This window comes from Delftia sp. 11MD (genome assembly GCF_050907895.1).
Taxonomy (GTDB): domain Bacteria; phylum Pseudomonadota; class Gammaproteobacteria; order Burkholderiales; family Burkholderiaceae_C; genus Comamonas; species Comamonas tsuruhatensis.
The window spans coordinates 6411648-6466659 of the sequence record NZ_CP194333.1 but is presented as its reverse complement, the minus strand read 5'-3'; the positions used below and the strand labels follow the sequence as shown (position 1 = coordinate 6466659).

The window sequence follows — 55012 nt, the reverse complement described above, 5'->3', positions numbered from 1 at the left end:
CACGGACAGGTGCACGCGCTGCGCGGCCGTGGCGAAGTTGCTGCAGGTGGCGGCCCACCAGAAGGCTTCGAGCTGCTTGACCGAGGGTGTGGACATGGGCTTGTCATTGGCAAAAAGCGAACAAGTGCATTCTAAATAATCCACTTTCATTCAATGGATGCGCGGCCTACAGTGGCGCCGGTTCCTGAACATTCCGAGGTCCGCACCATGGCCGCCATCGCTTCCTCCTCTGCCTCTGCCTCCACGCCTTCGGCACACGCCCTGCCGGCGCCGCGCGCCCCGGCCGTGCTGCGCCGCATGCTGTCGCTGCATGATTTCGAGGAGGCCGCGCGCCGCAGGCTGCCCCGGCCCATCTTCGGCTACATCGCCGGGGCGGCAGAGGACAACGCCTCGCTGCGCGACAACCGCGAGGTGTTCGGCGAATGGGGCCTGACCACGCGCGTGCTGGCCGATGTGTCGCAGCGCTCGCAGGCCGTGGAGCTGTTCGGCGAGCGCTATGCCAGCCCCTTCGGCATTGCGCCCATGGGCATCAATGCGCTGTCCACCTACCGGGGCGATCTGGTGCTGGCCCGCGCGGCCCAGCGCGCGGGCATTGTGTCGGTGATGAGCGGCACTTCGCTGATCCCCATGGAGGAGGTGGCGCGCGAGAGCCCGGCCACCTGGTTCCAGGCCTATATCCCCGGGGACCAGGCCCGCATCGACGCGCTGATCGACCGCGTGGAGCGCGCAGGCTTTCGCACCCTGGTGGTGACGGTGGACATACCGATCTCCGCCAACCGCGAGAACAACATCCGCACCGGGTTTTCCACGCCGCTCAAGCCCAGCCTGCGCCTGGCCTGGGACGGCATGGTGCGTCCGGGCTGGGTGGCGGGCACCTTCCTGCGCACGCTGCTGCGCCACGGCATGCCGCATTTCGAGAACTCGTTTGCCACGCGCGGTGCGCCCATCATGTCGTCCAGCGTGATGCGCGATTTTTCGGCACGCGACCACCTGAGCTGGCACCACATCGAGGCCATCCGCCGCCGCTGGAAGGGGCCGCTGGTCATCAAGGGCGTGCTCAGCGTGGAGGACGCGCTGCAGGCCCGGCGCGTGGGGGCCGACGGCATCGTGCTGTCCAACCATGGCGGGCGGCAGCTCGACGGCGCGGTGTCGGCCATGCGCATTCTTGAGGACGTGGTGGCGGCCCTGGGGCCGGACTATCCGGTGCTGATCGACGGGGGCTTTCGGCGCGGCTCCGATGTGCTCAAGGCCGTGGCGCTGGGCGCGCGCATGGTGCTGGTGGGCCGGCCCTTCAACTATGCCGCCGCCGTGGGCGGCGAGGCCGGCGTGCTGCACGCCATCGGCCTGCTGCGCGACGAGGTGGACCGCAACCTGGCCATGCTGGGCGCCTCCTCCTGCGGCGCGCTGGACCGCTCGCACATCGTGCGCCGCGCATCGGCCTGACAGAAACCTCCACCGTCCGTTCAAAACACAGCCATTCCCAGGAGACATCCCATGAACCACTTCACTTCACGCCGCAGCCTGTGCGCCCTGCTGCTGGCCGCAGGCGCCGCACCGGGCGCCATGGCGGCCGATGCCGGCGCCTATCCCACGCGCCCGGTGCGCCTGATCGTGCCGTTTGCGGCCGGCGGCACCACCGACATCGTGGCGCGCGCGATTGCGCCGCGCATGGCCGAGGCGCTGGGCCAGCCGCTGGTGGTGGACAACAAGGGCGGCGGCGGAGGCGCCATCGGCGCGCACGAGGCCGCGCGCGCCCAGCCCGACGGCTACACGCTGGGCGTGGCCACCGTATCCACCACGGCCACCAATCCGGCCATCAACCCGCGCCTGCCCTACAACCCGCTCACCGATTTCACGCCCATCACCAACATTGCGGCCACGCCCAATGTGCTGGCCGTGCATCCGGGCTTCAAGGCGCAGAGCTTTGCGGCCTTCGTGGACGAGGTGAAGAAGAACCCCGGCAAGCATGCCTACGGCACGGCGGGCACGGGCTCCATAGGCCACATGCTGATGGAGCTGATGTCCAGCCGCTCGGGGCTGTCGCTCACGCATGTGCCCTACCGGGGCTCGGGCCCTGCGCTCAACGATGCGGTGGCGGGCCAGGTGCCCATCGTCTTCGACAACCTGCCCTCGGCCCTGCCCTTCATCAAGGCGGGCCGGCTCACCGCGCTGGCGGTGGCCGCGCCCGAGCGCCTGGCCCAGCTGCCCCAGGTGCCCACCTTCAAGGAGCTGGGGCTGGAGCCTGTCAACCGCAGCGCCTTCTACGGCATCTACGGCCCCAAGGGGCTGTCGCCCGAGATCGTGGCGCGCCTGCATGCGGCCGCCCAGCGCGCGCTGGCCAGCCCCGAGGTGCGCCGCCAGATCGAGGACACGGGCTCGCGCGTGATCGGCAACCGCCCCGAGGAGTTCGCGCGCGAGATCGCGGCCGAGAACGCCCTGTACCGCAAGATCGCCACGGAGCGGCGCATCGTGGCGGATTGAGGGGCAGCCGGCGAAAGGGAGGATAGGGGCTGCGAAAGAATTTTCGCCAACGCTGTCACAACGCGCACGCCCCGCGCGTCTTGAAGGTATGGGCCAGCCATTCCGGCCGGCTGCTACATCCCTCAAGGAGTGTTTTCCATGACCGCTTCGTCTTCCGCTGCCACCGGCGCCCGTCCTCTTGCCGCCCCCACGCCGCGCCTGAACTTCCAGGCCGTGGCCCCCGAGCTGTACAAGGCCCAGGCCGGCATCAACGCGCTGCTGCACGAGTCCAGCCTGGGCATCCAGCTGCTGGAGCTGGTGTTCCTGCGCGTCTCGCAGATCAACGGCTGCGCCTTCTGCGTGGACATGCACACGCGCGAACTGCTGTCCCGGGGCGAGGACCTGCAGCGCATCAACAGCATCGTCACCTGGCCCGAGGTGGATTTCTACGACGGGCGCGAGCGCGCCGCCCTGAACTGGGCCGAGCGCTGCACGCGCCTGAGCCAGGCCCATCCCGAGCAGCAGGACTTCGAGGCGCTGCGCGCGCATTTCAGCGAGCGCGAGATGGTGGAGCTGACCTATGCCATCGGCAGCATCAATGTCTGGAACCGCCTGTGCGCGGGCTTTGCAGCCCCCGTGGTACGCAAGCCGATCAAGCTCTGAACGTGCGCAAGCCGCTCACTCCGCCGTGAGCTTTCGCTCCTTGACCAGCCTGCCCCACTGCTCGTACTCCTTCTTCATGAAGGCCGCGAACTCGGCGCGCGTGGTGGGCTGGGGGGTGAGGCCGTGCTTGTTCAGCGCGTCCTTGACGCCGGGTTCATTGAGTACCTTGACGATCTCGGTGTTCCAGCGGTCCAGCATCGGCTTGGGCGTCTTGCCCGGTGCCACGAAGGCATACCAGTTCAGTGCCTCGAAGCCGGGATAGCCGGCTTCGGCCACCGTGGGGATGTCGGGCATGTACGCCGGGCGCGTGAGGCCCGTGGTGGCCAGCGGGATCAGCTTGCCGGCCTCGATGTGGGGCAGGGCCGTGGGCGGCGCTGCGAAGTAGCTGGTCACGCGCTCGCCCAGCAGGTCCTGCAGCGCGGGCGCGCCGCCCTTGTAGGGCACGTGCACCATGTCGATGCCCGCGCGCTGGTTGAACAGCTCGCCTGCCAGGTGGGAGGCCGAGCCCGCGCCCGTCGAGGCGTAGTCCACCGTGCCCGGGTTCTTCCTGGCCTTGGCCACGAACTCGGCCAGGGTCTTCACGCCCGCGCCCTTGTGCACCACCAGCACGTTGGGAAAGTTCACGCCGCCCGAGATGGGCGCCAGGTCCTTGAAGGGGTCGTAGGGCAGCTTCATCAGGTGCGGCGCAATGGTCAGCGGCCCCACCGAGCCGAACAGCAGCACCGAGCCGTCGGCCGCCGCATTGGCCACCTGCTGGTGGGCGATGTTGCCGCCCGCGCCGCCCTTGTTCTCCACCACCACGCTCTGGCCGATGTTCTCGCCCAGCTTCTTGGCGATCAGGCGCGCGGCCGCATCGGCAGCGCCGCCGGCGGCGAAGCCCACGACCAGGGACACGGGCTTTTTGGGAGGAAAGTCCTGGGCCTGCGCACTGGCGGCCAGTGCGAGCAGGGAGGCGGCCAGGGCGCTGGCGTGCAGGAAGTTGCGCTTGTTCATCATGGGGTTGTCTCCGTCATTGGCTGGGAATCGGGGCGGATGCGGCTAGTCGGCACCCAGCCCGATGGGGCTGGGCTGGCGCTTTTCGGTGTTGTGGCGCAGCAGGGACGCCGTGCGGAACACGCCGTGCGCGAACTTGCCGTAGGGCAGGGTGGCGAACAGGGCGATCACCGCGCCCAGGTGCAGGCACAGCAGCAGGGCCAGGGCCGGCGTGCCGCGGCCCAGCCACAGCGCCATGCCGCTGGCCGCGACCAGGAACAGCAGGGCGATGAAGCCCAGGTCCATGGGTTTCTGGCGCGCGTCGCCATGCAGCGGGTGGCGCCTGCGGTTCAGGTGCCACAGGCCTGCGGTGCCCAGCATGAGGCTGGTGCCGCCCACGGCGCCCAGCAGCTTGGGCAGGCTGGGGAATTCGTAGGGCGCGGCCCAGCCGAACACGTAGTGGTAGACCGTGGCCAGCGCCGTGGCCGCAAAGCACAGCATGAATCCGTAGAAGGTCAGGTGGTGAAAGCGCCTGCGGCTCAGGGTGTAGGCATCGTCCTCGTTGTGGCAGCCCTCGCCGTGGCCGCCGTCCAGGTATTTGAGGCGCAGCACGTCCTGCGCGGCCTCGGCCGCCGCCGGCGTGCCCACGTCCACGCCGCCGGTGGCGGGCTTGACGTCCTTCCAGAAGCGGCGCACGCCCATGGCCAGCGCCAGCACCACGAACAGGAACACGGGCGCGAAGATGCCCACCAGCAGGTTGTGCGGGAACAGGTTGTAGAAGTTGGCGCCCAGGTCGGCGCCCCACAGCCGGCCCGGGCCGCCCTGCAGGGCCACGGCCAGCACCAGGAACAGCGACAGGCCTGCGGCCAGGGCCAGCGACAGCGTGAGCCCGTTCCTCTGGTACAGGCGCCCCAGGGCGAGCGGCCAGGCGTAGTCGGCATAGGTCTGGCCGCGCACCTCGGCCATGGCCTTGGGGATGTTGATGGCGAATTCATGCGGCGGCGCGTACTGGCAGGCATGCAGGCAGGCGCCGCAGTTGTGGCACAGGTTGGCCAGGTAGTGCACATCGGCCTTGCCGAACTCCAGGCGCCGCGTCATGGCCGGGAAGACCGCGCAAAAGCCTTCGCAGTAGCGGCAGGCGTTGCAGATCTGCAGGGCACGCGCCACCTCGCCTTCGGCGGCCGTTTCGGTGGAGACCGGCAGGATGGGAATGACCCGGCCGGCGGCCAGGTCCTGGGCTTCTTGGGCCAGGGCGCTAATTGTGTTTTGCATATGTGTCGTCCATGGGGTTGGCTTGCCGCCCGCAGCGCTTGAAGTAGGCCTGCTCCTGACCAGGGACAGCGAGCAAGGGCCGCCCCGCAGCGAGGCTGTCGTCCCCCTTGGGGGATGGCGCGCAGCGACTCAGGGGGGTCTTCATCTCACTGCGCCGCGCACGGCAGGTTGTCCGGCGGCGGCCAGGGCCGCGTTGCGGCCCGCGATGCGGCCGAACGCCGTGCCGATGGACATGCCCACGCCGGCCGTATAGCCCTTGCCCAGCACGTTGCCGGCCATCATTTCGCCGGCCACGAACAGGTTGGTGCTGGGCTGGCCGGAAAAGCGCACGGCCGCCGTGTCGTCGGTCTCCAGGCCCAGGTAGGTGAAGGTCACGCCGGGGCGCAGCTGGTAGCCGTAGAAGGGCGCCGTGTCGATGGGGCGGGCCCAGTGGGTCTTGGCGGGGGCCAGGCCCTCGGTATGGCAGTCGTCCAGCGCCGTGTGGTCGAAGTGGCCGACGCGGCAGGCGCCGTTGTAGGCATCCAGGGTCTGCATGAAGCGGTCCTCGTCCAGGCCCAGCTTGCGTGCCAGCTCGGGCAGGGAGTCGGCGCGCACGCCCGGGAAGACCGGCGGCATGAAGCGGCCTATGGCCTTGGCGTCGATGACGGACCAGGCGGTCTGGCCCGGCTGCTGGGCCACCAGGCGGCCCCAGATGGCATAGCGCTTGGGCCAGAAGTCCTCGCCCTCGTCGTAGAAGCGCTCGGCCTCGCGGTTGACCACCACGCCCAGCGAGACGCAGTCGATGCGCGTGCAGATGCCGCCGTCGTACAGCGGCGCGCGCGCGTCGATGGCCACCATGTGGGCCTGGGTGGGGTCGCCGATGCGGTCGGCGCCATGGTCTTCGAGCAGGTGGCGCAGCAGCACGCCGCGGTTGAAGGCCGTGCCGCGGATCAGGAAGTTGTCGGACGGCCATTCGCCGCGCGCGTTCTGCCCCCATGCCTCGCGCAGCCACTCGCGGTTGGACTCGAAGCCGCCCGCCGCCAGCACGCAGGTCTTTGCGGTGATGCGCTGCGCGCCCACCCAGGCGGCCTTGAACTCGCCGTCCTCGATCTCCAGCCGGTCCACGGGCGACGCGTAGCGCACCTGCACGCCCAGCCGTTCGGCGCTGCGGTAGTAGGCATTGACCAGGGCCTTGCCGCCGCCCATGAAGAAGGCATTGGTGCGCGCCACGTGCAAAGCGCCCGACAGCGGCGGCTGGAAATGCACGCCGTGGCGGCGCATCCAGTCGCGGCAGGTGGAGGAGGCGCGGATCACCATGCGCGCCAGGTGCTCGTTGGTGATGCCGCCCGTGACCTTGAGCAGGTCCTGCCAGAACTCCTCCTCGGGGTAGGCCTCGACCAGCACGTCCTGGGGCGCGTCGTGCATGCAGCGCAGGTTGCGCGTGTGGCCGGAATTGCCGCCGCGCCATTCGCGCGGCGCCGCCTCCAGCAGCAGCACGCTGCGGCCTGCCTCGCGCGCCATCAGGGCCGCGCACAGGGCGGCATTGCCGCCGCCTATGACCAGGACATCGGGGTCCATGGAGTTCTCCTTGCATTCGCCATCGTGGGGATTGCGAATGTAGGGAGAACGCCGCTCGGCGGGCAGGGGCCCGCCGGCATGGGGGTATCAGTCTTCGTGATGGATGAGGGCCGTGCCGGCCCAGGCACCGCCGCGCAGCAGCTGGCGCACGCAGTCGATCAGCACCACGCGCGCGGCCAGGGCGGCGGGCGACAGCTCATCCTCGGACAGGCTGCACAGCAAGTTGGTGCGCAGGGCATCTTTGTCCGTGATACGCGACCACTCGAAGCGCTGCGCGGCGTCGGCATAGCGGCCCATGGAGGCCCAGGGCTGCACCGTGCTGCCCAGGCCCGCGTCCACGGCGGCCATGACCATGGACAGCGAGTCCACCTCCAGCACCAGATGCGGCGTGAAGCGCGCCTGCGAGAAGGCCGTGTCCAGCGTGCTGCGCAGGCCGTGCAGGCCCGTGGGCAGGATCAGCGATTCGCCGGCCAGGTCGGCCAGCGCCATCTGCGGCGGCAGCGGCTCGGGGTGGTGGCCGCGCGCGCGGATCAGGAACAGCTCCTCCTCGATCAGCGGGTGCACCTGCCAGCGCCGCCCGCCTGCGCGGGCCTGACCGCCGTGGAGGCGGGCGTCGAACAGCACGGCCATGTCCAGCGCGCGCGCATTGAGCATGTCGGTCAGGTGGCCGGACATGCCCTCCACCATGTGCAGGCGCACATCGGGGTAGCGCGCGCGCATGGCCTGCATCATGGGCAGGCCCAGCATGGCCGAGGTGGTGGGCGCCAGGCCCACGCTGACCGAGCCCGACAGCCGCGCCTGCTGCGCGCTGCGCACGGCTTGCTCGGCATGGCGCAGCGTGAGCTGGGCCTCGCGGAAGAAGGCCACGCCCGCCTCGGTGGGCACCACGCCGCGCGGCGTGCGCTGCAGCAGCCGGGTGGACAGCTCGCTTTCCAGGCGGCTGACCTGCTGGCTCAGCGCGGACTGGACCATGTCCAGGTCCAGGGCGGCGCGGCTCATGGAGCCGAGTTCGACGATGCGGACGAAGTAGCGGAGTTGTCTCAGTTCCATGGGGGCGGCGCTTGTGGTGTGCAGCGCCGATTGTCGGTGCAGACCGGGGCTTGGCCTCAGATGCCGCGCGGCAGCAGGGCCGCCAGGGCCTCGCCTATCGAGCGCGCAATCAGCTTCTGGCGCTCGCCGGGCATGCGCTCCAGCGTGGAGGCCACGCTGACGGCGGCCACGGGCTCGCCTTCGGCATTGCGCACCGCCATGCCCACGGCCAGCACGCCGCGCGTGGCGTGGTTGCCGATGACGGACCAGCCGCGCTGGCGCGTGGCCTTCACCAGCAGGGCCATGCGTTCGGGCGTCATGCCGCCGTACTGCTCCAGCACGGGCGCGTTGGCCGCCATCGCGGCCTGCACCTCGGCATCGGGCAGGGCGGCCAGCAGGGCCAGGCCCGCCGCTCCCACGCCCAGCGGCTGGCGCGTGCCCACCTGGATCACCAGGATCTGCACCGGATGCGTGCCCACATGGCGGGCGATGCAGTGCGATGCCGCGCCTTCGCGCACGATGGCAAAGGCCGCGTCCGCGCAGCCCGCACTCACGCGCTCCAGCACGGGCTGCAGCCGCACGGCCATGTTGGGCTGGCCTGCGCTGGCGGCCGTGGCCGCCAGCCGGTGGCCGGCCGCATAGCCGAAGCGCCCCCTGTGCGCCACATAGCCGCTGTCCACCAGAGTGGACAGCAGGCGGTACACCGTGGCGCGCTCCAGCCCCGTGGCGCGGCACAGGTCAGCGACGCGCAGGCCCTCGCGGCCTGCGGCCAGCACGGCGTCCAGCACCTGCAGGCCACGGCGCAGCGTGCGGCTGCCGGCATCGTCGGCGGAGAGTGGAATGTCCGCTGGCCGGACGTTTGGATTGGTGCTGCGCGAAGCCATGGAAAAGAATTTCCCGGTGATTGCAGGCAGGGCAGAAAAGGGCCTGCGTGCAGCGCGCAGTGTGCCGCAGGCCGTCGAAAGCCCACACAGGCAGACATAAGCGGACATCAGCGGACATCAGAACGATCACCTGGAGACAAGACATGACAACCCCTGCCCGTTTCAATCCGTGGGCGCGCCGGCGCCTGCTGGCCTGTTCCTTCACCTGCGCACTGGCCGGCATGGCCGCCGCGACCGTCGCGACCGTGGCGTTGGCGCCCGCGCCCGTGCTGGCGCAGCCGGCGGCCTGGCCGGCCCGGCCCGTGCGGCTCGTGGTGGGCTATGCGGCCGGTGGCGCCACCGACGTGATCGCACGCCTGGTGGCCGCCAGGATGGGCGAGCAGCTGGGCCAGAGCGTGGTGGTGGACAACCGCACGGGCGCCAACAGCAATGTGGGCGCCGAGGCCGTGGCGCGGGCGCCTGCGGACGGCTACACGCTGTATGTCTACACCATTGCCAACACCATCAATGCCTCGCTCTACCCCCGGCTCGGCTATGACCCGGTCAAGGACTTCGAGCCCATCGGCCTGATCGCCAAGATTCCCAACATCCTCGTGGTCAACCCGCGCCTGCCCATACAGAACGTGGCCGACTATGTGCGCCATGCCCGGCAGAGTGCGCAGGGCATCAGCTTCGCCTCGTCGGGCAGCGGCTCGTCGATCCACCTGTCGGGCGAGATTTTCCGGCAGCTGTCGGGCCTGCGCATGCTGCACGTGCCCTACCGGGGCAGCGCACCGGCCATCACCGACCTGCTGGGCGGGCAGGTGGATTCCATGTTCGACAACGCGCCCTCGGCCCTGCCCCACGTGCAGGCCGGCAAGCTGCGCGCGATCGCCATCACCAGCGCCCGGCGCTCGGCGCTGCTGCCCGATGTGCCCACGCTGGCGGAGTCGGGCTATGCGGGCTTCGACGTGCAGTCGTGGTTCGGCCTGGCCGCCCCTGCGGGCACGCCGCCCGCCGTGATCGAGCGCCTGAACCATGCCCTGAATACCGCCCTGGCCGCACCCGAGCTGCGCCAGCGCCTGGGCGAGATGGCCGCCACGCCCGAGCCCGGCACCCCGGCGCAGATGCGCAGCTTTGCGGCGTCGGAGATCAAACGCTGGCGCGAGGTGGTCAAGGCCTCGGGCGCCACCGCCCAGTAGTTCGGCACACGTTCGGCAAAAGCTCGACACAACCGCCCCACAAGGAGACGACCCCCATGCAACCCATTGATTTTTTCTGGCGCGCGGCCGAACGCTGGCCGCAGCGCATCGCCATCGACGCGCCGGGCGGCTGCATCCGCTATGACGCGCTGGCCCGCAAGGTGGCCGCGCTGGCGGCCGGCCTGCAGGCGCTGGAGCCCGCCGTGCAAAGCCGCGTGGGCATCTGCGCGGGCAACAGCGCAGACCATGTCGCCGCCCTGCTGGCGGTGATGGCCAGCGGCAAGGTCTGGGTGCCGCTCAATCCCAAGAGCACGCAGTCCGAGGTGCGCCGCATCATCGATGCCACCGAGCCTTCCATCGTGCTGTGCGATGCGGGTGGCGCTGCGCTGGTGCAAGGGGCGCCGGGCATCCACCTGGTGCTGGGCGAGGGCACGGCGGCCCTGGAGCAGGCGCAGACCGGCGCTTTGCCTGTGATGCCCGACCTGCCCGCCGATGCCATCCAGGCCATCAAGTTCACGGGCGGCACCACGGGCCTGCCCAAGGGCGTGATGCAGCCCTGCCGCGCCTGGATGGCCGGCATTGCCAACCAGATCCAGGCCTGGGGGTTCGATGAGCATGACCGCTACGTCATGGCCGCGCCCATCACGCATGGCACGTCCACCTACCTGCTGCCCATCCTGGCGCAGGGCGGCTGCCATGTGCTGCTGGACGGTGCGGGTGCCGAGGCCGTGCGCAGCGCCTTTGCCCTGCGCGGCGGCACCGTGTGCTTCATGCCGCCCACCCTGATCTACATGCTGATGGCGCTGCCGGGCGCCAGCCGTGCGGACTTCCCCGCCCTGCGCCGCCTCATCTACGGCGGCGCCGCCATGCCGCCCGAGAAAATCCGCCAGGTGCGCGCCTTCTTCGGCCCCGTGCTGGCCACCACCTATGGCCAGACCGAGGCGCCGCAGATCCTCACGGCCATGCGGCCCGAGGACTTCGAGGACGAAGGCCTGTGGACCTCCGTGGGCCGGACCACCTGGTTCAGCGACCTGGCCATCATGGCGCCCGACGGCCGCCTGCTGCCCCGGGGCGAGGTGGGCGAGGTCGTGGCGCGCGGCGATCTGCTGATGAGCGGCTACTGGCGCCTGCCCGGCAAGACGGCCGAGACCCTGGTGAACGGCTGGCTGCACACGGGGGACCGGGGCCTGATCGATGCGCAGGGCTACCTGCACCTGAAGGACCGCCTGAAGGACCTGGTCATCACGGGCGGCTTCAACGTCTATCCCGTGGATGTGGAAAACGCCCTGGGCCAGCACCCGGCCGTGCATGAGTGCGTGGTCTTCGGCATCCCCGACGACCATTGGGGCGAGGCCGTGCAGGCCGCCGTGCAATTGCGCGCCGAACTGCGCCCCGACCAGCGGCCGGACGAGGCCGAACTGATCGCCTTCGTGCGCCAGCGCCTGGGCCCCGTGCAGACACCCAAGCGCATCCACTTTCACGCCAGCCTGCCGCGCTCGCCCGTGGGCAAGCTGCTCAAGACGGCCGTGCGCGAGCTTGCGCTGGCACCCCGCTGATCCCGCACACCATCACAAGGAGACCCTGGCCATGGCAACCCCCCAACCCCCCGTCACCCGCCTGTGCACCCACACCCTCACCAGCCTGCATTACCGCGATGCCGACCTGGTCGAGGACCTGATGGGCAAGAAGACCTTCACCGAGGTGATGCTGATGCAGATCCTGGGCCGAACGCCGCGCCCCGTGGACCTGCGCATCGCCGATGTGGTGCTCATCGTGCTCATGGAGCATGGCCTCACGCCCAGCGCCATCGCCACGCGCCTCATCTACATGAGCGCGCCCGAGAACCTGCAGGGCGCCGTCTCGGCAGGCCTGCTGGCCGTGGGCAGCTCCTTCGTGGGCACCATGGAGAACTGCGCCGCGCTGCTCGACCGCATCGCCGCCGCCGCCGACCCTGATGCCGAGGCCCGCGCCATCGCCCGGCACCACAAGGCGTTGAAAAGCCCCGTGCCCGGCTTTGGCCACCACCTGCACAAGCCCGTGGACCCGCGCGCCTACAAGCTGCTGGACATGGGCCGTGCCGAACCCGAACTGGCGGGCAGCAGAATCCGCGCGCTCGAAACCCTGTCCGCCGCCGTGGACGCCGCAGCGGGCCGGCCCATCACCATCAATGCCACGGGGGCCGTGGCCGCCCTGCTGGGCGAGATCGGCGTGCCCACGGCCGTGATGCGCGGCTTTGCCGTGATCTCGCGGGCGGCCGGGCTGGTGGCGCATGTGGTGGAGGAGCAGCAAAGCCCGTCGGGCCGGTTCATCTGGGAAACGGTGGAGGAAGCCATCCCCTACGCGGGGCATGCAGTTTCCGCGAACGCTGCGTGAAGCAATGACCGATGGACCACCGCGCGCCATGCCGCGAGCATGGAGTCCATGCAACAAACCCATGGACTGTCCAGCGCCCTCGACGGCCTGCGCGTGGTGGACCTGTCCCGCATCCTGGCGGGACCCTGGTGCACCCAGAACCTTGCCGACCTGGGCGCATCGGTGCTCAAGATCGAGCGTCCCGGCACGGGCGACGACACGCGCGCCTGGGGCCCGCCCTTCGTGCAGGCGCCCGGTGGCGAGGCCGTGTCGGCCTACTTCCTGTCCTGCAACCGCGGCAAGCAGTCGGTGGCGCTGGACTTCACCGAGCCGGCCTCGCATGCCTGGCTGCTGCGCCAGATCCGCGATGCCGACGTGCTGGTGGAAAACTACAAGGCCGGCGCGCTGGCGCGCCACGGGCTGGACTATGCGGCGCTGGCCGCGATCAACCCCGGGCTGATCTACCTGTCGATCACGGGCTTCGGCCAGAGCGGCCCGTTTGCGCACAAGCCCGGCTACGACTATGTGTTCCAGGGGCTGGGCGGCCTCATGGGCTACACGGGCGTGGCCGATGGCGAGGAGGGCGCTGGCCCGCTGCGCACGGGCGTGGCCGTGGTGGACCTGATGACGGGCATGTATGCCACCAGCGCCGTGCTGGCGGCCGTGGTGCAGCGCCAGCGCACGGGGCGCGGCCAGCACATCGACCTGGCCCTGCTGGACGTGGCCGTGGCCATGAATGCCAACCAGGCGGCCAACTACCTGGTCAGCGGCGAGAACCCGCGCCGCACGGGCAACGCCCATCCCAATTGCGCGCCCTACGAGGTGTTTGCCTGCGCAGACGGGCATTTCATCCTGGCCATCGGCAATGACGGGCAGTTCGCCGCCCTGTGCTCCGTGCTGGGCACGGACTGGCACCTGGACGCGCGCTTTGCCACCAATGCCGCGCGCCTGACCGGCATGGCGCAGCTGCGCCCGCTGCTGCGCGCGGCGCTGGGCCGCTGGCCGCTGCAGGCCCTGACCGATGCGCTGGACACCGCCCAGGTGCCCTGGGGCTGCATCAACACCATGGAGCAGGTCTTCGCCCATCCGCAGGTGCGGCACCGCCAGATGCTGCAGACGGTGGAGCACCCGCAGCTGGGCACGCTGAGGCTGGTGCGCAACCCCATGGTGCCGGCCGGCAGCGGCGCCCAGGTGCCGCCGCCGCCCGTGCTCGGTGCGGCGCCGCAGGACCTCTGAATCCCTAGACATCGACAAGCCAAGAAGGAGACAAGGATGACGAAACGCATGAAAGCACTGAAGGCCGCCGTGGCAGCCGCCGCGCTGGCGGGGATGCCGCTGGCATATGCAACCGGGGCAGCGGGGGCACCGGGGGCCGGAAGCTATCCCGAGCGGCCCGTACGCCTGGTCGTGCCCTATGCGGTGGGCGGCGCCACCGATGTGATCGCGCGCGTGGCGGCCCGCTACCTGGGCGAGACGCTGGGCCAGCCCGTGGTGGTGGAAAACCGCCCCGGCGCGGGCGGCAGCACGGGCTCGGCCTATGCGGCCAAGCAGCCGGCCGACGGCTACACCCTGGTGATGATGGTGGAGAGCTCGCATGCCGTGAACCCCAACGTCTACGCCAAGCCCGCGTATGACCCGGTGAAGGACTTCACCCCCATCACCAACATCGCCAACGTGCCGGGCGTGATGGTGGTCAGCGCAGGCTCGGCCTACAAGAGCGCCAAGGATGTGAGCGACGCGGCGCGCGCCGCGCCGGGCAAACTCAACTACGGCTCCTCGGGCAATGGGGGGCTCAGCCACCTGAGCGGTGCGCTGTTCGGCAGCACCACGGGCACCACCCTCACCCATGTGCCCTACAAGGGCCTGGGGCCGGCGCTCAACGACCTGATGGCGGGGCAGCTCGATGTGGTGTTCGACAACATGCCGTCTTCCGGTGCGCTGATCGCGGGCGGCCAGCTGCGTGCGCTGGCCGTGTCCAGCCCCGTGCGCCTGCCGGCCCTGCCGGGCGTGCCCACCTATGCCGAGGCCGGGCTCAAGCCCATGAACGACATGTCCTGGTACGGCCTGGGCGCGCCTGCCAGGCTCGATCCCGCCATTCTTGCCAGGCTCAGCGAAGCCATGCGCAAGACCTTGCAAAAGCCCGAGCTGATCAAGACCATAGAGCAGCAGGGCGCCGTCGTGGACTTCCAGGAGCCTGCGCAGTTCAGGCAGACGGTGGAGCGCTCCAACCGGGCCTGGTCCCAGCTGATCCGCGACATCGGATTCGAGAAACTTTGAGGAGATCTGCCGTGCATGCACAAGTGACCTTTCCCACCCCGCAGACCGCCGTGCTCACCATCACCGGCGGCGGGCCGCTGAACATCCTGGGCACGCCCGTGATCCGCGCGCTGACCGCGCAATTGGCCGAGCTGGCCGAGCGCCCCGATCTGCACTGCCTGGTGCTGCGCGGATCGGGCACGCGCGCCTTCGTGGCGGGGGCCGACATCCGCGAGATGGCGTCGCTCAACGCCGCCTCGGCACGCGCCTTCATCAGCGGGCTGCGCGACCTGTGCAACGCGGTGCGGCATTTCCCCGTGCCCGTGATCGCCAGGCTGCAGGGCCATACGCTGGGCGGCGGGCTGGAGCTGGCCATGGCGGCCGACCTGCGCATCGCGGCCGATGATGCCGTGGTGGGCATGCCCGAGGTCAAGGTCGGCATTCCCTCGGTGATCCACGCGGCCATGATGCCCGCGCAGATCGGCGGCACGCGCGCCAGCTGGCTGCTGCTCACGGGCGAGAACATCGGCGCCCTGCAGGCCGAGCGATGGGGCCTGCTCAACGAATGCGTGCCCGGCGACCAGCTCGATGCGCGCATCGCGCAGATTGCCGAGGGGCTGGGCGGGATCGGCATCGAGGCGCTGCGCCAGCAAAAGCGCCTGCTGCGCCGCTGGGAGGGCATGGGCGTGGACTCGGCCATCACCGACAGCGTGGCCGAGTTCGGCGCGGCCTTCAACACGGGCGAGCCGCAGCACCACATGAATGCCTTCCTGGAGCGCAAGCAGGCCAAGGCCCAGGCCCAGCACTGAACCCAGGCCGGGCCGGGCTAGGCCTTGTCGGCCAGCCCTTTCAGAAAGCTGCGCAGCCGCTGCGCGGTGGGCGTCAGCGGCCGTTCGCTGGAGCGCACCAGCTGCAGCGGGCGCCGTGCCCAGGTTTCCTCCAGCGGCAGGCAGGCCACCGCATGCGCGGTGCCGAGCCTGCGGTAGATGCTGTGCGGAATGACGGCCAGGCCCACGCCCTGCGAGACCAGCCGCACGATGGAGGTGAAATCGTCCACGTGGATGCGGCAGCGCAGCGGCCGGCCATGGCGCTTGGCCAGCTCGCGCAGAAAGGCGTAGTTGCTGCTGGTCAGCGCCATGCCCACGAAGGCATGGGACAGGGTGTCGAAGAACCGGCAGGAAGGGCCTTCGCCGTCGTCTTGCCTCTCGCCCGGCTGGGGCACCAGCGGATGGCCGGGCGGGGCGATCACCACCAGGCGGTCCAGCGCAAAGGTCTCGCAGGCCACGGCGCCCGCCATGGGCTCGCCCGCGTAGACGCCCAGGTCGGCCTCGCCCTCGGCCACGCTGGCGGCAATCGTCTCGCTCGTCTGCTCGACCAGGGTCAGGTTCACCTCGGGAAAGGCGGTCAGGAACTCGCCGATGTGCGGGCCAATGAAGCCGTGCAGCGAGGAGCTGTTGGCCGCCAGCGTTGCCTTGCCCTGCAGGCTGCTGCCCAGCAGGGCGGCCTCGGCCTCCATGCCGTCGATGGCGGCGAACACGCCGCGCGCATGCTCGAGCATGGCGTGGCCTTCCTCGGTCAGCCGCATGCCCTTGTGCTCGCGCGTGAACAGCTGGCAGCCCAGGGCCTGCTCCAGATTGCGCAGCCGCTGGCTGGCGGCCGAGGGCGTCAGGTGCCGCGCCTGGCTGGCACGCGAGAGATTGCCGGCCTGGGCGATGGCCATGAACAGCTTCAGATCGGTCAGGTCGTAGCGCATGCGGGCGTTTCCTAGGGGGCAAGAGGGCCATTATTCCTGCTGGCGCAGGGCTGCAAAGCCCGTGGCGCGCAGCCTTTGAAGGGCGCTGGGATAATCGATGCCATGACTAAACACCGCGTCGTGGTGGGCCTGTCGGGCGGTGTGGACTCCGCTGTCACGGCCCATCTCCTCAAGCAACAGGGCCATGAAGTGGTCGGCATCTTCATGAAGAACTGGGAAGATGACGACGACAGCGAATACTGCTCGTCCAATGTCGATTTCGTCGATGCCGCCGCCGTGGCCGACGTGGTCGGCATCGAGATCGAGCATGTGAACTTCGCCTCCGAGTACAAGGACCGCGTCTTCGCCGAGTTCCTGCGCGAGTACCAGGCCGGCCGCACGCCCAACCCCGACGTGCTGTGCAATGCCGAGATCAAGTTCAAGGCCTTCCTGGACCACGCCATGCGCCTGGGCGCCGAGAAGATCGCCACGGGCCACTACGCCCGCGTGCGCCAGAACCCCGACACGCAGCTGTTCGAGCTGCTCAAGGGGCTGGACCCGGCCAAGGACCAGAGCTACTTCCTGCACCGCCTCAACCAGGCCCAGCTGTCCAAGGCCATGTTCCCCGTGGGCGAGCTGAAGAAGACCGAGGTGCGCCGCATTGCCGAGGAGATCGGCCTGCCCAACGCGAAGAAGAAGGACTCCACGGGCATCTGCTTCATCGGAGAGCGGCCGTTCCGCGACTTCCTGAACCGCTACATCAGCAAGGAGCCCGGCAACATCCTCGACGACCGCAACCGCAAGCTGGGCAAGCATGTGGGCCTGTCGTTCTACACGCTGGGCCAGCGCTCGGGCCTGGGCATCGGCGGCGTCAAGGAAAAGGGCGCGCCGCGCGGCGGCGGCGACCATGAGCCCTGGTTCGTGGCGCGCAAGGAGCTGGACACCAACACGCTGCGCGTGGTGCAGGGCCATGACCATCCCTGGCTGCTGTCGCAGTCGCTGCTGGCCGACCAGGTCAGCTGGGTGGCCGGCCACGCGCCCGCCGAGGGCAAGGCCTACGGCTCCAAGACGCGCTACCGCCAGCCCGACTCGCCGGCCCTGATCTCGGGCGCCACGCCCGAGGGCTTCCGGCTGGATTTTCCCGAGCCGCAATGGGCCGTCACGCCCGGCCAGTCGGCCGTGCTCTACGACGGCGACGTGTGCCTGGGCGGCGGCATCATCGCGGCGGTGGATCCGCGCTGATGCAGCACTGACGCGGCACTGATGCGGCATTGATGCCGGGCAGGATTCGGCCCGTCGCGTTTTGCTATCGTCACGGGGGGCGGCACAACCGCCCCTTTTTCTTTTTCCTTTTGTTCTTCACGACAGCACCACAGGAGACCCCATGGCTTCATCGATTCTTGCGCGCCGGCATTTTCTGGGAGCGGCCCTTGGCGCCGTGGCCACGGCCGGATGCAACGGCGAGGTGTCCTGGGGCGATCCCATCGATCCGCCCGTGACGGACCGCGTCAAGCGTGCGCTCGATCAACTCGACGGCCAGGTGCGCGCGCAGATGCGGCGCACGGGCGTGCCCGGCGTGGCCGTGGCGGTCGTGCATGAAGGGCGCCTGGTCTATGCCCAGGGCATGGGCGTGCGCCGTCTGGGCTCGTCGCTGGCCGTGGATGCGGACACGGTGTTCCAGCTCGCCTCCGTCTCCAAGTCCGTGGGCGCCACCGTGGTGGCGCAGCAGGTGGGCCAGCGCCGCGTGTCCTGGGACACGCGCGTGCAGCAGGGCCTGCCCTGGTGGACGCTGGAGGACGCCGACGCGGCCCAGCGCATCACCGTGGGCGACATGTATGCCCACCGCTCGGGCCTGCCCGGCCAGGCCGGCGATGCGCTGGAGGAGCTGGGCTACAGCCAGCGCCAGATCCTGGAGCGCCTGCGTTACCTGCCGCTGCGGCCCGTGGGCACCCAGTACGCCTACAGCAACTTCGGCCTGACCACGGGCGCCGAGGCGGTGGCCGCCATCGCGGGCCAGTCCTGGGCCGCGCTGTCGCAGCAGGCCGTCTACGGCCCGCTGGGCATGACGCAGACCAGCTCGCTGTTTGCCGATTTCGAGGCGCGCGCCAACCGCGCGGCCGGCCACCTGCGCGTCAATGGCGTGTGGCAGACGGGGCCGGTGCGCCGGCCCGATGCGCAGTCGGCCGCCGGCGGCGTCAGCTCCACGGTGCGCGACATGGCGCGCTGGATGACCATGCTGCTGGACGAAGGCCGCTTCGAGGGCCGCCAGGTGGTCGATGCGCAGGCGCTGCGCACGGCGCTGTCGCCGCAGATGCTGCAGTCGCCGGCCGGCAACGGCGAGCCTGCGCGCTACTACGGCTTCGGCTTCAACGTGGGCGTGTCCGAGGCGGGGCGCACCACCTACAGCCACTCGGGTGCCTTCGGCACGGGCAGCGCGACCAGCTTCACCGTCATGCCCGAGCTCAAGCTGGGCATCGTGGTGCTGACCAACGGCATGCCCATCGGCGTGCCCGAGATCGTGGTCTCGCAGTTCCTGGACGAGGTCGAATGGGGCCGCCAGCGCCAGGACTGGGAGAGCATCTGGACCAAGCGGCTGGCACCCATCATGCAGCCGCATGGCGAGCTGGCAGGCAAGACCCGGCCCCCTTTCCCCCGACCGCCCCGGCCGCTGGGCGCCTATGTGGGCAGCTACGCCAACCGCTTCTACGGGCCGGCCCAGGTCAGCCTGCAGACGGGCGGCGGTGGGCTGCAGGTCAGCCTGGGTTCGCAGCGCATGCTGCTCAGCCACTGGGATGGCGAGGTCTTCAGCTTCGTGCCCGAGGGCGATTCGCCGGGCAGCCTGTCCAAGGCCACGTTCGACGGCAACCAGCTCACGCTGGAGTATTTCGACGATGTGCTGACCCCGGCCGGCGTCAGTGCGGGGATAGGGCGCTTTTCGCGCTGAGGGTGGCCTGCTCCGTGCCGTCGTGCAGGTGATCGCCGGGCACGGGCAGCCAGGCGGCCAGCACGGTGGCACCGGGCTCCGAATCCATGTCCAGATGGCCGCCCAGGCGCTGCAGGCGCGCCTGCATGCTGCGCAGGCCCACTCCCATGCCGGCCTGCTGCACGGCGGACACGTCAAAGCCTGCGCCGTCGTCGGTGATGCGCAGCATCAGCCAATGCGGCTCGGGCCACTGCAACTGCACCTGCACGCACTGGGCGCGGCTGTGCTTGATCACATTGGCCAGTGCTTCCTCCAGCACGCGCGTCAGCGCCAGGCACTGCAGCGCACCGGGCGGCTGCGGCCAGGCGGCCGGCACCTGCCAGTCGGACTGCATGTCCAGCGCGTCGAACAGGCTGGCAAAGCGGTGGCGCAGCGGCGCGATCCAGGCCTGGGGCGTGTCCGGCACGGTGACGGAGACGCTGGTGCCGCTGTCGATCATCTGGCGCAGGTCGTCGCGCAGCAGCTTGAGCACGGACAGGAACTGGCGGTTGTGCATGGGGGTGCCGGCCTGCTCCACCATGGCGATGGAGCGCACCAGGGAGCCGCCCAGGCTGTCGTGCAGGTCGTGCGCCAGCTGCATCCGTTCCTGCAGCCGCGAGTGGCTGAGCGCCAGCGCATGCTCGCGCGCCAGCGTGCCGCCAAGCTCGTCGCAGGCACGCGCCACGCTGTCGCTCAGCTCCTGGTTGAACTGTTCGATGCGGCGCATGCTGAGCACGAACTGCCGGCCCAGCACCATGGACAGGGTCAGCATGGTCAGCGGTGCGGTATAGGGCATCCAGGGCGTGGCGGGGCCGATCACCTTCTTGAGCGCCAGCATGTCGTGCAGGCCCGCGCACAGGAAGACCAGCAGGCAGGCCGCGTAGACCAGGTGGCCCGGCTCGCGCGTGCGCCAGGCGTGCAGCGGAAAGTGCAGCGACACGGCCACGCAGATGCCGAAGTACACCAGGCCGATGTGCAGCACGCCGTCCACCAGCGACCAGGGCGCGAAGATGGCGGCGGCCATGCCGGCCAGCGTCAGCGCCCACAGCAGCTTTTCCAGCCGGGGCAGGTGCAGTTTTCCGAAGCGCCAGGTGAACAGGCAAAAGCTCTGGCCGAACAGCAAAAAGACCAGCAGGTTGCCGCGTGCCACGGCCAGGGTGTCGGGGAAGGGCCAGGCCTCGGTGGCCAGGATATTGGCCAGGAACAGCGCCCAGCAGAAGGCATTGAGCGCGTACCAGCCAAAGGCCTTGCTGGCGCGCCGCTGCAGCCAGGCAAAGGCGAACAGCACGCCCAGCACCAGCGAGACCACGATGTTCATGGCAAACAGCGTGCGCTGGTTCCACCAGGTCTGCGCGTGCCACTGGCGCAGCGCCTCGGGCTCGCCCAGGCGCACCTCGCCCAGGCCCGGCGTCTGCTCGGCCAGGCCATGGACGCGTATCCACACGCTGTTGGTGCCCGCATGCAGGGCGGATTCGGGCAGCAGCCAAAAGCGCGGCATGTTCCAGCTGCGCGACAGGGGCTCGACCAGGTGCCGGTCGCGCCACAGCAGGTCGCCGTTCACGAAGACCTCGCCGGCCATGACCATGGAGTGCAGGGCCAGCGCCACGGGATCGGCGGCGACGGGAGTTGTGGCAAAAGCGGCAGCGGGGTGAGGGCAGCCGCGCTGCCAGTCGATGCGGTACCAGACGGCGCCGCTGTAGCCGGGCCAGCGGTCCAGCCAGTGGTCGGGCAGGGTCACGTTGTGCCAGTCGCGTACCGTGCTGACGATGGGCGGCGGTCCCTGGCCTGCGGCCTTGGCGGACTGGATGGACAGGATCTGCGGCAGGCAGGCCTGGGCCAGGGCGCAGGGACTGCACAGGAGGACCGCCAGGCCCAGGCCCAGGGCGAGGCCCCGGGCGAAGTGCCGCACCGGGCCGAACCACCGGCGCCACCCGCCCATGGCCGTCAGCCCAGCAATCCGCGCACGCGTGCCGTGTTGACGGCGCGTGTGCGCGAGGACACGGCCAGCTTGCGGTAGATGTGCTTGATGTGGCATTCCACCGTGTAGCGCGACAGGTGCAGCTGCTCGGCGATCTCGCGGTTGGTCAGGCCATCGGCCACCAGGCGCAGGATCTGGCTTTCGCGCGCGCTCAGCGTGGACTCGGTGCCGCTGCTCTCCGGCGTGGCGGGTGCCGCGCCCTGCAGCTCGGCGATCACGCGGCGCGCGATGAAGGGGTCGATGGGCGCGCCGCCGCGCAGCACGCTGCGGATGGACAGCGACACTTCCAGGTCGTCGCGCTCCTTGAGCACATAGCCGGTGGCGCCTGCGCGCAGCGCCGCGAGGATGGCGTCCTCCGTGCTCCAGGCCGAGATCACCAGGATGCCCACGGCCGGGTCTGCGCTGCGCATCTCGGCGATCAGGTCGATGCCGCTGCCGTCGGGCAGGCCCAGGTCCACCAGAGCCAGCGCCACGGGCTCGGCCAGGCAGGCGCGGGCCTGGGCCTGGGAGCCGGCGAACAGCAGGGCATCGGGCGTGTAGCCCAGCTGGCCCAGCACGGACTGCAGCCGCTGGCGGATCAGCGGCTCGTCCTCCACCACCAGCACCGGGGCCGGAAGCGTGGACTCTGGGACAAGCAGGTGGGCGGGCATGGAAAAGGCGTGCGCAGCGGCGGGCGTAAAAAGGGGCAGGATGGCCGCCCGACTGTGGGCGAAGCCCGCATCTTTGCATATCCCTGAAAACTGGTAATCGCGGGGGCGCGCGCCGCTGCGCCGTCCATAATTCCGGCCCGGGCCGCACGGGCGGACCCTGGCAACGACATCAACCGAAAGGACGCCGCCGCATGGCACGCGTACGTGACCCTGCTGGCTACGATGGCCAGCGTGAAATGATCCTCTCCCACGCCGCCCAGCTGTTCGCGCAGCGCGGCTATGCGGGCACCTCCATGAACGAGGTGGCTGCGGCCTGCGGCGTCTCCAAGGCCACGCTCTACCACTATGTGCTCGACAAGCACGACCTGGCCGTGCGCATTGCCGAAGAGCATGTGCTGCGCCTCGAAGCCCTGGTCAACGACACCCTGCAGGCCCATGCCGATCCCGAGCAGCGCCTGCATGCGCTGATCCGCGGCTTCGGCCAGGAGTACGCCCAGGCCCAGAATGCCCACCGCGTGCTGACCGAGGACGTGCGCTTCCTGCGCGAGGAAGACCAGCAGCGCATCCTGGACGTGGAGCGCCGCGTGGTCGCCGCCTTTGCGCAGACCATTGCCCAGGTGCGCGGCGAGCCTGCCGACAGCGCCCTGGGCAAGCCCCTGGCCATGCTGCTGTTCGGCATGATCAACTGGACCTTCACCTGGCTCAAGCCGGGCGGCACGCTGGACCATGACGCCATTGGCACCATGGTGTCCCAGCTGTTCTTCGGCGGCGTGCGCGCGGTCAGCGTGCCGGACGGCAAGAAGCCGCGCAAGGCCCGCCAGGCCTAGGCTCGGCCCGGTCCCTTACCACCGGCGCTGCACGACCACGAAGCGGTCGGCCACGAAGGCCAGCGTGGTGTAGCTGGCATTGGCCGCGGGATTGCCGCCCGTGGCGTGGAAGTCCGAGAAGCCTGCCGACTGGTTGACCATCACGCCCTGCGTGAGGTTGATGGACAGGGCCACGCGCGAGCGCAGCGCCGAGGCCGCCACGGCATCGACGAAGGCCGCATCCGTGGAGTACAGGCCCAGGGTCATCGCGCCATGCGCGCGCACGCTGCGCTCGGCCAGCTCGCGCGCGGCCTGGGCCGAGGGCACGGCCACCAGGTAGGAGACGGGGCCGAAGCATTCGCGCTCGTAGATGGCGGCGTCCGCCACGTCCAGCGCGCGCAGCGCGGGCGTGCGCACCTCGGCCTGCGGGTATTCGGGATGGGTGAGCTTTTGCGAGGCGCGCACGGCGCGGCCCACGGTGGCAGCCTGTTCCACGCGCTCCACGGTCTGCGCAGAGCCTATGGCGCCCAGCACGGTGAAGGCCACCTTGGGATCGGCCAGCAACTGGTCGATGGCGGCGGCCAGATCGGCGCCGACCTGCTCGAAGCTCTTGTGGCCCTGGTCAGTCTCTATGCCGCCGGCCGGAACCAGCAGGTTCTGCGTGGCGGTGCACATCTGGCCGCTGTACAGCGACAGTGACAGGGCCAGATTGCGCAGCATGCCTGCGTAGGCATCGGTGGACTCGATCACCACCAGGTTCACGCCGGCCATCTCGGCATACAGGCGTGCCTGCGGCGCGTTGGACTGCAGCCACTGGCCGAAGGCATTGCCGCCCGTGAAGTCGATGGAGGCCACGGCGGCGTGCGTGGCCAGGGCCTGGGTCAATTCGGGCTTGTCGCTCACGGCCAGGGTCACGAGGTTGGGGTCCAGGCCCTGCTCGGTCAGCACATCGCGCAGCACGCTCACGGTGAGCGCGGCCGGCAGCACGGCGTTGGGGTGGGGCTTGACGATCACGGGGTTGCCCGTGGCCAGCGCGGCGAACAGGCCCGGGTAGGTGTTCCAGGTCGGGAAGGTGGCGCAGCCGATGACCAGGGCCACGCCACGCCCCACGATCTCGAAGCGCTTGTGCAGCACGGCGGGCGCATGCTTGCCCTGGGGCTTTTCCCAGACGGCCTCGGCAGGCACGTCGGCCATGGCCTTCCAGGCCACGGCAATGGCTTCCAGGGCGCGGTCCTGGGCATGGGGGCCGCCGGCCTGGAAGGCCATCATCGCGCCCTGGCCCGTGGTCAGCATCACCGCATGCGCGATCTCGAAGCTGCGCTGGTGGATGCGCGTCAGCGCCTCCAGCAGCACGCCGGTGCGGCCCTGGGGTCCGAGCGCCTGCCATGCGGGCTCGGCCGCCTGGGCGGCATCCACCAGCGCCTGGGCATCGCACTCGGGGTAGCGGATGTCCAGGGCCACGCCATAGGGCGATTGCTCGGTGGCCACGCGGGCGCGTTCACCGGGCTGGCGCAGCGGATAGTCCTTGACGAACAGCGCCTGCACGGCGGCGTGGCCCTGGGCCTGCGCGGTCTCGCCATACACCTTGGGCGAGGGCGCTTCGGGGAAGGGCGACCAGTGGCCCCGGCGGGACAGGGCCTGCAGCGCGTCGTCGAGCAGAGGGCGGTGGCGTTCGTAGAGGGCGTGGGCGGGCATGGGATGTCTCCTGGTTTGGAATGTGGCGTCGCTATCAGGGTTAGTACCGGACAACAAGCCTTGTTGCTCAAGAAAGCTGCATCTTATAATCCTACCGTCCGGTCGGTCAATTATTCTGAACCCCTTGCCTCACGACGCCAGAACCCCGATGAACAAAGACCTGCGCCCCGCCCCCGGCGAACTCGACCCCATCGAAACCGCCAGCCGCGACGAGATCGCCTCGTTGCAGCTGCAGCGCCTGCGCTGGTCGCTGCAGCATGCCTACGACAACGTGCCGCATTACCGCCGCGCCTTCGATGAGAAGGGCGTTCATCCGTCCGACCTGCGCACGCTGTCCGACCTGGCCCGCTTTCCCTTCACCACCAAGAAGGACCTGCGCGAGAACTACCCGTTCGGCATGTTCGCCGTGCCGCGCCAGAAGGTGGCGCGCGTGCATGCCTCCTCGGGCACCACGGGCAAGCCCACGGTCGTGGGCTACACGTTGAATGACATCGACAACTGGGCGAACCTGGTGGCGCGCTCCATCCGCGCGGCGGGCGGGCGGCCCGGCGACATGGTGCATGTGGCCTACGGCTACGGCCTGTTCACGGGCGGCCTGGGCGCCCACTACGGAGCCGAGCGCGCGGGCTGCACCGTGGTGCCCATGTCGGGCGGGCAGACCGAAAAGCAGGTGCAGCTGATCCAGGATTTCCGGCCCGACATCATCATGGTCACGCCCAGCTACATGCAGGTGATCGTGGAGGAGATGCAGCGCCAGGGGATGGACCCGCGCGAGAGCTCTTTGCGGATCGGCATCTTCGGCGCCGAGCCCTGGACCGAGGCCATGCGCCGCGAGATCGAGGGCAAGGCGGGGCTGGATGCCGTGGACATCTACGGCCTGTCCGAAGTCATGGGCCCGGGCGTGGCCAGCGAATGCGTGGAGAGCAAGGACGGGCCGGTGATCTGGGAAGACCATTTCTACCCCGAGATCATCGACCCCGACACGGGCGAGGTGCTGCCCGACGGCAGCGAGGGGGAGCTGGTCTTCACGTCGCTGTCCAAGGAGGCCATGCCCATCATTCGCTACCGCACGCGGGACCTGACGCGGCTGCTGGCGCCGACTTCGCGCAGCTTCCGGCGCATGGGCAAGATCGTGGGGCGCAGCGACGACATGATGATCATCCGCGGCGTCAACGTCTTTCCGACCCAGATCGAGGAAATCGTGCTGGCCAATGCCAGCCTCACGGGCCTGTACCAGATGCACATCAGCCGTGAAGGCCTGCTGGACACCGTCGAGGTGCACTGCGAGCTGCAGCCGCAGCGGCGCGGCCTGGGCGATGCCGAGCGCGGCGAGATCGCGCAGTGGGTGCAGCAGCGCATCAAGACCCTGGTGGGCATTTCCACGGCGGTGCGCGTCTTCGATCCCGACACCATCGAGCGCACGCAGACCGGCAAGGCCCGGCGCGTGTACGACAAGCGGCCGCGTTGAGGCACCGCCGGCCGTCGTCAACCATTTCATTCAAGGAGATCGCACATGTATACCCAGGCCATGGACACCATGGGCAAGGAAGCGGGCGATGGCGGCAAGGCCGTGCGCTCGGCCGACGAAATGCGCCTGCAGCAGCGCTTTGACGAGCGCATCGATGCCGGCGAATTCATCGAGGCCAAGGACTGGATGCCCGACAACTACCGCAAGACGCTGCTGCGCCAGATCAGCCAGCACGCGCACAGCGAGATCGTCGGCATGCTGCCCGAGGGCAACTGGATCAGCCGCGCGCCCACGCTCAAGCGCAAGGCCATCCTGCTGGCCAAGGTGCAGGACGAGGGCGGCCATGGCCTGTACCTCTACGCGGCCGCCGAGACGCTGGGCAGCAGCCGCGACCAGATGCTGCACGCGCTGCACACGGGCAAGGCCAAGTACAGCTCCATCTTCAACTACCCCACGCTGACCTGGGCCGACATGGGCACCATCGGCTGGCTGGTGGATGGCGCGGCCATCATGAACCAGGTGCCCATCTGCCGCTGCTCCTATGCACCCTATGCGCGTGCCATGGTGCGCATCTGCCGCGAGGAGAGCTTTCACCAGCGCCAGGGCTACGAGGCGCTGCTGACCATGATGCAGCAGGGCACCGAGGCGCAGAAGGCCATGGTGCAGGACGCCGTCAACCGCTGGTGGTGGCCGTCCATCATGATGTTCGGCCCGCCCGACGACCAGTCGCCCAACAGCGCGCAGTCCATGCGCTGGGGCATCAAGCGCATCTCCAACGACGCGCTGCGCCAGAAGTTCATCGACGCCACGGTGGACCAGGCCAAGGTGCTGGGCGTCACCCTGCCCGATCCCGACCTGAAATGGAACGAGGCCCGCCAGGCCCATGACCATGGCCCCATCGACTGGGACGAGTTCTGGCGCGTGATCGCCGGAGACGGCCCCTGCAACCGCGAGCGCCTGGGCGCACGCGTCAAGGCCTGGGACGAAGGCGCCTGGGTGCGCGAAGCCGCGCTGGCCCATGCCCGCAAGCAGACACAGAGAAACCAGACCCGCAAGGAGGCCGCATGACCACCGCCGAACAGAACATCACCAACGAATGGCCGCTGTGGGAAGTCTTCGTCCGCAGCAAGGCCGGCCTGGACCACAAGCACTGCGGCAGCCTGCATGCGGCCGACCCGCAGATGGCGCTGCAGATGGCGCGCGATGTCTACACGCGGCGCCAGGAGGGCGTGAGCGTCTGGGTGGTGCGCTCGGACCAGATCGTGGCCAGCGACCCCGGCGACAAGGACATGTTCTTCGACCCGGCCCAGGACAAGGTCTACCGCCATCCGACCTTCTACCAGCTGCCGCCCTCGGTGGACCACATGTGAGCGGGGAGCTGCCATGAACGCCTCCGCCTCCTCCATCGCCATCGACGCCCGCCCCGAGGTGCAGTACCTGCTGCGCCTGGGCGATACCTGCCTGATCCTGGCCCAGCGCCTGGGCCAGTGGTGCGGCCACGCGCCCATCCTCGAAGAGGACATCGCCATGACCAACATGGCGCTGGACCTGGTCGGCCAGGCGCGTGCGCTGCTCACGCGCGCCGGCCAGCTCGAAGGCCGCGCGCACGACGAGGACCAGCTCGCCTTTCTGCGCGACGAGCGCGACTACTTCAATGCCACGCTGGCCGAGCTGCCGCGCGGCGACTTCGCCTTCACCGTGCTGCGCAACGCCATGGCCGCCACCTGGCTGCGCCTGATGTGGGAGCGCCTGGTGCACTCCAGCGACGCCGAGCTGGCCGCCATCGCCGCCAAGGCGCTCAAGGAAGCGCGCTACCACGAGCAGCACGCGGGCGACTGGGTGGTGCGCCTGGGCGACGGCACCGAGGAATCGCGCCAGCGCATGGAGGCGGCCCTGGCCCAGCTGTGGCGCTATGCGGCCGAGCTGTTCACCGACGACGCCACGGACGCCGCCGCGCGTGCCAGCGGCCTGGGCCCGGCCTGGTCCGAGCTGCGCGAGCCCTGGCAGGCCGAAATGGCCGCCCTGCTGCAGGAGGCCACGCTGGACATGCCGGCCGAATCCGCCTTCCGCAGCACGGGCCGCAACGGCGTGCACAGCGAGCACATGGGCTTCATCCTGGCCGAGATGCAGCACCTGCAGCGCGCCTATCCGGGCGGGGTGTGGTGATGGCTGCCGCACGGCTTGTGGCCGTCACATCCGCCTCGGCCGAGCGCGAGCGCCTGGCCTGGGCCGCGCTGCAGGACGTGCCCGACCCCGAGGTGCCCGTGATCTCGGTCTGCGAGCTGGGCATCGTGCGCGAGGTCCATGCCCTGCCCGAAGGCCAGGGCATGGAGATCGTGCTCACGCCCACCTACTCGGGCTGCCCGGCCACCGAGGTCATCGAGCGCAGCGTGCTCGATGCCATCGAGGCCGCAGGCCTGGGCCCTGCGCGCGCCGTGCTGCGCCGCGCCCCGGCCTGGACCACGGACTGGATCAGCGACGACGGCCGGCGCAAGCTGCGCGAGTACGGCATCGCGCCCCCTGGGCGTTGCGGCGACTCCGGCCTGCCGGAAGGCACCTCGCCCATCCGGCTGGTGCGCCGCCGCCAGGGCATTGCCGCGCCCGGGCCCGTTGCCTGCCCGCACTGCGGCAGCGTGCACACCGAGCGGCTGTCGGCCTTCGGCGCCACGGCCTGCAAGGCCCTGCACCGCTGCCTGGACTGCCGCGAACCCTTCGAACACTTCAAGCCGATATGACCACGACCACGATGTTCCACCCGCTGCGCGTGCGCAGCATTGCGCCCGACACGGCCGAGGCCGTGGTCGTCTCCTTCGACGTGCCGCCCGCGCTGCGCGAGGTCTTCGGCTTCACCCAGGGCCAGTACCTGACGCTGCGCCACCAGATCGACGGCCAGGACCTGCGCCGCAGCTACTCCATCTGCGCAGGCGTGGATGACGGCGAGCTGCGCGTGGGCGTGCGCAAGGTGCGCGGCGGCCAGTTCTCCAACTGGATCAACGAGCATCTGCGCCCCGGCGACACGCTGCAGGTCATGGCGCCCCAGGGCCGCTTCTTCGTGCCCATCGAGCCCGGGGCCGCGCGCCACCATGTGGGCATCGCCGGCGGCAGCGGCATCACGCCCATCCTGTCCATCATGAAGACCGTGCTGGCGCGCGAGCCCGCCAGCCGCTTCACGCTGATCTACGGCAACCGCCAGCTGCAGTCCACCATGTTCAAGGAGGAGATCGAGGACCTCAAGAACCGCTACATGTCGCGGCTGTCGCTGCAGCATGTGTTCTCGGACGAGCACACCGACCTGCCGCTGAACATGGGTGTGATGGACCGCAGCAAGATCGCCGAATTCCTGCAGGGCGTGGTGCCGGCCGCGCACATCGACCATGTCTACATCTGCGGGCCCTTCCAGATGAACGACGAGGCCGAGGCCGCCCTGCTGGCCGCCGGCGTGCCCGAGGAGCGCATCCACATCGAGCGCTTCGGCGTGGCCCTGCCGGCCGCAGGCCAGGGCACGGTGGGCGCCGTGGTGCACGAGGCCCAGCCTGGCGACGCCGCCACCGCACGCATCACCCTGGTGCGCGACGGCCTCTCGCGCGAGATCCCCTTTACGCGCGGCCAGGCCAGCATCCTGGACGCGGCCTCCTCGGCCGGGCTGGAAGTGCCCTATTCCTGCACCTCGGGCGTCTGCGGTACCTGCCGCGCCAAGGTGGTCGAGGGCGAGGTGCGCATGGAGCGCAACTTCGCCCTCGACAAGAACGAGGTCGCCTGCGGCTTTGTCCTGACCTGCCAGGCGCATCCGCTTACCGAGCGCGTGGTGCTGTCGTTCGATGAGCGGTGAGGGCGCCTGCGTTCTGGCGCAGGGCAGGAAGACTCAGGGAAACAGTGTCGAAAGCATGTGCTTTGGCACTGGCAGCCCATCAGATGCTTCGATGAAGTGCAGACCCTTGGATGCGGGCTGTATGGACTGAAACGCGGAAGGAAAGCGCGGCAGCTGCACATGGTGCTTGCTCTTGCATTCCTCGCAGGCGTGGAACTGCGGCTGGAAGACTTTGTTTTTATGGCTTCCCACGGGACCGTTGGCGTCCCAGACGGCCAGCGATGCCTCGGTGGAAACCGGCTTGCACAGATTCTTCCAGTCCAGTGCCCCGTGCACGACCATGTAAAAGCCAATCAGGTTGGAAACCAGGTCTTCCTGGCTGAATCCACTGTCTGTGAGGAGCGACATGGATGCCTGCAGGCTCTCGAAGCCCATGGAAACCTCCATGAATATGGCCAGGGCCACGGAGCGCTTCGCTGAAAGAGACAGGCCTTTCTTGACGAGATAGAACTTGGCAAATTCCTGGGTCAGGCCAAAGCGCCCCATGGATTGCTTGTATTGAATCAGATGGCTGTCGGAGTGACCGGGAATCCCGATGCCACGCTCATGCAGTATGTCTTTCCAGAGATAGGCCGCACTGGCGTAGCGATTGCGATGGCTCTCGACCGATTGGAGGTGGCCCAGGTCAATCCATCCGCAGTTGCAGGTATAGATGAGTCTTCGGGGTATGTGGGATCTGCTGGACATGTTCAGTCGTAATGGGTGAGCGTGACCTTGCAAAGGCCTGTTGCGATTGCCTGGGTGACCGCCAGTACGGCAACTTCGCCGGCCGATGACGCGTATTGCGCGTATTGGACAAGGCGCTCTCCCTCGGGGACAAACGATGCGGCGGCATTTCCGGCATCGATGGATCTCTGGTGGAAATCCTTCTGGCGCAGGTAGCTGGTGAGGGCCGCAGTGGCCTCGGTGATGTCCTTGGCGCTGGTCTCGAAGGTCATCTCGGACTGCGGGGGCTTGTTGCCATCACCGACGGAGCCGAAGTAGGTGGGCTGCGCCATCGTCCCTGTCGCTGGCGCATTGCGTATCAGGGAAGAGATGCCTACGTAATATCTGAGCGATCCCCGCTCAGGCGAGTAGTCCTCCTGGGAGATGAGAAACCCATACACGGCCAACCAGGATGCGGATGCGGCAAAGACCAGGAGGACAAGGCCCAAGATAACGGATCTGAGTCGCATGGAAGAGATGGAACGGGTTCGGGGAGGTGACAGCGGTCCAGATCCTAAATGAGCGGGCTGGAATCTTTATTTCAAAAGAGTAACTCTTTGAAATAGAGAATTTTCTGAATGCCACATTCGATATTTGACGGATTTCTCTTTGCGAAAGAGCAGACCGCGTCTGCCCCAGGAAAGCCAGCGGTCTGCCAGCGCAGGGAAACCATGCCCGGGGCAGGTTTCCTACTCGATGCCGATATCCAGCCGCGACACCAGTGCCCGGCCGTGTTCGTTCAGGCCCGTCACCTCGACCGTGCTGCCGTGCTTGCGCAGGCGCTGGCAGACCTTGTCCAGCGCATTGACGGCCGTGATGTCCCAGAAATGGGCGTTGGTCAGATCGATGCGCACGGGCCGGCCTTCGATGTCCCGCACGTCGAAGGCATCGACCAGCTGATCGGCCGAGGCAAAGAAGACCTGGCCCGAGACGCGGTAGGTCAGGCCTGCGCCGTCCTGCGTCTTCTCGACGGACAGCAGCCTTGAGACCTTGAAGGTGAAGAACACCCCGCTGAGCAGCACGCCGACGCCCACGCCGGCGGCCAGGTTGTCCGTGGCCACGGTGACCACCACGGTGGCCAGCATCACGGCGCTGGACAGCTTGGGATGCCTGAGCAGGGCGCGGGCCGATCCCCAGTCCAGCGTGGAGGCCGACACCATCACCATGATGGCCACCAGCGCCGCCACCGGCACCTGGGACACCCAGGGCTTGAGCAGCACCATCAGGATGAGCAGGAAGGCGCCCGCGAACAGCGTGGACAGCCGGCCGCGGCCGCCGTAGCGCACATTGCCCACGGTCTGGCCGATCATGGCGCAGCCGGCAATGCCGCCGAACAGGCTGGCCGCGATGTTGGCCACGCCGATGCCGCTGCACTCGCGGTTCTTGGAGCTGGGCGTGTCCGTGAGTTCATCGACCACGCTGGCCGTCATCATGGACTCCAGCAATCCCACCATGGCGATCGCCAGCGCGGGCAGGGCGATCAGGCGCAGCGTCTCCAGCGACCACGGCACCTGCGGCAGCCCGAAGCTGGGCAGGCCGTCCGGCAGCAGGCCCAGGTCGGCGACCGTCTTCAGGGGCAGGTCCAGCCAATTCGCCGCCACCGTCAGCACCACGATGCAGACCAGGGGCGAGGGCACGGCCGTGGTCAGCCGGGGCAGGCCGTAGATGATCAGCAGGCCGGCGCCCACCATGGCCCAGGTGGCGGCATTGGCGCCGATCAGGTGCGGCATCTGGGCCGAGAAGATCAGGATGGCCAGCGCATTGACGAAGCCCGTGCGCACCGAACCCGACACATAGCGCATCAGCACGCCCAGGCGCAGCAGGCCGAACAGGATCTGCACGGCCCCCGCAAGAATGCCGGCCGCAAAAAGATACTGCACGCCATGGGCATGCACCAGCGGCGCTGCCACCAGGGCGACCGAGCCCGCGGCCGCCGACACCATGGCCGGGCGCGCGCCCGTGAAGGCGATGACGATGCTGATGATGAAAGACGCGAACAGCCCGACGGCAGGATCGACGCCAGCCACGAAGGAAAAGGCGATGACCTCGGGGATCAGCGCAAAGGTGGCCACGGCGCCGGCCATGAGCTCGCGCGGAATGCTGGGCGCCCACTCGGCGCGAAAGGGATGCGGGTGTTTCGACATGGAAATGGCCAGCCCCGCCGCGCTGGGTGTGGCAGGGCGGGGCAGGATTTTGTAGACGGGAATGAACATGCCGGGCGTCGGGCGATGCCCGAAACAACCTGGCGGCTTGTACGGTTCGGCCGTGCTACGGCGGCGCCAGGCGGGTGCAGCCCGAGCGCCGGCTCTGCGAGCCGCGCGCGATGCGGGCCAGCGTGAAGCTGTGAAGGCGCGCGGCATCGCGGCTGCGCGCTTGGCGAGCCCCGGGTTGACGGTGCCGGTGGACTGAAATCACGGGCGCGATTGTACGAGGGGGTGCTGCCTGCCGCGGGATGGACCCCTGGCCGCAATCAGTCGTAGTGCGCCATGGTGGCGCGGTAGCGCACAGGGCCTTGCTCGGCCGACGAGGCCTGCACCACTTCCACGTAGACGACTTGGCCCGAAGCCGCCGTGTACCTGGCATGGCGAACGCGCCGCCCCATGCCGTAGGAGGGGCCGGGCGTTTCGTCGTCCGCACTCCGGGAATAGCCTTTGCCGAGCAGGTAGGCATCGAAGGCGTGCGTGGCGGGGCCAATGCTTGCGAACTCCACGTCATAGGACACCAGGCCGTGTGGCGGCTTGTTGCCGTCGCCCACGGTGCCGAAGTACTCCGCCTTGCCCAGCGCGCCCACCAGCGGCGCATGGCGCACCAGGGACGAGATGCCGATGTAGTAGGTGAAGCTGCCGGGCTCGGGCGTGTAGTCCTCCTGCGAGATCAGGCAGAGGGCTGCAGCCAGCCAGCCGAACACGGCCAGCGGCAGGCACAGGACAAGACTCCACAACAGGGTTCTGGCACGCGGCAGGAGCATGGGATTTGTCGTCGGGCGCCTGGAAAAACAAAACCCGCTTTCCGGGGAAAGCGGGTCTGGATGCTCAAGAACCTTGATGGTCCGAATCAAAACGGAATGTCGTCATCCATGTCGTCAAAGCCCGAGGCTGCGCGCTGCGGCGGGGGTGCCATGGGTGCGGGGGCGGGGCGCTGGGCAGGGGCCTGGCGCGGTGCGGGCGCTGCCATGGGGGCAGGGGCCGGGCGGCGCTGTTGCTGCTGGGGAGGGGCGTCGTAGCCGCTGTCGCCATAGCCTTCATCGCCATAGCCGCCGCCTTGCTGGCCACCGCCGCCGCCTTGGCGGCTGCCCAGCATCTGCATGGTGTCGGCGCGGATTTCGGTGGCGTAGCGTTCCTGGCCGGAGGCCTGGTCGGTCCACTTGCGCGTGCGCAGGCTGCCTTCGACATAGACCTGGCTGCCCTTGCGCAGGTACTGGCCCACGATTTCGGCCAGGCGGCCGTTGAAGACCACGCGGTGCCACTCGGTGGCTTCCTTGTTCTCGCCCGTGTTCTTGTCGCGCCAGCGGTCGGTGGTGGCGATGGTCACGTTGGCCACCTGGTCGCCACTCGGGAAGGTGCGCATTTCGGGGTCGCGCCCGAGGTTGCCGACGATGATGACCTTGTTGACGGATGCCATGAGTGAAATACCTTTACAGAGAGAAGTGGCCCGGGCATAGAAGGATGGATCCCGGGCCAGACGCGCCATTGTGCCGCAAGCCGTCCGCCGTTGGCAGGGGACGGATATGCCGGTGCAGCGGCTGGCTGCAGCAGTTTGTAACCGTCGGAAAACTACCGTTCAGCCGTGGCGGCCTACGGGGCGCAGCGGCCAGGTGACGACCAGCCACAGCACGGCCAGGACGCTCGTCAGGGTGAACAGGCCCGGCATGCCGGCCCATTTGGCGACGGCGCCGCCCAGCGCGCCGCCTACGAACAGGCCCAGCGATTGCAGCGTGTTGTAGGCGCCCAGCGCCGCGCCGCGCAGCGGAGCCGGCGCCATGCGCGAGACCAGGCTGGGCTGGGTGGCCTCCAGCGCGTTGAAGCCGCAGAAGAACACGAACATCAGCACGGCCATGGCCCACAGCGGCGGCTGCGCGCCGCCGGCCGCCAGCAGGCCCAGGCCGATCTGCACGAGGGTGATCAGGGCGATGGCGCCCAGCAGGGCCGCGCGCAGGCGCCCGCGCCGCTCCATGGCGAACAGGCCGCCCATGGCGGCGAAGGACAGCACCACGGCCGGCAGGTAGACATGCCAGTGCGCCTGCTTGTCCAGGCCTGCCTGCACCAGCATGGCGGGCACGGCCACCCACATGGACATCTGCACGGTGTGCAGCACGAACACGCCCAGGTTCAGGCGCACCAGGTCGCCATGGCGCCACAGCTCGGCCATGCGGCCGCGCGGCTGGTCGGCGTGGCGCGCGGGCTCGGGCGGGACGACCCAGAGCACGACGGCAATGCCCGCCAGCGCCAGGGCGCAGGTCAGGCCGAAGATGCCGGGCAGCCCGCCCCAGGCCGCCAGCAGGGGGCTGAGCACCAGGGCCAGCGCAAACATGAGGCCGATGCTGCCGCCCACCATGGCCATGGCCTTGGTGCGCACGCTGTCGCGCGTGAGGTCGGCCAGCAGCGCGGTCACGGCGGCCGAGACGGCGCCCGCGCCCTGCAGGCCCCGGCCCCACATCAGGCCCAGCAGCGAGTCGGCCGTGGCCGCCAGCAGGCTGCCCGCGGCAAAGACCAGCAGCCCGGCGACGATGACGCGCTTGCGCCCGAACCGGTCCGAAGCCAGGCCCAGGGGCAGCTGGAACACGGCCTGGGTGAGCCCGTACAGGCCCATGGCCAGGCCGATCATGGCCGGATCATCCCCGCCCGGGTATTTGCGCGCCTCCAGCGCGAACACCGGCAGCACCAGGAACAGGCCCAGCATGCGCAGCGCAAAGATCAGCGCCAGGCTGGCGCTGGATCGGCGTTCCTGCGAGGTCATGCGGCCCGATGCGGCCGAGGAGGGGGCTGGCGCCTGGGCGCCGTGGACGGGTGTGGGGGAATCGAGCACGGGGTGCACTGTTGTGGGGGCAAGCAATCCGCCATTCTCGCCCATAGGCCGGCGCTGCGGGGTGGCTGGGTTATGCAAGGCAGTGCAAGACAGTTTTGTGAAGGGGCGCCGCAGAAGGCCCTGCCGCCCCGCAGACCGAGCCGCCATGCGGTGGCACGGGTTCTGACCTATCATGGCGGGTTCGCCTTCGCAGGGGTTTTCCCGATGCCTGGTTCCCACACGATTTTCGAAGACGGCGGCCTGGACCGGGCCGCCGACTCCCGCTCCCAGCCCGACGGCCGCTACCTCGGCCAGGCGCTGGCGCAGTCACGCATCGCCATCCGCGGTGCGCGCACGCACAACCTCAAGAACATCGACCTGGACATTCCGCGCAACCGGCTGGTGGTGATCACCGGGCTGTCGGGCTCGGGCAAGTCCAGCCTGGCCTTCGACACCCTGTACGCCGAGGGCCAGCGCCGCTATGTGGAGAGCCTGTCGGCCTATGCGCGCCAGTTCCTGGGGCGGCTGGACAAGCCCGATGTGGACCTGATCGAGGGCCTGTCGCCCGCCATCAGCATCGAGCAGAAGGCCACCAGCCACAACCCGCGCTCCACCGTGGGCACGGTGACCGAGATCAACGACTACCTGCGCCTGCTGTTCGCACGCGCCGGCACGCCCTACTGCCCCGACCACAACCTGCCGCTGCAGTCCCAGACCATCAGCCAGATGGTGGATGCGGCCCTGGCCCTGCCCGAGGACACGCGCCTCATGGTGCTGGGGCCGCTGGCGCGCAACAAGAAGGGCGAGTTCGCCGAGCTGTTCGCGCAGATGCAGGCCCAGGGCTATGTGCGCTTTCGCATCGACGGCAAGATCCACGAGTCCCATTCCCTGCCCGCGCTGGAGAAGAACGAGCGCCACGACATCGACGTGGTGATCGACCGCCTCAAGGTGCGCGCCGACGCCCAGCAGCGCCTGGCCGAGAGCTTCGAGGCCGCCCTGCGCGCGGGCGGCGCCGACGCCGGCGGCCGCGTGATCGCCCTGGAGATGGACAGCGGCAAGGAGCACCTCTTCAGCGCCAAGTTCGCCTGCCCGCTGTGCAGCTATTCGCTGCCCGAGCTGGAGCCGCGCCTGTTCTCGTTCAACTCGCCCATGGGCGCCTGCCCGGGCTGCGACGGCCTGGGCTGCACGGAGTCCTTCGATCCCGAGCGTGTGGTGGCCTTTCCCACGCTGAGCCTGGCCAGCGGCGCCGTCAAGGGCTGGGACCGGCGCAACGGCTACTACTTCTCCATGCTGGAGAGCGTGGCGCGCCACTATGGCGCCGATGTGGAGCTGCCCTTCGAGGAGCTGCCCGAGAAGGTGCGCAACGTGATGCTGTGGGGCTCGGGCGAGGAGGAAATGCCCTTCACCTATGTCTTCGACAGCGGCGCGCGCAAGGGCGAGACCCTGGTCAAGAGCCATCCCTTCGAGGGCATCATCCCCAACATCACGCGGCGCTGGCGCGAGACCGAGTCCAGCGTGGTGCGCGACGACCTGGCGCGGCTGCGCAGCGTCGCCGTCTGCCCCGACTGCGGCGGCACGCGGCTGCGCCGCGAGGCGCGCTTCGTGCGCATCGGCGAGGGCGAGCAGGCCCGCGCCATCTACGAGGTGGGCCACGCCACGCTGGCCGAGGCCCATGCCTGGTGCGCGTCCCTGCAGCTGTCGGGCGCCAAGGCGGAGATCGCGGGCAAGGTGGTGCGCGAGATCGCCTCGCGCCTGCTGTTCCTCAACGACGTGGGCCTGAGCTACCTGAGCCTGGAGCGCGGGGCCGACACGCTGTCCGGCGGCGAGGCCCAGCGCATCCGCCTGGCCAGCCAGATCGGCAGCGGCCTGACGGGCGTGATGTATGTGCTGGACGAGCCCAGCATCGGATTGCACCAGCGCGACAACGACAAGCTCATCGGCACGCTGCAGCACCTGCGCGACATCGGCAACAGCGTCATCGTGGTCGAGCACGACGAGGACATGATGCGCGCGGCCGACCAGATCATCGACCTGGGGCCGGGCGCGGGCGTGCATGGCGGCCGCGTCATGGCCCAGGGCAGCTACGAAGAGGTGCGCGCCAACCCCGATTCGCCCACGGGCCGCTACCTGGCGGGCACCCAGCGCATCGAAGTGCCTGCGCGGCGCACGCCCTGGCAGCCCGTGGTCGAGGCGCCGGCCGAGGGCGAGGTCCGGTCTCCTGCCAAGGGCTTCCCCGCACGCACGGGCCAGCATCCGGCCGAGGCCGGCGCGGCTGCGCCGCAACTGCAGGCCCTGCGCGTGGTGGGGGCACGCGGCCACAACCTCAAGGGCGTGACGGCGGACTTTCCCGTGGGCCTGCTGACCTGCGTGACCGGCGTCTCGGGCTCGGGCAAGAGCACCCTGGTCAACGACACGCTCTATACCGAGGCCGCGCGCCAGATCCACCGTGCCGGCGGCGAGGCCGCGCCGCACGACGACATCATCGGCATGGGCTATTTCGACAAGGTCATCAATGTGGACCAGTCGCCCATAGGCCGCACGCCGCGCAGCAACCCGGCCACCTACACGGGCCTGTTCACGCCCATCCGCGACCTGATGGCCGAGACCAACACCGCCAAGGAGCGCGGCTACGGCCCCGGGCGCTTCTCCTTCAACGTGGCCGGCGGCCGCTGCGAGGCCTGCCAGGGCGACGGCGTGGTCAAGGTGGAGATGCACTTCCTGCCCGATGTCTACGTGCCCTGCGACATCTGCAACGGCCAGCGCTACAACCGCGAGACGCTGGAGGTGCAGTGGAAGGGCCGCAACATCTCCCAGATCCTGGAGATGACGGTGGAGGACGCCCATGCCTTCTTCAAGGACGTGCCCACCATCGCCCGCAAGCTGCAGACCCTGCTGGACGTGGGCCTGTCCTATATCCGGCTGGGCCAGAGCGCGACCACGCTGTCGGGCGGCGAGGCGCAGCGCGTCAAGCTGGCCCAGGAGCTGTCCAAGCGCGACACGGGGCGCACGCTCTACATCCTGGACGAGCCCACGACGGGCCTGCACTTCGCCGACATCGCCCTGCTGCTCAAGGTGCTGCAGCAGCTGCGCGATGCGGGCAACACCATCGTGGTCATCGAACACAACCTGGACGTGATCAAGACGGCCGACTGGATCATCGACATGGGCCCCGAAGGCGGCTCGGGCGGCGGCCAGGTGGTGGCCACGGGCACGCCCGAGGACGTGGCGGCCAACCCGGCCAGCCATACGGGGCGCTACCTGCGGCCCTATCTGGAGGCAGCGTCGGTGTCGGCTCCTGCAGCGGCCAAGGCTGGTCGCCGGAAAGCACAGTGAGGCCGGCCATGGACAGCAGCATCCTTGATTTCGTGGTGGTGGGCGCGGGCATGGCCGGTGCCTCGGTGGCCTGGCAGCTGGCGCGCGATGGCGGCGCCTCGGTGCTGGTGCTGGAGCGCGAATCCCAGCCCGGCTACCACAGCACGGGCCGCTCGGCCGCGCTGTATGAGGAGCACTATGGCCCGCTGCAAGTCCAGGCGCTGACGCGCGCCAGCCGCGCCTTCTACGAGCAGCCGCCGCAGGGCTTTGTGCAGGCGCCCATCCTGGCGCCGCGCGGCGTGCTCTATGTGGGCACGGCCGCGCAGAAGGACCTGCTCGATGCCGCCCATGCCGAGGCGCTCCTGCACTCGCCCCAGGCGCGGCGCCTGGGCCCCGATGAACTCAAGGCCCTGGTGCCCTGCCTGAACACCACGCTGCTGGTCGATGGCTTTGCGGACGACGGCGCGCGCGACATCGACGTGCATGGCCTGCACCAGGGATTCCTGCGCGGCCTGCGCCAGTGCGGCGGCGAGCTGCGCTGCAGCGCCGAGGTCCGTGCGCTGGCGCATGCCGCAGGTGTCTGGACCGTGGACCTGGCCGACGGCAGCCAGGTGCGCGCGCGCTGCGTGGTCAACGCGGCCGGCGCCTGGGCCGATGCGCTGGGCGCACTGGCGGGCGCAGCGCCCATCGGCCTGGTGCCCAAGCGGCGCAGTGCCTTCACCTTTGCCGTGCCCGACGGCATGGACGCCGCGCACTGGCCCGCCGTGATCAGCGCCGACGAGGGCTTTTACTTCAAGCCCGATGCAGGCCAACTGCTGGGCTCGCCCGCCAACGCCGACCCCGTGGCGCCGCAGGACGTGGCGCCCGAGGAACTGGACGTGGCCACGGGCATCTGGCGCATCGAGGAAGTGACCACGCTGCAGATCCGCCGCCCCTCCCACACCTGGGCCGGGCTGCGCAGCTTTGTGGCCGACGGCGAGATGGCCGTGGGCTGGGATGCTTCGCCCGTGCCGCTGCCGGGCTTTTTCTGGGTGGCCGCCCAGGGCGGCTACGGCATACAGAGCGCCTTCGGCTACAGCCTGCTGGCGCGCAACCTGCTGTGCGGCGAGCCGCTGGATGCACGCCTGGCCGCGCAGGGCGTGCAGCCTGAACGGCTGTCGCCTGCGCGCTGCCAGCGCGGCTGAGGTTCGGTTGAAGCGTGCCGCTCAGAGCGGCGAGCGCCGCGCAAAGCGCACCACGGTCACGCCCGCGCGCGCCTGGCGCACCGAGGGCATGACCAGCACGCAGTCGCCATAGGGCGTGATCACCGGCTCGCCATCGTTGTCGCCGATCACCGTGCCGGCCTTCTCGAAGCGCTCCAGTCCCGTGAACGGCGCCGTGAAGCGAAAGCCGCTGCTCTTGGCCACCACGGGCGCCGTGACTTCCAGCGCCCACTGGGCCGGTGCGTCGGCCTGCTTCCAGTCGGGCAGGGCGGCGTGCAGCGCGCCGTTGTCGAAGATGGCGGCCACTTCGAGGAAACGCAGGCATTGGTCGTGCGCCACGTCGCGGCTGGCCAGATCGCCATGGAAGCCGCATTCGATCAGCAGCGAGCGCGAGTCGCCGGCCTCGGCGTCGGGCAGGCCGAAGCGCCCGTAGTCGCGCAGCCGCGTGCCGTCCTTGTGGCCGGCATCCACGACGATGTTCGCCGGCGCACCCATCTGGCGTGCCAGATCGCGGTTGCGCGGCTGCATGCCGGTCAGCAGCAGCGGGGCCGAGGGCTCGTGCATGGAATGCAGGTCCAGCAGCCAGTCGGCCTGCTGCACGAAGGGGCGCAGCGCGGCGGCGCGGCGGCGTTCGCGGGTGCTGCCCTCGTCGATGCGTGCGTCTATCCACTGGCGGTTCATGTCCTCGTCCACGAAGCGCGAGGCATCGTGGCTGGCCGCGTCGAAGCGGTCGAAGGCATCGAGGTTGGCCAGCACCAGGGTCAGGCGGCCGTTGTCCAGCGCCAGGCCGTTGTGCAGGGCCTGAAGCAGCCCGGACACGGCCCAGGCGCCGCAGATCTCGTTGCCGTGCACCAGCGCGGAAATCATCACGTGGCGGCCCGGGCGTCCCGAGTCGAATTGCCACACGCCCTCGGTACCGGTATTGCCTGCGCGCCAGGCGCTCAGGTCGGGCAGGGGAAGGTCAAATCGCAAAGCGTCCATGGCTGGCTCAGTTCTCGATGTGGGCAAATTGGACGATCTTGGTGTACTTGGCGATCTCGGCGTTGATGTACTTACCGGCATCGGTCTTGGGATCGGCCACGACCGAGCCCGACTCTTCCATCTTCTTGCGGAACTCGGGCGAGGCCATGGTCTCGTCCAGCGCCTTCTTGACCTTGGCGGCCACGGGTGCGGGCAGGCCCTTGGGCGCCATCAGCGCGAACCAGACGTTGATGTCCACGTTCTTGTACTGGGGCAGCTCGGACAGGGCCGGGATGTCGGGCGTGATGGCCGAGCGCTTGGCCTCCGTCGTGCCCAGGGCGATGACCTTGCCCGCGCGGATCTGGGGCAGTCCCGAGGACAGCACGAACATGCCGAACTCGATGTTGTTGCCCACCAGGTCCGTGGTCAGGGGCGCCACGCCACGGTAGGGGATGTGGGTCATGTGCAGCTTGCCCTGCTCCTTGACCATCTCGCCGGCCAGGTGAAGTGCCGTGCCCACGCCCGAGCTGCCGTAGCTGAACTTGCCCGGGTTCTTGGCCACCAGGGCGCTGAATTCTGCGGCTGTCTTCACGCCGGCCTTCTGCGAGGCCACCAGCACCATGGGCTGGGAGCCGATCATGCCGATGGGCGTGAAGTCGCCGATGGAGTACTTGATGCTCTTGTTGATCAGCCGGGCGATGGCCAGCTCGTTGTTGGCACCCACGAACAGCGTGTAGCCGTCGGGCGTGGCCTTGACGGCCTTTTGCGCGCCGATGGCGCCGCCGGCGCCGCCCAGGTTCTCCACCACCACGGGCTGGCCCAGGCGCGAGGCCAGGCCATCGGCCACGAAGCGGCCCACCAGGTCGGTGCTGCCGCCGGCGGGGTAGCCCACGATCATGGTGATGGCGCGGTTGGGGTAGCTGGCGGCGTCGTCGGCCAAGGCGCTGCCGGTGGCGGCGATCAGCAGGCCGCAGGCCAGGGCGGTGCGGCGCAGGAGGGAGTTGCTGGGCATGGGGTTATTCCTGAAATGTATGAGATTGATTGTGCGAAGGACTACCAAGGCATTTGGTGCTGATTCGGCACGAGGCGGAGCCATTGCAGCACCAAAACCCGCTTGTTCCACAGCGCGGTGCGGGTTTGCACCAGGAGGGCGCATGCATGCACCCGTCAGGCGCCCGTGATGTCGCTCCAGAACTGCTCGGCCGCGGGGCCCAGGTGGCGCTTGGGACGGTACAGGCGCACGTCGAAGTGCACTTCCAGGCCCGGGTCGCCGGCCACGGCCAGGCGGCCGGCCTGGCAGTCGCCGCGCACCATGGACCACGGCATCCAGGCCAGGCCCAGGCCGCGCAGCACGTATTCGTAGTGGGCGTCGGCCGAGTCGCAGTCCACGCAGCGGCGCAGGCGCGGCGCCAGCGGATGCCGGGCCAGGTGGTCTTCCACCAGCCGGCCCAGGGCCATGCTGTGTGAGAAGGCGAGGTAGGGCACGGGAGCGACGGACTGGTGGCTGGCCGACAGCTCGTACAGCGGGCGGCCCCGGGCATCGGCGCGGGCCACGGGCACCAGCCTGTCCTGCATCACCGTCAGGTAGCTGAACTGGCGGCCGTCCAGGCGCACGCCAATGGCGGCGTGGTGGTAGACCAGCGTGAAGCTGACTTCGCCGCGCTGCAGCATGGCCACGGTCTCGTCCAGCGTGCGCGTGACCACGCGCAGCTCGGCCGTCTGCAGCACGCTGCCGTGGCGCGTCAGCCAGTCGGCCACGATGGTGCGCGCCAGCGTGCGCCCCGTGGCCAGGGTGATCACGCGGGCCTGGCGCCCGGCCACGGCCTGCAGTTCATCGTGCGACTGGGCCAGTGTGCGCACCAGTTGCTCGGCCGTATCGCGGAAGGCTTCACCGGCCGGCGTCAGCCGCACGGGGCCGCCGCCGGGCTCGACCAGGGGTGTGCCGGCCCAGGCCTCCAGCGCGCGGATGCGCCGCCCGAAGGCCGGATGGGTGACATGGCGCAGCTCGGCCGCGCGCGTGAAGCTGCGCTCCTGGGCCAGCAGCAGGAAGTCTTCCAGCCATTTGCCTTGCATGGCCGGGCTTCCCTGCCGTCTCAGGCAGCGGCTGCGTCTTGCAGCGTCTGGCGCGTGGCCTGGGCGGCGGTGCGCGCGGCGGCAGCGAAGTCGTCGCCCTGCGATGCATAGAGCACCGCACGCGAGGAATTGATGATGATGGGGCCGCCGCCGATGCGCGCCGCCTTGACCGTGGCCACGGCATCGCCCCCCTGGGCACCCACGCCGGGAATCAGCAGCGGCAGCGAGGGCGCGAATTCACGCACGCGCTCGATCTCCTGCGGGCGCGTGGCGCCCACCACCAGGCCGAGCTGGCCGTTGGTGTTCCAGGGGCCTTGCGCCAGGCGCGCCACATGCTCGAACAGGTGGGGCTGGCCCGGCAGGTCGGCCAGGCGCTGCGCCTGCAGGTCGTCGCCGCCGGGGTTGGAGGTGCGGCACAGCAGGAAGGCGCCCTTGCCCTCGTACTGCAGGTAGGGCGTGATGGAGTCGAAGCCCATGAAGGGCGACAGGGTCACGGCGTCGGCGCCATAGCGCTCGAAGGCTTCCTTGGCGTACTGCTCGGCGGTGGAGCCGATGTCGCCGCGCTTGGCGTCCAGGATGATGGGCACATGGGGCGCGACGGCGCGCATGTGGGCCATGAGCTTTTCCAGCTGGTCTTCGGCGCGGTGGGCCGCGAAGTAGGCGATCTGGGGCTTGAAGGAGTTCACCAGATCGGCCGTGGCCTCGACGATGGCGGCGCAGAATTCGTAGATTTTGCTTGCATCGCCGCGCATGGCCGCAGGAAAGCGGCTGGGTTCGGGGTCCAGGCCCACGCACAGCATGGATTGGTTCTGGGCGGTGGCATTGCGCAGCATGTCGAGAAAGGTCATGGGGCGCGATTTTAGCGATCGGCCCTTCCCGGGGCCTGTCGCCGGGCATCCAGCGGGTTTGGCGGCCCATGGGCACAATCGGCGGCCTATGCCTGCCTTCACCGCCCGACAAATCCTTTTGCTGATCGCGCTGACCCTGATCTGGGGCATCAATTGGCCGGTGATGAAGCTGGGCGTGCAGCATTTCCCGCCGCTGAGTTTCCGCATGGCCTCGATGTGGGTGGGGCTGCCCATCCTGGCGGCTTTCGTGGTCTGGCGCCGCCTGCCGCTGGCCGTGCCGCGCGCCTGTTGGCCCCGGCTGGCGCAGCTGACGCTGTTCAACATGGTGCTGTGGAACAGCCTGATCATCATTGCCATCCCCATGCTGTCCAGCGGGCGGGCGGCCATCCTGGGCTACACCATGCCCATCTTCTCGGCCGTGCTGGGCAGCCTGTTCTTCCATGACCGGCTGGCGCCGCGTGCCTGGGCGGGTGTGGCGGCGGCCTTGGCGGGCGTGCTCCTGCTGCTGTGGCACGAGGTCGGCGCCCTGGGCAGCCGCCCCATCGGCGTGGGCCTGATGCTGGCCGCCGCGCTGAGCTGGGCCTTCGGCACGCAGAAGCTGCGCCGCGCCGAGGTGCCCGTGCCCCTGCTGACGATGACGCTGTGGATGGTGGCGCTGACCGCGCTGACGCTCACGGTGCTGGCCTTCGTCTTCGAGCGCCACCTGTGGCACTGGCCCGATGCCCAGGCCACGGGCGCCATCGTCTTCAACGGCGTGCTGGTGCTGGGCTTTGGCCAGACGGTCTGGTTCTTCCTGGCGCGCAGCCTGCCGCCCGTGGCGTCCACGCTGAGCGTGATGATGATCCCCGTGCTGGGCGTGTTCAGCGGCGCCTGGTGGCTGGGCGAGGTGCTGCACTGGCAGGACTGGACGGCCGTGGCGCTGATGGTGGTGGCCATCGCCTCGGTGCTGTGGCCGGCGCGCGGCCGCTGAGGGCAAGCAGGGGAAGGTCGGGAGAAGAAGACGCAGCCTGACTGCCCACACGGGCGCAGTCAGGCTGCAGGGCCTCAGCGTTGCGCCGTGGCCGGGGCGCCCAGCAGGCGCTGGATGTCGATGTTGTTGGGCAGCGCGTAGTCGTGGCTGCGCACGATGCGGCTGTCGTCGGTGCGAACCAGCTTCAGGCTCACATAGGTGTACTTGGCAGCCGCCGAGTACGTGCCCACCAGGACCAGGGCCGCATTGTGGTTGCGGGCGATGTCCTTGATCTCGCGCGACAGCAGCAGCTCGCCCGTGCCTTCCTTGACGTACACATCGCCGCGCAGCTTCAGCTCCTTGACGTTGTAGCCCTTGGCGGACAGCTGGGAGGCGTATAGCTCGCTGAGCGTGCGGCCCAGGGGGGCAGAGCGCGTCAGGTCGTTGACGTTGACCACGGTGGCCACGAGCACGGGCGCCTCGCCCAGTTCCTCGGTGTTCAGGCCCTTGACCAGCTCGTCCACGGCAGCGCGGCTGCTGGCGATGAAGGGGTTGGCTGCGGCCGACTGGTAGGTGGGCTCGCCACGGCGTGCGGCCGAGAACTCGGGCGAAGGCGCGGGGGCGGGCACGGCGCAGGCGGACAGCAGGGCCGCCGCAGCCAGCGCGGCCGGCAGGAGGGGCGTGCGCAGCGTCATTGGCCCACCACCTTCAGGTTCTTGGTGGGGAATTCGGGGCGCTCATCCTCGGCCGTGAACAGCACGGCGTCGCTCTTTTCGAGGTAGTAGACGTCGGTCTTGCGCGCCAGGTACTGGTTGTTGCGCACCACCGTCGTCGTCAGCACGAGTTCGGGGTTGGGCAGGCGCTTGCCGTGGCGCACGACCTGGGCGCCGTAGCTCACCTGCAGCTGGGCCTGGGCCGGTTGCAGCATGACGGTCACGCCGCTTTGCACGAGCTTGGTGATGATCAGCTCACGAAAGCCCTTGTCGAACGGGCTGGGCTCGGCCGGCAGGGCCACGTGGACCGGCGTGGTGCGCTCGATGCCGGTCTTTTGCAGTGTCTCCAGCGTCTTGGCGACGACATCGTTGGCCACGGAGTCCCAGTGGCCGGCAGCGCCGATCTTGGGCTGGGCCGTGGCTTCGAAGTAGCTGGTCATCGGTGCATTGACGCAGCCCGCCAGGGCCAGGCAGAGGCCCGCCAGGGCCAGGCCGCCGGCGGATTTGAACGATCGCATGGATTTCTCCTCGGTGCGGGGGCGCGCTGCGGCGGATTGCTGCAGCTGCGCAAAGTGTCGATTGTGGCTTCGCCGCGAGGCACTGACAAGAAAGTGCCCCGTATCCGGATGTTGCCGTGCTCAGCCGTTGGCGCGCTTTTGCAGGATCTCGAAGGCAGGCAGGGTCTTGCCTTCCAGCACTTCCAGGAAGGCGCCGCCGCCCGTGGAGATGTAGCCGACCTGGTCCTCGATGCCGTACTTGGCGATGGCGGCCAGGGTATCGCCGCCACCGGCGATGCTGAAGGCGTCGGACTCGGCAATCGCCTGGGCCACGACCTTGGTGCCGTTGGCGAACTGGTCGAACTCGAACACGCCCATGGGGCCGTTCCAGACGATGGTGCCGGCCTTGCGCAGTTGCTCGGCCAGGCGGGCGGCGGTCTCGGGGCCGATGTCCAGGATCATGTCGTCGTCAGCCACTTCGGTGGCCTTCTTGACGGTGGCGGGCGCGTCGGCCGCGAAGGTCTTGGAGACCACCACGTCGGTGGGAATCGGCACCTCGGCGCCGCGTGCGGCCATGGCGTCGATCACGGCGCGGGCCTCGCCGACCAGGTCGGCCTCGGCCAGGCTCTTGCCGATCTTCAGGCCCGCCGCCAGCATGAAGGTGTTGGCAATGCCGCCGCCCACGATGAGCTGGTCCACGTTCTTGGCCAGCGACTGCAGGATGGTCAGCTTGGTCGAGACCTTGGAGCCTGCCACGATGGCGGCCAGCGGGCGGCGCGGGTTGGCCAGGGCCTTGGTGATGGCGTCGATCTCGGCCGACAGCAGCGGTCCCGCGCAGGCAATGGGCGCGAACTGGGCGATGCCGTAGGTGGTTCCCTCGGCACGGTGGGCAGTGCCGAAGGCGTCGTGCACGAAGATGTCGCACAGCGCGGCCAGCTTGCGGGCCAGTTCTTCCTTGTTCTTCTTCTCGCCCACGTTCACGCGGCAGTTCTCCAGCAGCACGACCTGGCCGGGCGCCACCTGCACGCCGTCCACCCAGTCGGCGACCAGGGGCACTTCGCGGCCCAGCAGCTCGCCCAGGCGGCGGGCGACGGGCGCCAGCGAATCGGCGGGCTTGAACTCGCCTTCGGTGGGGCGGCCCAGGTGGCTGGTCACCATCACGGCGGCGCCGGCCTTCAGCGCCATCTCGATGGCGGGCACGGAGGCGCGCACGCGCGTGTCCTCGGTGATCTCGCCAGCATCGTTCAGGGGCACGTTGAGGTCGGCGCGGATGAAGACGCGCTGGCCCTGGGCCTTGCCCTGGGCGCACAGATCGGAGAAACGGAGAATGTTCATGACGGCGGCGTTGCGATCGGTGGCGATCGCCATGGAATTGAAACGAAAAAGGGGTAAAGCGCGGCCATTGTAGGCGGCGTGCCCGCCCTGGCAGCGGGCGGGCGCACCGGCGATCCGGGGCATCGGGAGCGCCTGTAATCCGGTTTCAGCCGGGCAGCCGGGCGCTCTCGGTCGCTCTCGGCCGCGCTGCGCCTACCAGCCCAGGCCGATATGCAGTGGCAGATAGACCGCCATGCCAAGCGCGATCGTTCCCATGATGCTGCGCTTGTAAAAAAAATACATGACCGCGCAAGCCAGGGCCGGCAGGCGCGCATCGACCACGGTGGAGATCAGCCGGCCGTTGGTCATCACGATCTCGGGCGCAATCACGGCCGCCAGGGCCGCCAGCGGCGCGTACTTGAGGCCGCGCTTGAGCCATTGCGGCAAGGGCACCTCGCGCTCGGGAATCAGGAAGAAGGCGCGTGTGAACAGCGTGATGGCCGCCAGGCCCACGCAGGCCAGCCAGGGCCACAGCCAGGACAGATCCATCAGAGCGTTTCCTTTTCCTTGGTTTGCACGGGCCGGGCGTCTTCGTCCAGCGGCAGCCGGGCATGGCGCTCGCCATGGGCTGTATCGGGCGGGAGAATCACCGGGCCTGGCTCCTCTTTTTCAGGCGCCTGCAGTGCGCGCAAGCGCTGCTGCAGCGTTTCCGCCAGCAGGCCTGCGGCCACGGCTGCAGCGATGGCCACGAGGATATTGAGCTTGAGCGGCAGCGCAAAGGCCGCCACGGCCGCGCTGGCCGCAACCACGCCTGCCACCCAGGTGGCACGGTCGTTGAGCATGGACAGCAGCACGCCCATCAGGGCCAGCACGCCCGCAAAGCCCAGGCCCCAGGACAGGGGCACCTGGTCGGCCAGCAGGATGCCCAGCGTGGACGGGATCTGCCAGGCCAGCCAGTTGGTCGATGCGGCACCCCAGAAATAGGGCAGCTGCTCGGGCTGGGGCCGGGCATCGGGGTAGCGTTTCATGAAGCCCACGAAGATCACGTCGCCGCTGAAATAGGCGATGGCCAGGCGGTGGCGCAGGCGCAGGTGGGCAAAGTAGCTGCGCCACATGCTGCTGAGGATGACGAAGCGCAGGTTCACGCAGATGGCCGTGAACCAGACCACCCACATGGGCGCGCCCACGGCCATCAGCGGCAGCACGGCCAGCTGGGCACTGCCGGCATAGACCAGCAGGCCCATGAACAGCGCCAGGGGCAGGGACATGCCGCTCTTGATCATGGCCACGCCCGTGACCAGGCCCCAGGCACCGATGCCCAGCGCCGTGCCCGACATGTCGCGCACGCCGGTCATGAAGGCGGGATCGCGCGCAATGCCGCGTGCGCGTTCCACCAGGGGCTGCAGGTTCATGGCGTGCCGCCGCTGGCAGCACCGTCCAGGATGGCTCCTTCAGGCAGATCGAAGCCGCGCAGGAAATCGCCTGCCGCCAGCCGCTTGCCGCCCGCGCGCTGCAGCAGCGTCATGCACAGCACGCCCTGGCCGCAGGCCACGCGCACGCCGTCGGCGCCTGCGGACAGCACGGTGCCGGGCACTGCCGCCGCCGCGGCGGCGGCGGGGTCGGCGTGAGCCTCCCAGACCTTGATGGATTCATCGCCGTACTGCGTGGCGCCGCCCGGGAAGGGATTGAAGGCGCGCAGGCGCCGGGCAATGGCCTCGGCATCCTGGCGCCAGTCGATCTGGCTTTCGGCCTTTTCGATCTTGTGCGCGTAGTTCACGCCCTCGGCAGGCTGGGGCGTGCGCGGCAGGCCGCCGCAGGCGCTCATCTCCAGCGCCTCGACGATGAGGCGCCCGCCCAGGTCGGCCAGCTTGTCGTGCAGGCTGGCCGTGGTGTCGTCGGCGGTGATGGGCAGGCGCTCGACCAGGCACATGTCGCCCGTGTCCAGGCCCGCGTCCATCTGCATGATGGTGACGCCGGTCTCGGCATCGCCGGCCTCGATGGCGCGGTGGATGGGGGCGGCGCCGCGCCAGCGCGGCAGCAGGCTGGCGTGGATGTTCAGGCAGCCGCGCGGGGGCGTATCGAGCACCCACTGCGGCAGGATCAGCCCGTAGGCGGCCACGACCATGACATCGGCCTGGGCCGCTTCGATGGCGGCGCGGGCGGCGGCGGCCTCTTCGGGGTATTTGCCGTCCAGGCGCAGGCTGCGCGGCTGGGCCACGGCAATGCCATGCTCCAGCGCGCACTGCTTGACGGGCGAGGCCTGCAGCTTCATGCCGCGCCCGGCAGGACGGTCGGGCTGGGTCAGCACCAGGGGGACGGTGAAGCCCGCGGCGAGCAGGCGTTCAAGGGCAACGCGCGCGAACTCGGGCGTGCCGGCAAAAATGACTCTCATGCAATCCAGTAGGGACGGTGGGGACGGTGTGCAGGCTCAACGCCGATCGTCGTCATTGAACACTTCGTCGGTGAACATCACGCGGCGCACCACGCCGGCGGGGTCGATATGCACATGGGCCTGGCGGCGAATGCCATTTTCCAGGATACGGTAGGTCCAGATGTCGCCGTTGAAACTGTAGACCCTCTCGATCAGCGCAGGCGGGCCGAAGAGCTGGCGTACGCTTTCCCGGGTGTCCTCGCCATTGCGCAGGGCGTGGAAGCGTTCGATGGTGAGCGCCTGCTCCACGCGCACCAGGCGCTGGCTGGCGTCGAAATCCATGTGGTAGACCTGCTGGCCTGCAGGCTGCCAGCTGTAGACCAGGCGCGTGCCGCCGCCGTCCAGCGGCAGGCTCAGGGTCGGGCGGCCCATGGAGCGCTCGATGTCGGCCCGTGGCGTGCCGGGCTTTTGCCACTCGGGTACGGTGCAGCCGACCAGCAGCAGGGACAGGGCCAGCAGCGCCCAGGCAACGAGGCCCGCGCCGTCCATCTTCCAGCGCGGCATGAAGCGAGGCGCTGGCAGGCGGGTCATGCGCGTTCTGCCTGTTTCTGCTGCTTGAGCAGCTTGGTCTTGATGCGGTTGCGCTTGAGCGGCGACAGGTATTCGACGAAGACCTTGCCCATCAGGTGGTCCATCTCGTGCTGGATGCAGATGGCCTTGAAGCCTTCGGCCTCGATGATGCGTTCGTTGCCGGCCTCGTCCAGCGCCTTGACCTTGATGGCCGTGGAGCGCTCGACACCGTCGTAGATGCCGGGCACGGACAGACAGCCTTCCTCGCCCAATTGCTTCTCGTCGCTGGCCCAGAGCAGCTCGGGGTTGATCAGCGCAAAGGGCTCGTCGCGGCCTTCGGAGACATCGACCACGACCACGCGTTCATGCACATTCACCTGGGTGGCGGCCAGTCCCACGCCCTGGGCGTCATACATGGTGGCGTACATGTCCTGGACCAGTTGGCGAATGCGGTCATCGACCTTGGCGACCGGCTTGGCGACGGTGTGCAGGCGGGGGTCGGGATAGCAAAGAATGGGCAGAATGGACATGGCGTGGTCGGTGAATGTCGTTATTTTCGCCACTTTTCTGCCTGGGCGCAGCGGGACGACGCAATAAGCGTTGCCCTCTCATGGCCTTGCACGCAGAATCTTTGCTGATTTGTAAGACCTGTATGGCCGTTCATGACAAGATCGGCCGTGCCGCAGTGCCTAGGAGGGACGCTGTGTCAGACACAAGAAGAGGAATTCCATGACTGCATTCGCCACAGCTCGTACCTGGACTGTTGCCTCGGCCCTGATCGCCGCGTGTGCGGCGGCCCACGCGCAGCAGTATCCGGTGACGCCATCGCAGCGCTCGGCAGCCCAGCAGGTGGCGCAGCAGGGCGTTCCCGTGGGTGAGCTGGCGCCCGATGCGCCCGACAGCTACACCGTCAAGCGCGGCGACACGCTGTGGGGCATCTCCGGCATGTTCCTGCGCCGTCCCTGGCGCTGGCCCGAGCTGTGGGGCATGAACATGCAGGCCATCGCCAACCCCCATCTCATCTATCCGGGCCAGGTGCTGTACCTGGACAAGCGTGACGGCTACGCCCGCCTGAGCACGGCCCGCCCCATGGGCGATGGCGGCGAGCCCGGCGTGGTCCGCATCACTCCGAGCACGCGCAGCGAATCCCTGGCCCAGGCGGCCCTGCCCACGCTGCAGCCCCATCTGATCGAGCCCTTCCTGGCCGAGCCCCTGGTCGTCGATGCCGAAACGCTGCTGCGCGCGCCACGCCTGATCGCCACCACGGACGAGCGCGTGCTCATGGCCAGCGGCGACCGCGCCTATGCACGCGGCACCGCCGAGGCGCCGCTGCGCAAGGGCGACGGCCTGCCGCGCCAGTACCGCGTCTTCCGCGATGCCGTGGCGCTCAAGGATCCCATCTCCGGCGAGGTGCTGGGCTATGAGGCCAAGTACCTGGGCCTGGCCGATCTCATCGAGGGCGAGACCACGCTGGAGATCGTCGACAGCAAGGGCGAAAAGCACCAGCAGAACTCTCCCGCCACGGTGGACCTGTCGCGTTCCAAGACCGAAATGCGCGCCGGCGACCGCCTGCTGCCCGCGCCCGAGCGCACCTACATGAACTACGCGCCCCACGCGCCGCAACAGGCAGTGAAGGCCCATGTGGTTTCCCTGTACGGTGATCAGGCCGTGCGCTGGGCGGCCAACAACCAGGTCATTGCCATCAACAAGGGCACGCAGGACGGCATGGACGTGGGCACGGTGCTGGAGCTGATACGCCGCGGCGCACGCATCGTGGACAAGACGGGCGAGAAAAAGGAAGAGGTGCAACTGCCCGACGAACACAACGGCCATGCCATGGTGTTCCGGACCTTCGATCGCGTCTCCTACGCGCTGATCCTGGAGGCGCGGCGCGGTGTCGAGGTCGGCGACAGCCTGACCTCGCCGGCTCCTTGAGCCACCACGGCCTGCCGGCAGCGCCATGGCGGCCGCCCTGCAGTCCACGGACCGGTTGGCTCCTGACGAACTCTCTGCCTGGCTCCGGCTGCTGCTGACGCCCGGCGTGGGCCGCACCACGGCCCGGCGTCTGTTGGCGGCCTGCGGTGGTGCGCAGGACATCTGGAGCGGCCCGCCGTCCGCTTGGCACGGACTGGTTACCGCCGCTCAGGCCCATGCCCTGCAGACCGTGCCCCAGCGCCTGGACCAGCTTGTAGCGGCCACGGCGCAATGGCTGGACAAGCCCGCTTCCGGTCAATTGCACGCCGTGCTCGTGCTGGGCCACCCCCAATATCCGCAGGCGCTGCTGCAGACGGAAGATCCGCCACTGCTGCTGCATGTGCAGGGCAGCGAGCGCTGCATGGCAGGGCCGGGGCCCTGGTTCCCCTATCCCCAATCCCTGGCCATGGTGGGCAGCCGCGGGCCGACGGTCCAGGGCGCGGCCAACGCGCGTGCCATGGCGCAGGCGCTGGCCGAGGCCGGCCTGTGCATCGTCTCCGGACTGGCGCAGGGCGTGGATGGCGCGGCCCATGAAGGCGCGCTGCGCGCGGCGCCACGCCTGGGCGGGCTGGGTGCTCCCGTCACCATTGCCGTCGTCGGCACGGGCCTGGACCAGGTCTACCCGCGGCGCCATGCCGCCCTGGCCCGCGAGGTGGCCAGCCACGGGCTGATCGTCAGCGAATATCCGCTGGGCACCGGCCCCATGGCCGCGCACTTTCCACAGCGCAATCGCATCATCGCGGGCCTGTCCCAGGGCACGTTGGTGGTTGAGGCGGCCCTGCAGTCGGGCTCGCTGATCACGGCCAGGCTGGCCAGCGAACAGGGCCGCGAAGTCTTTGCCATTCCTGGCTCCATCCACGCGCCCCAGTCGCGCGGCTGCCATGCGCTGTTGCGCCAGGGCGCCAAGCTCGTGGAAACGGCGCAGGACGTGCTCGATGAGCTGCAGGGCACGGCCACGCGCCTGCCGCTTCCCAAGCCTGTATCGGCAGCGGCAGCTGTCCAGTCCGCCCAGGACCCTGAGAGCGACGCCACCCTGCGCGCCCTGGCCCACGACCCGCTGTCGCTGGACGAGCTCATGGACCGCACAGGCATGGACGCCGCAGCCCTGCAGGCCCACCTGCTGGAGCTGGAACTGGAAGGCCGCGTGGAACGCCTGCCCGGCGGCCTGTTCCAGCGCCTGGCCCAGGCCTGATCTCAAAAACTGGCGCGTCCCCAAGCGGGATATGCCGAGCAAGAGCCGCCTCGCGGTGGGGGCGCCTAGCCGATGGCATCCCCCTCCCCCGCGAAGCGGGTAGAGAGGCGCCGTGCCCCGGGGGGAAGGCGCGTAGCGCCTCAGGGGGAGCTTAGCCTTTCAGGGTTCGCCTGAATCTTCTGCAGCGCATCCCGCGTCGCGCGCACGGTGAGCGCCTCCTCGTCATGCACGGCCAGCAGGCCGGACTGCAGGTAGGAGGCCATGCGCCGCAGCTGCAGCAGGTGGCAGGTGCCATCGAGCGCGGCGAACAGGTGCAGTTGCTTGCGGCGGCTGCGCCAGGTGTATTGCACCTGGATGCGCGCGCCGTTGTGGTCCAGGGTGAACCAGCGGCCCGTCTCCAGAGAGGCCGCCCATTCCAGCATCACCGGCTCCACGGCCGTGTTCGTGCTCGGGATGACGTTGAGGCCGGCCGTGTCCACGCCCAGGATCATCTCGATGTTCTCGGGCGACAGCGGCATGTCCTCGTCGAGCATGCCGTCTTCATTGATGTACTGCTCCAGATGGGCCAGCCGCTGCGCCATGGCCTCGATGCGGGCCGGGGCGATGGTCGCGGTCTTGGAGACAAAGGCCTCGGCCAGCGTGTCGGTGACCAGCTTGATGCGCGTGGACTGGGCGTCGCCCGTGACACCGATCAGGGCCAGTCCTTCGCGCAGGGTCTGCAAAAGCGTCGGCAGCGTCTGGATCACGCGCGAGCGTTCCTGGCGCGTGGGCTTGGCGCTGGCGGCCCAGACCAGTTCGCTGGCGGCCTGCTTGAAGCGCATGGTGCGCGCGTCCTTGGCACCGTGGCGCACGGCGGCCAGGGCCAGCACCTCGGTCCAGGTCTTGAACAGGAACTCGCGGATCTCCTTGCGCACCGGCATGTCGGTGAGCAGGTGGCGCAGCTCGATCGTGTATTGGATGGCCAGGGTTTCCTTTTGCTCCACCTGCTGGGCCACGGTGACGATCTTGGCCTTGTCCTGCGACTGGGTCAGGTAGCGCGCCAGGAAATCCTCGAACTCGCGCAGCACCAGCACGAACACTTTCTGGCCCGTTTCGGGGTATTGCTCGATGACCTGGACGATGCGCCGGATCTCGGACTCCAGCGCGCTGCCGCTGATGCTGGAGGCGTCGAATCCCATCACGCAGGAGCCCAGGCGGTCGATCAGCAGCCGGGCCGGATGGCGCAGGTTGCTGAAGAATTCCGGCTCGGCCAGTGCCACGCGCAGCACGGGCACCTGCAGCCGGGCAAACCAGACCCGCACCGAGGGCGGGATGCGGTCCTCGGTCAGGATGGCCTGGAACATCAGGGCCACGATCTCGATGGTGGCCTTTTCGCCCGAGGTGGTGGCCTTGCGCTTGAGGTCGGCCGAACGTTCGCGCACCTGCCCGACCAGCTGGCCGATGGCAGCCGGGCTGACATCGATGTGCAGCGTGGTCAGGCCCTGGGCCAGCATCTGCTGGTACTGCGTCTGGGCCACCACGCGCTGCTCCAGCAAGGCCTGGG

52 protein-coding genes (2 of these 52 only partly in view) are annotated in these 55012 nt (G+C 69.2%); 23 read left to right on the top strand and 29 right to left on the bottom strand.

Annotated features, from left to right (window positions below):
• Positions 1-96, bottom strand: the 5' end (the start) of a protein-coding gene (locus tag ACRSCF_RS29620; RefSeq protein ID WP_047219059.1) for a LysR family transcriptional regulator. 822 nt of this gene lie to the left of the window's left edge; only the first 96 of its 918 coding nucleotides appear in the window; its start codon is at positions 94-96; its stop codon lies beyond the left edge, outside the window.
• 111 nt (positions 97-207) lie between these two features.
• Here ACRSCF_RS29620 and ACRSCF_RS29615 point away from each other — a divergent pair, with 111 nt between their 5' ends.
• The 3 genes from ACRSCF_RS29615 to ACRSCF_RS29605 all read left to right on the top strand — a co-directional run bounded on the left by ACRSCF_RS29615 (position 208) and on the right by ACRSCF_RS29605 (position 3123).
• The gene (locus ACRSCF_RS29615; RefSeq protein WP_034366423.1) at positions 208-1443 is read left to right on the top strand and encodes an alpha-hydroxy acid oxidase; all 1236 of its coding nucleotides are present in this window, start codon (positions 208-210) and stop codon (positions 1441-1443) included.
• Between the two features lie 51 nt (positions 1444-1494).
• Positions 1495-2481 carry a tripartite tricarboxylate transporter substrate binding protein BugE gene (locus ACRSCF_RS29610; protein ID WP_012202722.1) on the top strand — a complete coding sequence of 329 codons (987 nt, stop codon included), beginning with the start codon at positions 1495-1497 and terminating at the stop codon, positions 2479-2481.
• A 138-nt stretch (positions 2482-2619) separates the two neighbouring features.
• Positions 2620-3123: a carboxymuconolactone decarboxylase family protein gene (locus ACRSCF_RS29605; RefSeq protein ID WP_034366461.1), complete on the top strand. Its 504-nt coding sequence runs from the start codon at positions 2620-2622 to the stop codon at positions 3121-3123.
• Between the two features lie 15 nt (positions 3124-3138).
• Here the strand turns inward: ACRSCF_RS29605 and ACRSCF_RS29600 are convergent, their stop codons facing one another.
• The 5 genes from ACRSCF_RS29600 to ACRSCF_RS29580 form a co-directional block, all read right to left on the bottom strand.
• The gene (locus ACRSCF_RS29600) at positions 3139-4119 is read right to left on the bottom strand and encodes a Bug family tripartite tricarboxylate transporter substrate binding protein (RefSeq protein WP_193615937.1); all 981 of its coding nucleotides are present in this window, start codon (positions 4117-4119) and stop codon (positions 3139-3141) included.
• Positions 4120-4161: 42 nt separating this feature from the next.
• Entirely contained in the window at positions 4162-5367 is a 1206-nt protein-coding gene (gene tcuB / locus ACRSCF_RS29595; RefSeq protein WP_126311096.1) for a tricarballylate utilization 4Fe-4S protein TcuB, read from the bottom strand.
• Between the two features lie 141 nt (positions 5368-5508).
• Positions 5509-6924: an FAD-dependent tricarballylate dehydrogenase TcuA gene (tcuA, locus tag ACRSCF_RS29590; RefSeq protein WP_034366429.1), complete on the bottom strand. Its 1416-nt coding sequence runs from the start codon at positions 6922-6924 to the stop codon at positions 5509-5511.
• An 87-nt stretch (positions 6925-7011) separates the two neighbouring features.
• Positions 7012-7974 carry a LysR substrate-binding domain-containing protein gene (locus ACRSCF_RS29585; RefSeq protein WP_012202727.1) on the bottom strand — a complete coding sequence of 321 codons (963 nt, stop codon included), beginning with the start codon at positions 7972-7974 and terminating at the stop codon, positions 7012-7014.
• A gap of 56 nt (positions 7975-8030) precedes the next feature.
• On the bottom strand, positions 8031-8837 hold the full coding sequence (locus tag ACRSCF_RS29580; protein WP_034366431.1) for an IclR family transcriptional regulator: 807 nt from the start codon (positions 8835-8837) through the stop codon (positions 8031-8033).
• Positions 8838-8980: 143 nt separating this feature from the next.
• Between ACRSCF_RS29580 and ACRSCF_RS29575 the strand changes: the two genes are divergently transcribed.
• Genes ACRSCF_RS29575 through ACRSCF_RS29550 form a run of 6 tightly spaced genes read left to right on the top strand, consistent with a single transcriptional unit; the run spans position 8981 to position 15435 of the window.
• A complete protein-coding gene (locus ACRSCF_RS29575; protein WP_126311098.1) occupies positions 8981-10018 on the top strand; it encodes a tripartite tricarboxylate transporter substrate binding protein in 1038 nt (345 codons plus the stop codon).
• Positions 10019-10074: 56 nt separating this feature from the next.
• Entirely contained in the window at positions 10075-11574 is a 1500-nt protein-coding gene (locus ACRSCF_RS29570; RefSeq protein ID WP_126311099.1) for a class I adenylate-forming enzyme family protein, read from the top strand.
• A gap of 31 nt (positions 11575-11605) precedes the next feature.
• On the top strand, positions 11606-12391 hold the full coding sequence (locus ACRSCF_RS29565) for a citryl-CoA lyase (RefSeq protein ID WP_034366434.1): 786 nt from the start codon (positions 11606-11608) through the stop codon (positions 12389-12391).
• A gap of 48 nt (positions 12392-12439) precedes the next feature.
• A complete protein-coding gene (locus ACRSCF_RS29560; RefSeq protein ID WP_193615938.1) occupies positions 12440-13606 on the top strand; it encodes a CaiB/BaiF CoA transferase family protein in 1167 nt (388 codons plus the stop codon).
• Between the two features lie 36 nt (positions 13607-13642).
• Positions 13643-14647 carry a Bug family tripartite tricarboxylate transporter substrate binding protein gene (locus ACRSCF_RS29555; RefSeq protein ID WP_016454016.1) on the top strand — a complete coding sequence of 335 codons (1005 nt, stop codon included), beginning with the start codon at positions 13643-13645 and terminating at the stop codon, positions 14645-14647.
• An 11-nt stretch (positions 14648-14658) separates the two neighbouring features.
• Positions 14659-15435, top strand: coding sequence for an enoyl-CoA hydratase (locus ACRSCF_RS29550; protein WP_034366441.1), 777 nt, complete (start codon positions 14659-14661; stop codon positions 15433-15435).
• A gap of 17 nt (positions 15436-15452) precedes the next feature.
• Here the strand turns inward: ACRSCF_RS29550 and ACRSCF_RS29545 are convergent, their stop codons facing one another.
• On the bottom strand, positions 15453-16379 hold the full coding sequence (locus tag ACRSCF_RS29545; protein WP_034366443.1) for a LysR substrate-binding domain-containing protein: 927 nt from the start codon (positions 16377-16379) through the stop codon (positions 15453-15455).
• A gap of 102 nt (positions 16380-16481) precedes the next feature.
• Here ACRSCF_RS29545 and mnmA point away from each other — a divergent pair, with 102 nt between their 5' ends.
• Together mnmA and ACRSCF_RS29535 are read left to right on the top strand one after the other, a co-directional pair.
• Positions 16482-17600: a tRNA 2-thiouridine(34) synthase MnmA gene (gene mnmA / locus ACRSCF_RS29540; RefSeq protein ID WP_126311100.1), complete on the top strand. Its 1119-nt coding sequence runs from the start codon at positions 16482-16484 to the stop codon at positions 17598-17600.
• Between the two features lie 142 nt (positions 17601-17742).
• Complete coding sequence (locus tag ACRSCF_RS29535; RefSeq protein WP_034366446.1) at positions 17743-19302, top strand: serine hydrolase; 1560 nt, start codon at positions 17743-17745, stop codon at positions 19300-19302.
• Here the strand turns inward: ACRSCF_RS29535 and ACRSCF_RS29530 are convergent.
• Together ACRSCF_RS29530 and ACRSCF_RS29525 are read right to left on the bottom strand one after the other, a co-directional pair.
• Complete coding sequence (locus tag ACRSCF_RS29530) at positions 19271-21259, bottom strand: sensor histidine kinase (RefSeq protein ID WP_034366449.1); 1989 nt, start codon at positions 21257-21259, stop codon at positions 19271-19273. The two genes, ACRSCF_RS29535 and ACRSCF_RS29530, sit on opposite strands and share 32 nt — an antisense overlap.
• A 5-nt stretch (positions 21260-21264) precedes the next feature.
• Positions 21265-21948, bottom strand: coding sequence for a LuxR C-terminal-related transcriptional regulator (locus ACRSCF_RS29525; RefSeq protein WP_017404039.1), 684 nt, complete (start codon positions 21946-21948; stop codon positions 21265-21267).
• Between the two features lie 191 nt (positions 21949-22139).
• Between ACRSCF_RS29525 and ACRSCF_RS29520 the strand changes: the two genes are divergently transcribed.
• Complete coding sequence (locus ACRSCF_RS29520) at positions 22140-22775, top strand: TetR/AcrR family transcriptional regulator (protein WP_012202739.1); 636 nt, start codon at positions 22140-22142, stop codon at positions 22773-22775.
• Positions 22776-22790: 15 nt separating this feature from the next.
• Here the strand turns inward: ACRSCF_RS29520 and paaN are convergent, their stop codons facing one another.
• On the bottom strand, positions 22791-24449 hold the full coding sequence (gene paaN / locus ACRSCF_RS29515; protein WP_432675176.1) for a phenylacetic acid degradation protein PaaN: 1659 nt from the start codon (positions 24447-24449) through the stop codon (positions 22791-22793).
• A 148-nt stretch (positions 24450-24597) separates the two neighbouring features.
• Between paaN and paaK the strand changes: the two genes are divergently transcribed.
• Genes paaK through paaE form a run of 6 tightly spaced genes read left to right on the top strand, consistent with a single transcriptional unit; the run spans position 24598 to position 29746 of the window.
• The gene (paaK, locus tag ACRSCF_RS29510; protein WP_096914635.1) at positions 24598-25917 is read left to right on the top strand and encodes a phenylacetate--CoA ligase PaaK; all 1320 of its coding nucleotides are present in this window, start codon (positions 24598-24600) and stop codon (positions 25915-25917) included.
• A gap of 45 nt (positions 25918-25962) precedes the next feature.
• Complete coding sequence (gene paaA, locus ACRSCF_RS29505; RefSeq protein WP_012202742.1) at positions 25963-26985, top strand: 1,2-phenylacetyl-CoA epoxidase subunit PaaA; 1023 nt, start codon at positions 25963-25965, stop codon at positions 26983-26985.
• Positions 26982-27287 carry a 1,2-phenylacetyl-CoA epoxidase subunit PaaB gene (paaB, locus tag ACRSCF_RS29500; protein ID WP_013804631.1) on the top strand — a complete coding sequence of 102 codons (306 nt, stop codon included), beginning with the start codon at positions 26982-26984 and terminating at the stop codon, positions 27285-27287. The genes paaA and paaB overlap by 4 nt, the downstream gene beginning before the upstream one ends.
• Positions 27288-27300: 13 nt before the next feature.
• Positions 27301-28083, top strand: coding sequence for a 1,2-phenylacetyl-CoA epoxidase subunit PaaC (gene paaC, locus ACRSCF_RS29495; RefSeq protein ID WP_043825951.1), 783 nt, complete (start codon positions 27301-27303; stop codon positions 28081-28083).
• On the top strand, positions 28083-28652 hold the full coding sequence (gene paaD, locus ACRSCF_RS29490) for a 1,2-phenylacetyl-CoA epoxidase subunit PaaD (protein ID WP_126311103.1): 570 nt from the start codon (positions 28083-28085) through the stop codon (positions 28650-28652). Before paaC ends, paaD begins: the two co-directional genes overlap by 1 nt.
• Positions 28649-29746, top strand: coding sequence for a 1,2-phenylacetyl-CoA epoxidase subunit PaaE (gene paaE, locus ACRSCF_RS29485; protein WP_047218904.1), 1098 nt, complete (start codon positions 28649-28651; stop codon positions 29744-29746). Before paaD ends, paaE begins: the two co-directional genes overlap by 4 nt.
• A gap of 33 nt (positions 29747-29779) precedes the next feature.
• Here paaE and ACRSCF_RS29480 read toward each other — a convergent pair whose 3' ends face one another.
• The 6 genes from ACRSCF_RS29480 to ACRSCF_RS29455 all read right to left on the bottom strand — a co-directional run bounded on the left by ACRSCF_RS29480 (position 29780) and on the right by ACRSCF_RS29455 (position 35446).
• On the bottom strand, positions 29780-30472 hold the full coding sequence (locus ACRSCF_RS29480; RefSeq protein ID WP_016449342.1) for a hypothetical protein: 693 nt from the start codon (positions 30470-30472) through the stop codon (positions 29780-29782).
• Between the two features lie 2 nt (positions 30473-30474).
• On the bottom strand, positions 30475-30783 hold the full coding sequence (locus ACRSCF_RS29475) for a hypothetical protein (protein ID WP_223275368.1): 309 nt from the start codon (positions 30781-30783) through the stop codon (positions 30475-30477).
• 396 nt (positions 30784-31179) lie between these two features.
• Positions 31180-32634 carry a SulP family inorganic anion transporter gene (locus tag ACRSCF_RS29470; RefSeq protein WP_244387642.1) on the bottom strand — a complete coding sequence of 485 codons (1455 nt, stop codon included), beginning with the start codon at positions 32632-32634 and terminating at the stop codon, positions 31180-31182.
• A 326-nt stretch (positions 32635-32960) separates the two neighbouring features.
• Positions 32961-33458, bottom strand: a complete 498-nt coding sequence (locus tag ACRSCF_RS29465; RefSeq protein WP_016449345.1) for a hypothetical protein — start codon at positions 33456-33458, stop codon at positions 32961-32963.
• Positions 33459-33544: 86 nt separating this feature from the next.
• Positions 33545-34111 carry a single-stranded DNA-binding protein gene (gene ssb, locus ACRSCF_RS29460; protein ID WP_016449346.1) on the bottom strand — a complete coding sequence of 189 codons (567 nt, stop codon included), beginning with the start codon at positions 34109-34111 and terminating at the stop codon, positions 33545-33547.
• 159 nt (positions 34112-34270) lie between these two features.
• Positions 34271-35446 (bottom strand): MFS transporter, encoded by a 1176-nt coding sequence (locus ACRSCF_RS29455; protein WP_244451735.1) that lies wholly within the window; start codon positions 35444-35446, stop codon positions 34271-34273.
• 273 nt (positions 35447-35719) lie between these two features.
• Here ACRSCF_RS29455 and uvrA point away from each other — a divergent pair, with 273 nt between their 5' ends.
• On the top strand, positions 35720-38827 hold the full coding sequence (gene uvrA, locus ACRSCF_RS29450; protein ID WP_244387641.1) for an excinuclease ABC subunit UvrA: 3108 nt from the start codon (positions 35720-35722) through the stop codon (positions 38825-38827).
• Between the two features lie 8 nt (positions 38828-38835).
• Positions 38836-39990, top strand: coding sequence for an NAD(P)/FAD-dependent oxidoreductase (locus ACRSCF_RS29445; RefSeq protein WP_016454261.1), 1155 nt, complete (start codon positions 38836-38838; stop codon positions 39988-39990).
• A gap of 21 nt (positions 39991-40011) precedes the next feature.
• Here the strand turns inward: ACRSCF_RS29445 and ACRSCF_RS29440 are convergent, their stop codons facing one another.
• The 4 genes from ACRSCF_RS29440 to pyrF all read right to left on the bottom strand — a co-directional run bounded on the left by ACRSCF_RS29440 (position 40012) and on the right by pyrF (position 43889).
• Positions 40012-40989, bottom strand: coding sequence for a succinylglutamate desuccinylase/aspartoacylase domain-containing protein (locus tag ACRSCF_RS29440; RefSeq protein ID WP_209799372.1), 978 nt, complete (start codon positions 40987-40989; stop codon positions 40012-40014).
• Between the two features lie 7 nt (positions 40990-40996).
• The gene (locus ACRSCF_RS29435; RefSeq protein ID WP_034366202.1) at positions 40997-41980 is read right to left on the bottom strand and encodes a Bug family tripartite tricarboxylate transporter substrate binding protein; all 984 of its coding nucleotides are present in this window, start codon (positions 41978-41980) and stop codon (positions 40997-40999) included.
• A 155-nt stretch (positions 41981-42135) separates the two neighbouring features.
• Positions 42136-43041: a LysR family transcriptional regulator gene (locus tag ACRSCF_RS29430; protein ID WP_034366206.1), complete on the bottom strand. Its 906-nt coding sequence runs from the start codon at positions 43039-43041 to the stop codon at positions 42136-42138.
• 20 nt (positions 43042-43061) lie between these two features.
• Positions 43062-43889 (bottom strand): orotidine-5'-phosphate decarboxylase, encoded by an 828-nt coding sequence (gene pyrF / locus ACRSCF_RS29425; RefSeq protein ID WP_016449352.1) that lies wholly within the window; start codon positions 43887-43889, stop codon positions 43062-43064.
• Between the two features lie 88 nt (positions 43890-43977).
• Here pyrF and ACRSCF_RS29420 point away from each other — a divergent pair, with 88 nt between their 5' ends.
• Positions 43978-44859: a DMT family transporter gene (locus tag ACRSCF_RS29420; protein ID WP_026062986.1), complete on the top strand. Its 882-nt coding sequence runs from the start codon at positions 43978-43980 to the stop codon at positions 44857-44859.
• 74 nt (positions 44860-44933) lie between these two features.
• On the opposite strand, the gene ACRSCF_RS29415 is transcribed toward ACRSCF_RS29420, so the two are convergent.
• From ACRSCF_RS29415 to def, 8 genes are all read right to left on the bottom strand, one after another.
• On the bottom strand, positions 44934-45533 hold the full coding sequence (locus ACRSCF_RS29415) for a FlgO family outer membrane protein (protein ID WP_017407706.1): 600 nt from the start codon (positions 45531-45533) through the stop codon (positions 44934-44936).
• Positions 45530-46069: a hypothetical protein gene (locus ACRSCF_RS29410; RefSeq protein WP_016449355.1), complete on the bottom strand. Its 540-nt coding sequence runs from the start codon at positions 46067-46069 to the stop codon at positions 45530-45532. Before ACRSCF_RS29410 ends, ACRSCF_RS29415 begins: the two co-directional genes overlap by 4 nt.
• A gap of 120 nt (positions 46070-46189) precedes the next feature.
• Entirely contained in the window at positions 46190-47383 is a 1194-nt protein-coding gene (locus ACRSCF_RS29405; protein ID WP_034348266.1) for a phosphoglycerate kinase, read from the bottom strand.
• Positions 47384-47575: 192 nt separating this feature from the next.
• Complete coding sequence (locus ACRSCF_RS29400; protein WP_012202761.1) at positions 47576-47911, bottom strand: AzlD domain-containing protein; 336 nt, start codon at positions 47909-47911, stop codon at positions 47576-47578.
• Positions 47911-48774 (bottom strand): AzlC family ABC transporter permease, encoded by an 864-nt coding sequence (locus tag ACRSCF_RS29395; RefSeq protein WP_016449357.1) that lies wholly within the window; start codon positions 48772-48774, stop codon positions 47911-47913. Before ACRSCF_RS29395 ends, ACRSCF_RS29400 begins: the two co-directional genes overlap by 1 nt.
• Entirely contained in the window at positions 48771-49754 is a 984-nt protein-coding gene (gene fmt / locus ACRSCF_RS29390) for a methionyl-tRNA formyltransferase (RefSeq protein ID WP_043790911.1), read from the bottom strand. Before fmt ends, ACRSCF_RS29395 begins: the two co-directional genes overlap by 4 nt.
• 36 nt (positions 49755-49790) lie before the next feature.
• Positions 49791-50324 carry a membrane protein gene (locus ACRSCF_RS29385; protein WP_034366210.1) on the bottom strand — a complete coding sequence of 178 codons (534 nt, stop codon included), beginning with the start codon at positions 50322-50324 and terminating at the stop codon, positions 49791-49793.
• A complete protein-coding gene (gene def, locus ACRSCF_RS29380; protein WP_432675175.1) occupies positions 50321-50833 on the bottom strand; it encodes a peptide deformylase in 513 nt (170 codons plus the stop codon). Before def ends, ACRSCF_RS29385 begins: the two co-directional genes overlap by 4 nt.
• Positions 50834-51032: 199 nt before the next feature.
• Between def and ACRSCF_RS29375 the strand changes: the two genes are divergently transcribed.
• Positions 51033-52238, top strand: coding sequence for a LysM peptidoglycan-binding domain-containing protein (locus tag ACRSCF_RS29375; RefSeq protein WP_047218912.1), 1206 nt, complete (start codon positions 51033-51035; stop codon positions 52236-52238).
• Between the two features lie 25 nt (positions 52239-52263).
• Complete coding sequence (gene dprA, locus ACRSCF_RS29370; RefSeq protein ID WP_016454254.1) at positions 52264-53469, top strand: DNA-processing protein DprA; 1206 nt, start codon at positions 52264-52266, stop codon at positions 53467-53469.
• Between the two features lie 140 nt (positions 53470-53609).
• Here dprA and ACRSCF_RS29365 read toward each other — a convergent pair whose 3' ends face one another.
• Positions 53610-55012, bottom strand: partial view of a DUF1631 family protein gene (locus ACRSCF_RS29365; RefSeq protein WP_244387638.1) — the 3' portion only. It continues 1018 nt past the right edge of the window; the window shows 1403 of its 2421 coding nt (coding positions 1019-2421); its start codon lies beyond the right edge, outside the window; its stop codon occupies positions 53610-53612.

Bases quoted from the DNA above. Each gene is read 5' to 3' on its own strand.
- ACRSCF_RS29615 (WP_034366423.1), top strand. From the start codon at position 208: ATGGCCGCCATCGCTTCCTCCTCTGCCTCTGCCTCCACGCCTTCGGCA.
- ACRSCF_RS29610 (WP_012202722.1), top strand. From the start codon at position 1,495: ATGAACCACTTCACTTCACGCCGCAGCCTGTGCGCCCTGCTGCTGGCC.
- ACRSCF_RS29605 (WP_034366461.1), top strand. From the start codon at position 2,620: ATGACCGCTTCGTCTTCCGCTGCCACCGGCGCCCGTCCTCTTGCCGCC.
- ACRSCF_RS29600 (WP_193615937.1), bottom strand. From the start codon at position 4,119: ATGATGAACAAGCGCAACTTCCTGCACGCCAGCGCCCTGGCCGCCTCC.
- tcuB (WP_126311096.1), bottom strand. From the start codon at position 5,367: ATGCAAAACACAATTAGCGCCCTGGCCCAAGAAGCCCAGGACCTGGCC.
- tcuA (WP_034366429.1), bottom strand. From the start codon at position 6,924: ATGGACCCCGATGTCCTGGTCATAGGCGGCGGCAATGCCGCCCTGTGC.
- ACRSCF_RS29585 (WP_012202727.1), bottom strand. From the start codon at position 7,974: ATGGAACTGAGACAACTCCGCTACTTCGTCCGCATCGTCGAACTCGGC.
- ACRSCF_RS29580 (WP_034366431.1), bottom strand. From the start codon at position 8,837: ATGGCTTCGCGCAGCACCAATCCAAACGTCCGGCCAGCGGACATTCCA.
- ACRSCF_RS29575 (WP_126311098.1), top strand. From the start codon at position 8,981: ATGACAACCCCTGCCCGTTTCAATCCGTGGGCGCGCCGGCGCCTGCTG.
- ACRSCF_RS29570 (WP_126311099.1), top strand. From the start codon at position 10,075: ATGCAACCCATTGATTTTTTCTGGCGCGCGGCCGAACGCTGGCCGCAG.
- ACRSCF_RS29565 (WP_034366434.1), top strand. From the start codon at position 11,606: ATGGCAACCCCCCAACCCCCCGTCACCCGCCTGTGCACCCACACCCTC.
- ACRSCF_RS29560 (WP_193615938.1), top strand. From the start codon at position 12,440: ATGCAACAAACCCATGGACTGTCCAGCGCCCTCGACGGCCTGCGCGTG.
- ACRSCF_RS29555 (WP_016454016.1), top strand. From the start codon at position 13,643: ATGACGAAACGCATGAAAGCACTGAAGGCCGCCGTGGCAGCCGCCGCG.
- ACRSCF_RS29545 (WP_034366443.1), bottom strand. From the start codon at position 16,379: ATGCGCTACGACCTGACCGATCTGAAGCTGTTCATGGCCATCGCCCAG.
- mnmA (WP_126311100.1), top strand. From the start codon at position 16,482: ATGACTAAACACCGCGTCGTGGTGGGCCTGTCGGGCGGTGTGGACTCC.
- ACRSCF_RS29535 (WP_034366446.1), top strand. From the start codon at position 17,743: ATGGCTTCATCGATTCTTGCGCGCCGGCATTTTCTGGGAGCGGCCCTT.
- ACRSCF_RS29530 (WP_034366449.1), bottom strand. From the start codon at position 21,259: ATGGGCGGGTGGCGCCGGTGGTTCGGCCCGGTGCGGCACTTCGCCCGG.
- ACRSCF_RS29525 (WP_017404039.1), bottom strand. From the start codon at position 21,948: ATGCCCGCCCACCTGCTTGTCCCAGAGTCCACGCTTCCGGCCCCGGTG.
- ACRSCF_RS29520 (WP_012202739.1), top strand. From the start codon at position 22,140: ATGGCACGCGTACGTGACCCTGCTGGCTACGATGGCCAGCGTGAAATG.
- paaN (WP_432675176.1), bottom strand. From the start codon at position 24,449: ATGCCCGCCCACGCCCTCTACGAACGCCACCGCCCTCTGCTCGACGAC.
- paaK (WP_096914635.1), top strand. From the start codon at position 24,598: ATGAACAAAGACCTGCGCCCCGCCCCCGGCGAACTCGACCCCATCGAA.
- paaA (WP_012202742.1), top strand. From the start codon at position 25,963: ATGTATACCCAGGCCATGGACACCATGGGCAAGGAAGCGGGCGATGGC.
- paaB (WP_013804631.1), top strand. From the start codon at position 26,982: ATGACCACCGCCGAACAGAACATCACCAACGAATGGCCGCTGTGGGAA.
- paaC (WP_043825951.1), top strand. From the start codon at position 27,301: ATGAACGCCTCCGCCTCCTCCATCGCCATCGACGCCCGCCCCGAGGTG.
- paaD (WP_126311103.1), top strand. From the start codon at position 28,083: ATGGCTGCCGCACGGCTTGTGGCCGTCACATCCGCCTCGGCCGAGCGC.
- paaE (WP_047218904.1), top strand. From the start codon at position 28,649: ATGACCACGACCACGATGTTCCACCCGCTGCGCGTGCGCAGCATTGCG.
- ACRSCF_RS29480 (WP_016449342.1), bottom strand. From the start codon at position 30,472: ATGTCCAGCAGATCCCACATACCCCGAAGACTCATCTATACCTGCAAC.
- ACRSCF_RS29475 (WP_223275368.1), bottom strand. From the start codon at position 30,783: ATGGCGCAGCCCACCTACTTCGGCTCCGTCGGTGATGGCAACAAGCCC.
- ACRSCF_RS29470 (WP_244387642.1), bottom strand. From the start codon at position 32,634: ATGTCGAAACACCCGCATCCCTTTCGCGCCGAGTGGGCGCCCAGCATT.
- ACRSCF_RS29465 (WP_016449345.1), bottom strand. From the start codon at position 33,458: ATGCTCCTGCCGCGTGCCAGAACCCTGTTGTGGAGTCTTGTCCTGTGC.
- ssb (WP_016449346.1), bottom strand. From the start codon at position 34,111: ATGGCATCCGTCAACAAGGTCATCATCGTCGGCAACCTCGGGCGCGAC.
- ACRSCF_RS29455 (WP_244451735.1), bottom strand. From the start codon at position 35,446: ATGACCTCGCAGGAACGCCGATCCAGCGCCAGCCTGGCGCTGATCTTT.
- uvrA (WP_244387641.1), top strand. From the start codon at position 35,720: ATGCCTGGTTCCCACACGATTTTCGAAGACGGCGGCCTGGACCGGGCC.
- ACRSCF_RS29445 (WP_016454261.1), top strand. From the start codon at position 38,836: ATGGACAGCAGCATCCTTGATTTCGTGGTGGTGGGCGCGGGCATGGCC.
- ACRSCF_RS29440 (WP_209799372.1), bottom strand. From the start codon at position 40,989: ATGGACGCTTTGCGATTTGACCTTCCCCTGCCCGACCTGAGCGCCTGG.
- ACRSCF_RS29435 (WP_034366202.1), bottom strand. From the start codon at position 41,980: ATGCCCAGCAACTCCCTCCTGCGCCGCACCGCCCTGGCCTGCGGCCTG.
- ACRSCF_RS29430 (WP_034366206.1), bottom strand. From the start codon at position 43,041: ATGCAAGGCAAATGGCTGGAAGACTTCCTGCTGCTGGCCCAGGAGCGC.
- pyrF (WP_016449352.1), bottom strand. From the start codon at position 43,889: ATGACCTTTCTCGACATGCTGCGCAATGCCACCGCCCAGAACCAATCC.
- ACRSCF_RS29420 (WP_026062986.1), top strand. From the start codon at position 43,978: ATGCCTGCCTTCACCGCCCGACAAATCCTTTTGCTGATCGCGCTGACC.
- ACRSCF_RS29415 (WP_017407706.1), bottom strand. From the start codon at position 45,533: ATGACGCTGCGCACGCCCCTCCTGCCGGCCGCGCTGGCTGCGGCGGCC.
- ACRSCF_RS29410 (WP_016449355.1), bottom strand. From the start codon at position 46,069: ATGCGATCGTTCAAATCCGCCGGCGGCCTGGCCCTGGCGGGCCTCTGC.
- ACRSCF_RS29405 (WP_034348266.1), bottom strand. From the start codon at position 47,383: ATGAACATTCTCCGTTTCTCCGATCTGTGCGCCCAGGGCAAGGCCCAG.
- ACRSCF_RS29400 (WP_012202761.1), bottom strand. From the start codon at position 47,911: ATGGATCTGTCCTGGCTGTGGCCCTGGCTGGCCTGCGTGGGCCTGGCG.
- ACRSCF_RS29395 (WP_016449357.1), bottom strand. From the start codon at position 48,774: ATGAACCTGCAGCCCCTGGTGGAACGCGCACGCGGCATTGCGCGCGAT.
- fmt (WP_043790911.1), bottom strand. From the start codon at position 49,754: ATGAGAGTCATTTTTGCCGGCACGCCCGAGTTCGCGCGCGTTGCCCTT.
- ACRSCF_RS29385 (WP_034366210.1), bottom strand. From the start codon at position 50,324: ATGACCCGCCTGCCAGCGCCTCGCTTCATGCCGCGCTGGAAGATGGAC.
- def (WP_432675175.1), bottom strand. From the start codon at position 50,833: ATGTCCATTCTGCCCATTCTTTGCTATCCCGACCCCCGCCTGCACACC.
- ACRSCF_RS29375 (WP_047218912.1), top strand. From the start codon at position 51,033: ATGACTGCATTCGCCACAGCTCGTACCTGGACTGTTGCCTCGGCCCTG.
- dprA (WP_016454254.1), top strand. From the start codon at position 52,264: ATGGCGGCCGCCCTGCAGTCCACGGACCGGTTGGCTCCTGACGAACTC.